This window comes from Ruegeria sp. D6 (assembly GCF_056534365.1).
Window position 1 is genome coordinate 57,672 of the sequence record NZ_JBQFPH010000005.1, and the last position, 56,094, is coordinate 113,765.

A 56,094-nucleotide genomic window follows, 5' to 3' on the forward strand; every position below is an offset into this window, starting at 1 on the left:
CGCGGGTATTTCACAGTTTACAACAAGGCTTGGGGCGACATTAAACCGGGGGAACAATACCCAATCCGGTTTGAGCTGGACGGCAAGAGCTTTGATGCCACCGCCATCGGGTTCAAGCAGGATCGCGTACCCGGCGCGACGGTGTTCTTTACGGACCGGAGTTTCGTCACCTCGATTGCGCAGAACAAGACCATGACCGTCTATAATCCGGAAGGCCAGACCGTCATGGCGATTGATCTGAAAGGCACCGCCAAAGCGCTGGATTATGCGCGCGACTGCCAGAACAAAAAGCTCTAACGAATCGGATCAAACACCGCGTCTTTAGCGGTGCAATCACGGATCACGTCGCGGCCACAGGGCACCGGGTCAAGATCGCGGGACAAGCACAGGCGGACTTCTTCGATATAGCCTTGCTTACAGGTGATGGTGATCATGTCAGGCTCGAGCGTGGGATTGGCTTTGAGAAAGGCCTCTTCCACCACCGAAGCGGGCAGTTTGACCGTCGCGTCCAGCTTGCGGAACACCTCGGGGCGCGCAACTCCTGCATAAGCCTGCCGTGACAGGGCGAAATAGTCGGGTGCACTGAGGCCCGAACAGGTGCCGTGCTTTTTCCATTGATGCCAGGCCAACCCGGATGAGCCCTGAATATCCTCCATTTCCCGCGTCATGCGGCGTGTGGGTGGCGCTTCGGACGTACGACAATACGAAGGCCAGCCCTGATGGAATTGCGGCCAGAGCCCATGCAATATCCACCCATGATCGTGTCGCGTGTCGCACTGATCCGAGCCGCGCGCATCGCCTTCGCGGGCGCACCAATTGGGCGACCAGCTGAGCGACAGGACGTAGTAGTCAAAATCGCCCGCCTTTTCGCCCTCGGCCATCGCAGCCATGGCACTTAGCACCCACAAAATCGCCCAGCGCATTCGCCTCTTTCCTTCTTTAGCTGTCGCGACTATATAGGCCCCAAGTTCCCCGACAACGGAAACCTGCCCCATAGCTTCGGGGCCGCCGAATTCCGGCGACGGGACAGATGTATTTATAGGAGACGGGCTGATGGCAAAACCGCTTATGGCCAAGGCAACCGCCGTATGGCTGGTGGACAACACCACGATCAGCTTCAAGCAGATCGCGGATTTCGTAGGCATGCACGAGCTGGAAGTGCAGGGTATTGCGGATGGTGATGTGGCTGCAGGTGTCAAAGGGTTTGACCCGATAGCCAACAACCAGCTGACTCAGGAAGAAATTGACACCGCGCAAAACAACCCGCTGCATAAGCTGAAGCTGAAATTCAATCCAGCGGCATCAGGCGAAGAGAAACGCCGTGGTCCGCGCTACACCCCGCTGTCCAAGCGTCAGGACCGTCCGAACTCGATCCTGTGGCTGGTCAAGTTCCACCCGGAACTCAGCGACGGCCAGATTGCCAAGCTGGTCGGCACCACCAAGCCGACCATCCAGTCGATCCGCGAGCGGACGCACTGGAACATCTCGAACATGCAGCCGATCGATCCGGTTGCCCTGGGACTGTGCAAACAATCCGAACTGGATGCCATCGTGCAAAAGGCTGCGGCCAAGAAAGCAGCTGAAGGTGGCGTGATGAGCGATGATGAGCGTCGCAAACTGGTGTCGACCGAACAGTCGCTTGAGATGGATTCAGCGCCCAAGATCCCGACCGCGATCGAAGGTCTCGAGACATTCTCGTTGTCCGAGGACACCAACGAGAAGGAAGAAGAAGAGCCCATCGTCGATGCGGATAGCTTCTTCAACCTGCCCAAGGGTGGTGGTGATGAAGAAGACGAAGACGATCTGCGCCCCTGAGATGCGCATGGTCCCGGCCTCAAGTAGCTGGGACCCGATTTTTGGGTGATTAGATGCTAAAGGTTCTATCCTTATTTTTCGACGCGCATCGTGCCGTTTCAATCTATGTGTTCCTGAAATCCTGGTGGTTGGCCATTACAGGTGCCGTAGTGATGATTGCAATAGTCGCTGGCTTGCTATTGCTGAATGACGACGGCAAGCACGAGCACGAGGCGTTTCTCACCGTCGCGGTTTTGTCGGCGACACCGATCAATGGCGATCTCAAGAACGGGGTCATTGCTTCGGTGCGCTTGCCGGATGGCTCAGCAGCATCAATCACCTCGACCGAAGGGCCGATTGCTCAGACAGTTGGAACCCAAGCCTGTATCGAGAAACGGGTTTTCGTTGAAAGTGGAGAGCCAAGGTATCGGTTCAAACTGCCACGATATTGCGAAGCGAGCTAGAAAAGCAAAACCGCCCGATGGCTCAACCGGGCGGTTTTTTTGTTCAGATCATCTGAAACAGGATGCCTGCTACGATGGCACCGCTGATGCCCAAACCCAGATAGGTGGCAAAGACGCGCGGTTTCACCAGTGACCACACGGCCGCCATCGCAGGTATCGAACTGACGGCGCCGGCCACCATGAACGACATCGCAGCACCCGCACTCATACCCTGTTCCATCAGACCCGCAAGAAGCGGTGGTGCGACGTAAGAGTTCAGATAGGCAGGCATTCCGACCAAGGCAGCGATGACAATTGGCACAACACCCTCACCACCAACAACCCGGGCGATCAGGTCTGCCGGAACATAGCTGACCAGCAGCGCCTCGAGCACGTAGGCGAACGCTAGCCATTTGAGCAAGAACAGACCGTTATGAACGAATTCGGCCCGAAAGCGCGTCCGACGGTCAGGGTCTTGCCAGAACTTCCAGACGGGTTTGTCATCTTGCTTTGGTCCGCAACCGCAGCAACCAGCGGGTTTGTATTCACGCAACGGCTGCGCAAAGGCACCTCCCCGCATCAGGGTGCGCACGGCAAACCCGCCGAACAAACCCAACGCGACAGCGGCAACCGCTTTACCAATTGCAAACGGCCAACCCAGCGCACCCGCAGTAATCAGCAACGTCGGGGGGTCGATCAACGGTGAACTGAGCCAGAATGCCATCACGGCCGACAATGGCGCACCCAGAGCCAGCAAACCTGCGATGAATGGGATCACTTCGCAGGAACAAAATGGGGCCAGCCCGCCAAACAACGCGGCCAGAAAGATCATCCGTGTCTCGCGACCCTCAAATGCACGGGCGACCATCACTTCGGCCCCAGTTGCCTTCAGGTATGATAGCAGCAGAACAGCAAACAGGATGTACTGGCCCGTATGCGCAAGCGCTTTGGCTGCAAAACTCACAACCTCGGTCCAGTTGCCCGGATCAAGAACGGCCACCAGCGCCAGTATGACCATGATCAGAGCCCAGGGCGTTTTGATCAGGTCGATCAGGTTTCTGGCAAGTGGCTTGGGGTTTTGGGTCAGTTCAGCCATCGTTTGCGGCCTTTCCGATTTCGTCTGCGCAGCATTCACTTAGGATGAACTGCGCCAGGTTTCTCAATTCGTCAAAGCACGCGCGGTTGATCGTGCTACGCCCGATCTTCTCTTGCTCAACTACTCCGCCAGCAGCCAGAAACCGCAGATGATGCGCCAGAGTCGAGGGCGCGATTCCTGTCCTCGTTTGAATTTCTCCAACGGTCAGGCCTGCTTCCCCAGCACGAACCAAGGTCTTAAGAACCTTCAATCGGGCTTCCGAGCCCATGGCAGAGAAACCTGCGGCAGCTTCTTCCCACATCCTTTATCTCCATTAAACTAGATTTCTGGTTATTTAGTTTAATTCGTATCCTGCGTCAACCACACGTGTGCGTAAAACTCCCAACATGGTTCGCAGGGCCATAAGTCCAGATTGCCACCGCCTTAGGTCCAACCTATAACGATGCAATGGGTATTTCGGTCGACACATTCTTTTTGGAACGCAATGGGCAAGGCACCTTACAGGCGCAGCTGCAACAGCTGATTGCCGAAGGCATTCTGTCAGGACGCTTCCACGTCGGGGAAAAGCTGCCCTCGTCCCGTAAACTTGCTGCCCATTTGGGTGTCAGCCGGATTACGGTCACGCTTGCCTATACTGAACTGCTGGCCAATGATTACCTGACCGCCAAAGGCCGGTCGGGATACTATGTTTCAGAAAATGCGCCAGTGCCGCCGACCTACACGCCAGTGCGGCGCGACACCGAAGTGGTTGACTGGGATCAGGCGTTTGCCCGCCGTTTCTCGGGCGGTGATGTGCTGACAAAACCCAGCAACTGGCGTGACTACCGCTATCCCTTCATTTATGGCCAAGTCGACAGAAAGCTGTTCGATCATGCAAACTGGCGTCTCTGCGCAGTTCGGGCGTTGGGACATAAGGACTTTGATTCTCTGACCGGGGACTATGTCGATCAAGATGACCCGCTGCTGCTTGAATTCATCGCCCGGCATACTCTTCCCCGCCGTGGAATTGTAGCCCGGCCCGAAGAAATCTTGATCACCCTGGGCGCTCAGAACGCCCTTTGGCTGGCGTCTCGCATATTGCTGAACCGGAACCGTAGGGCAGCGATCGAGGACCCCTGCTATTACGCCCTGCGCGATCTTCTGATTCACTCGGAATGCAAGCTGTCTTATCTGAAGGTCGACCGGGACGGGTTGCCCCCGGAAACAATCCCTGACGATACCGACGTCATATTCACCACCCCCAGCCACCAGAGCCCGACAACCGCGACCATGCCGGTGGACCGCCGACATGCACTGCTGCGTCGTGCCCGCGAATTGGATGCCATGATCGTCGAGGATGACTATGAATTTGAAATGTCATTTCTCGGAGCCCCGTCACCGGCGCTCAGGTCAATGGATCGCGATGGGCGGGTGATCTACGTGGGCAGCTTTTCCAAGTCGCTGTTTCCGGGGCTTCGATTGGGCTACATGGTCGGGTCCGAACCCTTTATCCGTGAAGCGCGCGCCCTGCGATCTCTGGTCTTGCGTCACCCTCCTGGCCACATGCAGCGAACCGCAGCCTACTTCCTATCGCTCGGCCACTATGATGCTCAGATCCGGCGCATGTCTAAAACGCTGCAACGCCGTCGCGAAGCGATTGAGGAGGCGATTGGACAATATGGTCTGACTGTTGCTGGGCGCGGGATGCTGGGCGGATCATCGATCTGGATGCAAGCGCCGCTGCATGTAGACACCAGCAAACTGGCCCGAGACCTGCAGCGCCAAAGCGTCCATATCGAACCGGGTGAGGCATTTTTTTCAAGCCAGAACAGGCCAAAGAACTTTTATCGGCTGGGCTACTCTTCAATCTCGTCGGATCGTATCGAACCGGGAATCCAACAGATTGCTGAAGCGATCCGGCGTTCTTAAGCACTCTGGACTTAAACCGCTACCGGTTCTGGCCCTAACGCCACAGACACCCGTACGCCAAAACCGATCAGAAAACTGGGTGCAAAACCCCCGTTCCATCCTTCTATGATCGGAGATTACGCAGATGAAGATGACCACTGAAGAAGCCTTTGTAAAAACCCTGCAGATGCATGGCATCGAACATGCGTTCGGTATCATCGGCTCGGCCATGATGCCGATCTCCGACATCTTTGGCAAAGCAGGCATCACTTTCTGGGATTGTGCCCACGAAGGGTCCGGCGGCATGATGGCTGACGGCTACACCCGCGCAACCGGCAAGATGTCGATGATGATCGCCCAGAACGGCCCCGGCATCACCAATTTTGTGACCGCCGTCAAAACTGCCTATTGGAACCACACTCCGCTGCTGCTGGTCACTCCGCAGGCCGCAAACAAGACCATGGGTCAAGGTGGATTCCAGGAAATGGAGCAGATGCGCATGTTCGCAGACTGCGTTTGCTACCAGGAAGAGGTGCGTGACCCCAGCCGTATGGCCGAGGTTCTGAGCCGCGTAATCATGAACGCCAAGCGCGCTTCGGCACCTGCGCAGATCAACGTTCCGCGCGACTTCTTCACTCAGGTGATCGACATCGAGCTGCCTGCTGTTGTTGAGTTTGAACTGCCTTCGGGTGGTGCATCGGCCGTATCCGAAGCTGCCGCTCTGCTGTCGAACGCAAAGAACCCCGTTATCCTGAACGGTGCAGGCACCGTTCTGTCGAAAGGCGGCATCGAAGCGTCGAAAGCACTGGCCGAGCGTCTGGACGCTCCGGTTTGCGTTGGCTACCAGCACAATGACGCTTTCCCCGGCTCGCACCCACTGTTCGCTGGCCCGCTGGGCTATAACGGCTCAAAAGCCGGTATGCAGCTGATCAAGGAAGCAGACGTTGTTCTGTGCCTCGGTACACGCCTGAACCCGTTCTCGACCCTTCCAGGCTACGGCATGGAGTACTGGCCTGCAGATGCAAAGATCATTCAGGTCGACATCAACCCCGACCGCATCGGCCTGACCAAGAAGGTTTCGGTTGGTATCGTGGGCGATGCGGCGAGCGTTGCCACCAGCATCCTGAACCAACTGTCCGACACAGCCGGTGACGAAGGCCGCGACGCGCGCAAGGCTAAGATCGCCGAAACCAAATCGCGTTGGGCGCAAGAGTTGACCTCGATGGACCACGAGCAGGACGATCCGGGCACCACCTGGAACGAACGCGCGCGCGCGGCCAAGCCGGACTGGCTGAGCCCGCGCAAAGCATGGCGCGCGATCCAGTCCGCGCTGCCGAAAGAGGCGATCATCTCGTCCGACATCGGCAACAACTGCGCCATCGGCAACGCCTATCCTTCGTTTGAAGAAGGCCGCAAGTATCTGGCCCCCGGCCTGTTCGGCCCCTGTGGCTATGGTCTGCCTTCGGTCATTGGCGCGAAGATCGGCTGCCCGGATGTACCAGTTGTCGGCTTCTCTGGCGACGGTGCCTTTGGCATTGCAGTCACTGAACTGACCGCCATCGGCCGCGAAGAATGGCCCGCCATCACTCAGGTTGTGTTCCGCAACTACCAGTGGGGTGCGGAAAAGCGCAACTCGACCCTGTGGTTCGATGATAACTTCGTCGGCACCGAGTTGGACACCAAAGTGTCCTATGCCGGCATCGCCAACGCCTGTGGCCTGAAAGGCGTCATCGCGCGCACTCAGGATGAACTGACAGCGGCGTTGAGCCAGGCGATCGAGGACCAGAAGAACGGCATCACCACCCTGATCGAAGCAATGATCAACCAGGAACTGGGTGAACCCTTCCGTCGCGACGCGATGAAGAAGCCGGTTGAGGTTGCAGGTATCGACGCAAGCGACATGCGTCTGCAGCAGGTTTGATTGCTGTCAAAAACATAAGTCGGACCGTGTTCAACCGGTCCGCTTAAAGAAAAGCAGAGGAAGGGGGTGCCTGCACTCTCTTCCTCTATATGGTTGAGCCCGGTGTGCTTACGCTCCAGTGTGTTCAACACGTACAGGTACCAAGGCGATCCGCCACAGGGAGAGACAGCGTGAATCAACAACCGAACCTCAACCTATCCCCACCCGTGTCAGACGAGATCCGCCGGACTACATGCTACATGTGTGCCTGCCGCTGCGGTATCAACGTGCACATGAAGAATGGGAAGGTCGCCTATATCGAAGGCAATCGGGATCATCCGGTAAACAAGGGCGTTCTCTGCGCCAAAGGCAGCGCAGGAATCATGCAGGTGAACGCCCCGTCGCGCCTACGCGCACCGCTCAAACGCGTCGGCCCGCGTGGGTCTGGCGAGTTCGAAGAGATCAGTTGGGACGAGGCGCTCGAGATCGCTGTCGGTTGGCTAAAACCGATCCGCGAAGACAACCCTGAGAAACTGGCCTTTTTCACCGGCCGTGATCAGAGCCAGAGCTTCACCAGTTTCTGGGCACAGAATTTCGGCACCTGTAACTATGCGGCCCATGGCGGGTTCTGTTCGGTCAACATGGCAGCCGGTGGCATCTACACGATGGGCGGTGCATTCTGGGAATTCGGTCAGCCCGACTGGGATCACACCAAGCTGTTCATGCTGTTCGGCGTGGCAGAAGACCACGACAGCAACCCGATTAAAATGGGCATCGGCAAGATCAAGGCGCGCGGTGCCCGGGTGATTGGGGTAAATCCGATCCGCTCGGGCTATAACGCCGTGGCAGATGATTGGGTCGGCATCACCCCCGGTACCGATGGCCTGTTCATCTTGTCGATGATCCATGTGCTGATGAAGGCAGGCAAAATCGATCTGGATTACCTAAGTCGCTACACCAACGCGCCGGTCCTGATCAACGCATCCGACGGTCCGGAAAAGGGTCTGTTCCTGAAAGACGATGACGGCAAGCCATTGGTCATCGACCGCAATACCGGCAAGCTGACTGCTTTCGACACCCCCGGCGTCCGCCCTGACCTATCAGCGACCTACGAAAAGGACGGTGTCACTCACCGCCCCGTCTTCCACCAAATGGCAGAACGGTATCTGGCGGATGAATACGCCCCCGAGGCAATCGCAGATAAATGCGGCGTGCCGGCGACCCGCATTCGCGCGATTGCTGGCGAGTTGGCCCGTGTGGCCTTTGATGAAGCGTTCGAACTGGACCATGAATGGATCGATTTCCGGGGCGAGAAACACTCGAAGATGATTGGTCGCCCCGTCGCGATGCACTCGATGCGCGGCGTTTCAGCCCATGCCAACGGTTTCCAGACCTGCCGCGCCCTGCATGTGTTGCAGATCCTGCTTGGAACGGTCGAAGTCCCCGGCGGCTTCCGCTTCAAGCCGCCCTATCCCAAGCCAGTTGAGGCGCATCCGACTCCGCATTGTAAGGTGACGCCGAATACACCGCTGGACGGGCCGCATCTGGGGTTTGTTCGCGGCCCCGAGCATCTGGCGCTGAAAGAAGACGGCAGCCCGGCGCGGATCGACAAAGCGTTTACATGGGAAAACCCGATGTCCAGCCACGGGCTGATGCATATGGTGATCTCGAACGCACATGCGGGCGATCCCTACAAGATCGACACGTTGTTCATGTACATGGCGAACATGTCCTGGAACTCGACCATGAACACCAAGGGTGTCATGGAGATGCTGACGGACAAGGATGAGAACGGCGACTACGTGATCCCGCATATCATCTATTCCGATGCTTATTCCTCGGAAATGGTGGCCTATGCCGACCTTATCCTGCCCGATACAACCTATCTGGAACGACATGACTGTATCTCGCTACTGGACCGCCCGATCTGCGAGGCCGAGGCAGCGGCAGACGCGATCCGCTGGCCGGTGATTGAACCCGACCGCGACGTACGCGGCTTCCAGTCGGTTCTGATCGATCTGGCCAACCGCATGGGCCTGCCCGGCTTTACCAACGATGATGGCAGCGCCAAGTGGACGGATTACGCCGACTATATCGTCAACCACGAACGCAAGCCGGGGATTGGACCGCTTGCCGGTTTCCGGGGCGAAAACGGCGACAAGGAAGGTCGTGGCGAGGTTAACCCCGACCAATTGAACCAATACATCGAGAATGGTGGCTTCTATGTCGCGCATATTCCCGAAGGTGCGGATTACTACAAACCTTGGAACACTGCCTATCAAGACTGGGCTGTGGGCATGGGTATCTATGACAGCCCACAGCCCTATCTATTCCAGCTCTATTCCGAGCCGATGCGTAAATTCCAACTGGCCGCCGAAGGCTACGGGGAACGCCAGCCCCCAGATCACCTGCGCGCGCAGATCCAAGATACAATGGACCCCCTGCCCATTTGGTACGAAACCGATCAGACCGGCAATGAAGGCTTCACCGTCAACGCTCTGACCCAGCGGCCAATGGCGATGTATCATAGTTGGGGCACACAAAACGCCTGGTTGCGTCAGCTGCATGGGCGCAACCCGCTATACGTCCCGACCAAGCTGATGCGTGAACACGGGCTGCAAGACGGCGATTGGGCCAAAGTCAGCTCTCCACATGGCGAGATCACGGTACCCGTCATGGAGATGGCTGCGCTGAACAACAATACCGTGTGGACTTGGAATGCCATCGGAAAGCGCAAAGGGGCCTGGGCCTTGCAGAAAGACGCCCCCGAGGCCACCAAGGGTTTCCTGCTCAACCACCTGATCCACGAGCTGCTGCCCCCCAAAGGTGACGGCCTGCGCTGGGCAAACTCTGATCCGATCACCGGTCAGGCCGCCTGGTTCGATCTGAAGGTAAAAATCGAAAAGGCCGCCGCTCCAAGCGATGCTGAAAGCCAGCCAGAATTCGCTCCAATCAAATCGCCGGTCGGGCAAGGGCCAAAGGATTTGGCCTGGAAGGTGGGCAAATGACCCGATCCGTTCTTCATCTGGCTATAAATATCTCGGGGTCTGGGGCAGAGCCCCAGCCCGCCCTGACCACAATCGCAGAGGCAAGGCAGTCATGACCCAGCTCCCCCAATCAACCGAACGCAAGATGGGTCTGGTCATTGATCTGGACACCTGCGTTGGCTGCCATGCCTGCGTCATTTCATGCAAAGGCTGGAACACCGAAAACTACGGCGCGCCACTGTCGGATCAGGATGCTTATGGTGCTGACCCTTCAGGCACTTTCCTGAACCGGGTGCACTCTTACGAGGTGCAACCCGCCGAAGGGAACGCCCAGTTGATCCACTTCCCCAAATCCTGCCTGCATTGCGAAGACGCACCCTGCGTGACCGTCTGCCCCACCGGTGCCAGCTACAAGCGGGTCGAGGACGGAATCGTTCTGGTCAACGAAAGTGACTGTATCGGCTGCGGCCTGTGCGCATGGTCCTGTCCCTATGGCGCGCGCGAGCTGGATCAGGCCGAAGGCGTAATGAAGAAATGCACGCTTTGCGTCGATCGGATTTACAACGAGAACCTACCCGAGGTGGATCGTGTGCCCTCCTGTGTGCGCACCTGCCCGGCGGGTGCCCGGCATTTTGGCGATCTCGGCGACCCTGGCAGTGATGTCAGCAAGCTGGTCGTCGAACGTGGCGGCATGGACCTGATGCCTGAACAGGGCACCAAACCCGTCAACAAGTACCTGCCGCCCCGACCCAAGGACAAAATTGAGGAGCAGATTGACATCCTGGCCCCTCTGCTGGCCCCGGTCGCCGAAGAGCCCAAGGGTTTCCTCGGCTGGCTCGACAAGACCCTGGAGAAGCTCTGATGCACCCGGCACCTTCCGTTATCATCTTTACCACCCTGTCCGGCCTCGGATTTGGACTCTTGTTCTTCCTGGGGCTCGGCATACCTGACGTCTCGGGCTGGGTCGCGTTTGTGTTTTTCGCAATTGCCTATGGCTTGTCCGTCGGAGGTTTGCTCGCGTCGACCTTCCACCTCGGCCACCCCGAGCGCGCCTGGAAAGCCTTCACCCAGTGGCGCTCAAGCTGGCTCAGCCGCGAGGGCTGGTGCGCGGTCATCGCGCTGCTCGTCATGGGGCTCTATGCCATTGGTGCGGTCTTTCTAGGCCAACGCTGGGGTGTGCTGGGCTGGATCGGGGCGGCATTCTCGCTGGCCACGGTCTTCACCACATCGATGATCTACACGCAGCTCAAGACCATCCCTCGCTGGAACATGAACCTGACACCGGCCATGTTCTTGTCGTTCAGCCTTGCAGGCGGTGCTTTGTTGGCCGGAGCGGAAGCGCTTGCGCCTTGGTTGCTGGCTATTGCCGGCGCTGTACAGCTTGCCTATTGGGCCAAGGGCGACGATGCGTTGTCCCGATCGGGAACCACGCTGGCAACCGCGACAGGGCTTGGTGAGCGAGGCGCTGTCCGCGCATTCGAACCACCCCATACAGGTACAAACTATCTGCTGCGTGAGTTTGTGCATGTGGTCGGTCGGAAGCATGCGCAGAAACTACGGATGATATCTTTTGGTCTGGCTTTTGTGCTGCCTTTACTGCTGATCCTGCTCCCCGTCTCAGGTGTTCTGATCAAGCATGTCTTCGCGCTGGTGGCGGTGCTGTCGCATCTCACCGGCGTCGCTGTTTCACGCTGGTTGTTCTTCGCGCAAGCAGAGCATGTGGTTGGGTTGTACTACGGCAAGCGTTGATGGGGGCTCTGCCCCCGTCGCGGCAAGCCGCGCCTCCCCCGAGGTATTTCTAGCCAGATGAAATTTGGATCCCGAATTAAAGAAAGGGCGGCGCTCGATCTTCGAGGCCGCCCTTACGAGTCCGTGTATTGATTTCAGATTAATCCAGCATGCGCCATTGCTGCTTCGATAGCGGCTTTGGTGCTGTCTTCCAGCTCGGTCAGAGGCGAGCGCACTTCGGTGCTACACAGGCCAAGTTTGCTGAGCGCGTATTTTGCACCAACCAGACCGGGCTCGATGAAGATCGCTTCGTGCAGGGGCATCAGGCGGTCCTGATACTCCAGCGCCATTTCGTAGTCGCCATTCAGCGTTGCCTGCTGGAATTCAGCACAGAGCTTCGGAGCCACGTTTGCGGTGACCGAGATGCAGCCCACTCCGCCATGAGCGTTGAAGCCCAGTGCTGTGGCGTCTTCACCGGATAGCTGGCAGAAATCCGCACTACAGCTTGCACGCTGCTGGCTGACGCGCGCCAGATCTCCGGTCGCGTCCTTGACTCCGATGATGCGCGGCAGTTTCGCCAGCTCACCCATCGTTGCAGGAGTCATGTCGATGACCGAACGACCCGGGATATTGTAGATGATGATCGGGATATCGGCACTGTCATGCAGAGTTTGGAAATGCGCCAGCAGCCCCTTCTGGGTCGGCTTGTTGTAATAGGGGGTTACGACCAGCGCCGCATCCGCACCGATTTTTTGCGCAAACTGAACAAACCGAATTGCCTCGACAGTATTGTTGGAGCCCGCGCCTGCGATGACAGGCACGCGACCTGCTGCAGCCTTCACCACTTCGGCGATAACCGTTTCATGTTCTTCATGGCTGAGGGTCGGGCTTTCGCCGGTCGTACCAACCGGAACCAGACCGGTCGAACCTTGCTGTATTTGCCATTCCACCAGGTGTTTGAGCGTTTCCAGGTCCAACGCGCCGTTGCTGAACGGGGTGACCAGGGCTGGCATTGAGCCTTTAAACATGGAACGCTCCTTAGGTGTTTTTTGCGCACCGGTCTGTCACGATTAAGGGTTTGTGAGTTGATCCCGGCGGCGCAAGGTTTATCCTGCATGGCTGTATCCTTGGTTTGTTGGGGAATGCAAGGGATGAGACGTATTCTGTCGCTTGGAATAGCGATGATTCTGGCGCTGATGCTACAGCCGCATACCACTCGTGCGGATGCGACGCAGGATTTGCGCGCGGGGCTCTATGAGATGCGCAAGGGCGATTGGAATGCCGCGCTGCGCGTTGCAGGCCAGCGTGGATCGGTGGCGCGTGACATTATTGTCTGGCATTGGCTACGCGAAGGTTTTGGCAGCTCGGGCGATGTGCTGGTGTTTCTTGAGCGGCGCCCGGATTGGCCCGGTTTGGCCTGGCTGCGCCGTAAAAGCGAGCCATCATTCACCGGGGCCGATCCGAATCGAGTTCTGAAATTCTACGAAGGGATGCCTCCGCAAACAGCAGAAGGTGCTTTGAATTATGCCGTGGCTTTGAAAAGCCAAGGCCGCAATGGTGAAGCAGAAGCCGACGTCGTAACCGCTTGGCGGACCATGCCGATGGGGTCGGGCCTGCAAAAGGATTATCTTGAGAACTTCGGGAAACTTCTGAGACCACATCACGAGGCCAGGTTGGATCGGATGTTGTGGGATGGGCATCTGGTCAGCGCCGGGCGGATGCTGCCCCTGGTCAACTCTGATCAGCGCAAACTGGCCGAGGCGCGCATTGCCCTGCAAAAGCGCGAAAACGGAGTGGACGGCAAAGTCGCCGCAGTGCCGGAATCACTGGCCAAAGACCCTGGCCTGGCATTTGATCGTTTCGTGTGGCGGGATCGCAAAGAACTGGACGACAGCGCCATTGATCTGATGTTGGCACGCTCGACCGGACCAAAATCGCTGGGTGAACCCGACAAATGGGCGGAAGGGCGACGCAGACTGGCACGTCTTGAGATGCGCACGGGAGATGCCGAACGCGCCTATGCGATTGCCGCCAATCACCACATGACCCCCGAAATGGGCTATGGCTACGCTGATTTAGAGTGGCTCTCGGGATTTCTGGCGCTGCGCAAGCTGAATGATCCGGCCACGGCGGTGCGGCATTTCCAGAATTTCTCGGAGGCGGTGCAATCGCCAATTTCGAAGGGTCGAGGTGGATATTGGCTGGGCCGCGCCTATGCGGCGCAGGGGGATGCTGACAAGGCGCACGAGGCTTATGCCGAAGGCGCGAACTATCAGACCTCGTTCTACGGGTTGCTGGCGGCGGAACAAATCGGCCGTCCGTTTGACAGCGAATTGGCCAACCCACGCCGCGCGCCGCATTGGAAACAAGCCGCATTCGCTGACTCAAGCGTGTTGGAGGCTGGATTGCTGTTGCAGCGCGCAGGAGAGGGAAACCTTTCAGAACGGTTTCTGACCCATTTGGTGGAAGGTCTCGATCAAACCCAAGCCGCTCAGCTGGGGGACCTGGTGATCGAACTGAACGAACCGCATCTGGCCGTCATGATCGCCAAGCGCGCGGCAACAACCGGTGTTGTTTTGCCTGCCGCTTATTACCCAGTGCACCCGGTCGCAGATATGGGACTTCCCATGGCGAAGGAAATGACGCTGGCAATTGCCCGACGCGAAAGTGAGTTCGATCCGGTAGTCATCAGTGGCGCAGGCGCGCGCGGTTTGATGCAGGTCATGCCCGCTACCGCCAAACTTGTGGCTCAGGATTTGGGTATTCTGGGTGGCCATAAAACCGCGCGCCTAACCTCGGACTGGCAATATAACGCAAAGCTGGGGGCGAATTATCTTGCAACGCTTGCAGAGGACTTCAACGGCAATGTCGTGATGATGGCCGCTGGATATAACGCGGGGCCAAGACGGCCGATTTCGTGGATGGAACGCTATGGCGACCCGCGCCGGGGCCAGGTGGACGTGATCGACTGGATTGAGACCATTCCTTTCAAGGAGACGCGCAACTATGTCATGCGTGTCGCCGAAAGCCTGCCGGTCTATCGCGCTCGGCTTGGGCGGCCAGCTTTACCAGTGCCATTCTCAAAGGAACTAACCGGTTCAACCCTTTCGTCGTTCGCGCCATAAGGTGAACAGGCCCGCCGCGATCACCAAAGCTGCGCCCAGAACAACCTCGGGGCGCAGGGTCTCGTGGAAGATCGTGATGCCGAGAATTGCGCTCCACATCAGATGGAAATAGGCAAAGGGTTGCACGGCGCTGGCCTCAGCCATTTCGTAGCACTTAATCAATAGCCAGTGTCCCAGAGCGCCTGCGATGCAAAGCAACCCCATCCAAAACCAATCGCTGCTGGCCATGGGTTCCCAAAACCAGACACCAACAGCAGTCATTGCGACTGCACCAGCCACCCCAGTCCAGAAAAAACTGGTCGCAGTACTGTCCCGCCGAGCCGCATACCGTGTCAGCAGGCCATAAATCGCGAACATAAACGCCGAGATCAGCGGGATCACAGCCCAAGGGTTGAACACACCGGCACCGGGCTGCAGGATGATCAACACCCCGATGCAGCCGACCCCGATGGCAGCCCAGCGACGCCAGCCGACTTTCTCACCCAGAACCGGGCCGCTGAGGGCAGCGATCAGCAGCGGATAGCTGATGAAAACGGCCTGGCTTTCAATCAAGCCCAGAATGGTAAAGCTGAAAACGGCGACACAAATTTCTGCGGCCAGTAACACACCCCGGAATATCTGGAGTCCCAACTGGCTGGTTTGCGCCGCCGCCCGCAAACCTCCGCTGGATCTCGCAGCCAGAGCAATCACGAATGCGGCAAAGAACCAGTACCGGATCATCACCACCATATACGTATTGTAGGTACCGGCCAGATGGCGCGAAATCCCATCCTGCAAAGCAAACACGATCGTCGCGCTGACCATAAGCGCTATACCGGCGTTGACGTTGTTCTTCTGGCTCATTGCTTCACCGCCCGGGTCATGTGCCGTTTACGGCCAAAGCCGGGGCTGCGGGTAACATCAAAACCTGCATCGGATAGACCCCGACGCACGAAACCCGCGGCAGTATAGGTTGCCGCTGTACCGCCTTGGATCGTGTGCTCCGCCACCTGCTGCATCAGGTCAGCCTCCCACAGCTCGGGGTTTTTTGCGGGTGAGAAGCCATCCAGAAACCACGCATCTGCCTCACCTGCCCATGTGGGCAAGGTCTGGCGCGCGTCTCCGACCATGACCTCAAGATGCAACGTGTCCAGCACGCATTTCTGCCCATTCCATGTTTCCAATAAGCGATCGGCCCACGGTGCCACCTCGGGAAAGGCCGCCAAAGCACGCGACATATCGTCAGGCGCCATCGGAAAGGCCTCGAAGCTGGTGAACCGTAAAGGTGTAGTCTGCCCTGCTGCTTCCCACGCCGACCACGCGGTCAACAGATTCAGGCCGGTGCCAAAGCCTAGTTCAGCGATGTGAAACCCCGGTACAAAGCGCGTTGGCAGATCGTTGCCTGCCAGAAACACATGCCGCGTTTCCTCTAACCCGTTCTGCAACGAGTAATAGGGGTCATCGAACCGATCCGAGACCGGGATCTGGTCTTCCGTCCAAGTAAGTTCGGCGCGCTGGTCTGCCATCGGGGAATCCTGTAGCTAAGCGGCGCGACACTGAACAACGAAAAGGGGATTGGCAATGGTCGATGTGACGGTGCGGGGCGCAGGAATATTTGGCCTCTCCATCGCCTGGACCTGCGCACGGCGCGGCGCGAAGGTTCAGATCGTCGACCCATTTGGTCCGGGCGCGGGGTCCAGTGGAGGGCTTGTTGGCGCGCTGGCCCCACATGTACCCGAAAACTGGAACACCAAAAAGGCGTTCCAGTTTGAAAGTTTAATCATGGCTGAACCGTTCTGGAAACAGGTCGAGGCCACCGGTGGTGTGTCGCCCGGCTACGCACGTCTTGGGCGTCTGCAACCCATACCAGACGCACGCGGTTTGGAGCTGGCCCAAGCGCGTGAACAAACAGCTGCAACACTCTGGCAGGGTCAGGCTAATTGGCGCGTCCGGTTTATAGATCAGATTGGTGCCTGGTGCCCACCCAGCCCGACGGGATATGTCGTCCACGATACGCTAAGCGCGCGCATGCACCCAAGGCGTGCCTGCGCAGCGCTGGTGGCCGCGCTTGCCGTAATGGGAGTAGAAGTTACCGCCGAAGCGCCCGACAAGGGACAAGTCGTACACGCCACTGGACTTGCGGGTCTGCAAGAGCTCAGCAAGGCGTTTGGCAAGACAATCGGTAACGGCGTGAAAGGACAGGCGGCGTTGCTGCGATTTGATGCGGGCGACGTACCACAGTTGTTTGCCGATGCTGTTCATATCGTGCCTCATGCCGATGGTACGTTGGCCATTGGCTCGACATCAGAACGCGAATACGACGATCCGACCAGCACAGATGCCGCTCTGGACGATGTACTGGACCGCGCCATGCGTGCCGTGCCGGTCCTGCACGGGGCGGAAGTGATCGAACGCTGGGCCGGTGTCCGCCCCCGCAGCAAAAGCCGCGCGCCGATGCTGGGCGCGCATCCCCTGCACAAAGGGCAGTTTATCGCCAATGGGGGATTCAAGATCGGTTTTGGTATGGCACCGAAGGTGGCCGAGGTCATAGCCGACTTGATGCTGGAAGGGCGCGATAGAATCCCGCAGGATTTTCTGCCCGAAGCTTCACTCTGATTGCGGTATTGCCTTGGCTGACATGCATTGTCGGCCTCCGGGTCCACGCACCCAAAACTCCTGACCGTTCCGACACAGGGTCGCCGTTTCGAAATGCATCAGCGGCGACGACGCGCGAAATTTGAACTCTGCCAAGGGTCCCAACAGATCCGTTGCGAACAACATGAGGAATTGGGCCAGCAGAGGCCCATGGACAACCAGCCCGGCATAGCCTTCCACGTCGCGCGCATAGTCAAGATCGTAGTGGATCCGGTGTCCGTTAAACGTCAGCGCCGAATAGCGGAACAGCAGGGTTGTATCAAATTCAACACTGCGGTGATCCAACTCATCCGTTCGGGCCGTCGGAACTTTTGGAGCCGGTGCGTTTGATGAGGGATCTTCACGATAAACCAGATCCTGCCATTCGGTCACGCTCAGCGCGCCCTTTTGCCAAATCTCATGACGCAGTGTGACAAATGCCAACGGTCCGCTACGTCCTGTCTTTGCCACGGCACTTTCTCTGACCGTCCGACGCTCGGCTGCGACCCCTGCCACAAAGGGCTGATGAAACTGCAGTCGCCCACCTGCCCACATGCGCCTTGGTAGTCCCATATCGGGGATCAGACCTTGGCCTACCCGAGGATGTCCATCACGCCCCAGATCGCTCGGCACATGCGGCGACCAGAAATAGAGCTGATGAAAGAAGGGAGGTAGTACTGAGCCTGCCTCAATCGTCGGTTCCCGCCCCAATGCTACCTGCAGTGCAGCCGCTCGGGCAGGATCTACGACATCGGCCTGAGTCTCTATCTGGTCTTGATCCTTCATCCGCATAACCTAGAAGTTGCGGTACAGACCGGCAAGCAAAGAGGATTAAAACCCGGCCTCTGCCCGCAGCTTCTGCATCAGGTTATGCAGCGTATGCTCGTAGCGGTCGTTAGACAGCCGCCCGTCTGCATCAAATTCATTCGAACTGTCCGCCAAGTGAAGCTCGGGACCTTGCAGAATGCGTGGCTGAAAGGGGACCATGAAGGACCGCAAGATCATTTGCGCCCGCTCCCCCCCGGCCCGGCCCGCAGCCGCAGACATGACGGCGAGCGGTTTATCCATCCAAGGCTTGCCCTTCGTCCGGCTGACCCAGTCCAGCGCGTTTTTTAGAACACCCGAAGGCCCTTTGTTGTATTCCGGGGTTGATATGATCACCGCGTGGGCTTGGGCAATCTGATCGGCCAAAACCTGCACGGCTTCAGGTATGCCTTCGCCAACTTCGAGATCGCCGTCATAAAGCGGCAGATTGAGATCAGCTTCAATGAACGTGCCGGGTTCGAACAGGCGTGCAGCTTCGCGCAGCAATTTACGGTTGGTCGCATCCTGCCGTAGCGAGCCGGAAAGGCCAAGAAGGATCGGTTGGGACATGGGGAAACTCCGCTTTGGTGTTTCCCCTTAGTTATCCCGAGACACCATCGAACCAAAGGCCCGATGACGCGCAGTCATTGTGCGCGAGACGCGTGATCAGGTGTTGTCGCTGGGAACCACCACAATCTCGACCCGCCGGTTCTGGGCTTTCCCCTCGGGTGTCAGGTTCGATGCGATCGGGTTGTTTTCGCCTTGCCCGACAGTGGTGATACGGGCGTAGCTGACACCATTGGCCTGCAGAATATCAGCCACCGCATTGGCGCGGCGTTCAGACAGTCCGAGGTTGTAGGACGCCTCTCCGTCACTGTCAGTATGACCGATAATCTGGACATTCGAATTCGGGTAGTTAACCAAATTCTGCCCCACCTTCACCAAATCGGCACGCAAGGCCGGGCGCACGGTGGAACTGTCGGTGTCAAAGGTGATGTCATTCGGAACCGTGACGATTAAGCGATCCCCGGCGTTGACGATCGTTATGCCGTCATTGGCCAGTTGCTGCCGCAGCTCTGCCGCCTGCCGGTCAAGTTGGTTGCCGATCACGCCACCGCCTGCGGCACCGATGGCACCACCGGCCAACGCCCCCAACAGTGGGTCAGAGTCATTGGCAATCGCGCCCACACCAGCGCCGATCAGACCACCCAGCAACGCGCCTTGCTTGGCATTCTGGTTGGGATCGTTCTGCACGCTGAGGGTGCCCGGGTCGGTACACGCCCCCAAAAACAGGGCTGAACACAGTCCAACCGTCAGTACACATTTGGAAATCGTCATTGAATCACCTTCTGCTCACGTACCCGTTCACCGGGTTTGTTTCGTTCCGCTTAGTATAACACAGTGAGAACAAAGAGCCTCAAGCAACAATTGAGTGAAATCGGCGAATACCTGCCATTCAGGCGACCCCTTTGGAGCTATCCCAGCTGTTCTGCTCCTGCCAGATCGCGCGCAGAGGTTCCCCTTGCCCGCAGAAATGATCCTCGGTCAGTTCGCATGCCCAGATCCGATCTGTGCGGAAATGGCGAAACCCATTTCGCAGCTCGCACCACGCGGCCAGCATGGTGCATTCAATATGATAGATCAGGGCGACGGGCCGTATCGTGCGCTCGGTACGCTCATCTTCCGAATTCACGTAGGTGATGCGAATTTTTCGTTCGGCCCGGATCGCTTCGCGATAGTTCACGACGGGCACACAACCCTTTTTCGGATCATCCATCGGTGCGCCCCAGGGCGCAACCTGTAGCCAGTCGGCTGGCGCGCGCAGGGCCTCGATCTTCCGACAAACTCGGTCAGCGGCCTGTTGCAAGGTGCTGTCACCCGTGCGGGCCAGCATCGACAGGCCCACCCACAGGGCCTCAACCTCTTCGGCGTCGAAATTGAGCGGAGGCAGATCATACCCGCGCCGCATCAGATAGCCAACACCCGCTTCGCCTTCGATTGGCGTACGCTGGGCCTGCAACGCGGCAATATCGCGGTAGACGGTGCGCACCGAAACCTCGAGCTTGGCGGCCAACGCATCGGCCGTCACGGGCGCTTCAGCAGCACGCAAGATCTGAATGATTTCGAACAGACGTGTCGATCGGCGCATCCGGGTCTCCTAAAGATCTGCTGACAACTTAGCACACCCCCCTGACAAGGTGGTGTCAGGAGTGTTGGGCGAAGATTGGGCAATTGCAATTCAGGAGAGTGACTATGCCCTACCTCGACAATCACGTCATGATGACCTTAAAACTGGATCGCTGGTCCCAGGATCACGTTTTGCGCGGATTCGAAATCGAACGTGAAATTGCTGCCGCACGGGAACGCCAAGTTATACGCCCGGTCAAACGCACCCGGCGGTTTTCGCTGGGAAACCTGAAGATGCTTTGGACCAGTACCGCCTAGAATCAGAATTCGGCTGGCGCGCGAAATTTCATCGACACCCCGCCTTCGGGATTTTTGAGGCGCAGTTCTTCCGAATGAAGCATCAACCGAGGGAAGTCGCGCGCCGCGCCATCGGCATAAAACGGATCACCCAAGATAGGATGCCCCAGCGCCTGCATATGAACCCGCAACTGGTGCGATCGTCCGGTCTTGGGAGACAGGCGAACACGCGTTGTCTCGCCCTCGTATTTAACCACGCGCCAATCCGTAACAGCAGGCTTGCCGGTGTCGTGACAGACCATCTGACGGGGGCGATTGGGCCAATCGACGATCAGCGGCAGATCAACCGTTCCCGTTTTTGGTTCTACCCGCCCCCATACGCACGCGACATAAGTTTTGCGGGTCTGGCGATTTTCGAACTGTAGCCCCAGATGCCGCTGGGCATGCGGCGTCTGTGCAAACACCATTACACCGGATGTATCCCGATCCAACCGATGCACCAGCAGCGCTTGTGGAAACGCAACTTGTACGCGGGTCAGCAGGCAATCAGCAAGATGCGCGCCCCGCCCCGGCACGGACAACAAACCCGCCGGCTTGTTCACCACGATCAATTGCGTGTCTTCAAACAGCACATCCAGAGGGGAGTTTGGGGGATCATAAGTTTCGCTCATGCGCGCTTGCCTATCTCAGGCGGCCCCCTCCCGCAACGTCGTCCTTGCGTGAGTGAAAAGGTTCAGCAACTCTTTGGTCAACAAGAGGGAAGACGGTATGCACCCGACGATCAAACGAATGCAAGAAGTGGTGGCCAAAGGCGATGAAGGCCTGATCCAAGAGTTGCTGGCCGAAGATGTGCGGTTTTCACCACCCACTTACTACAGCACCTGGACCGGGCGTGAACCTGTTGCAGCGGTTCTGGGTCATGTGGGTCAGGTGTTTTCCGAATTTCAGTATCGTCGGATCATGGGCGACGGCGACGATTGGGCATTGGAGTTTCAATGCAAAGTCGGTGCCTTGGACGCCGTGGGTGTAGACTTGATCACGCTGAACGCAGACGGACTTATTCAGGAATTTGAGGTCGTCATGCGTCCTTACAAGACCGTCGGAGCCTTGCGCGAAGCCATGATGGCACGAGTCATGAAAGATGCGCGCTTTCTAAAGTTCAAAGATGCGCTGAGCTAACGGTTCCTTTGCCTGTTGCCGCCGATCAGATTCTCAGAATTCCGCTTTTGCCTATTCTGGCCATTCAGGGGTTCGCGGTAAGACGCAATGCGCAATTTCTGCCAGAACCGACTGGTCCCCGCCAAGGGTGTGCAGGGCGCGGGCCCAGACTGCGCTTGTTGATCACTGGGGACAGCTCGGCCGCTGGCGTTGGGGCGGGCACACAAGGCCAGGCGCTATCCGGGCAACTGGTCGGCCGATTGGCAAAGCGTTATACCGTGGAATGGCGGCTTGAGGCGGCCACCGGGCATACCACTCAAAACACAATTGAGCAGCTGCAAGGGCTTTCCGAACAGTTTGATGTGGCCATAACGGCGCTGGGTGTGAACGACGTGACCCGAGCGGTAAGTAGACAGAGCTTTGAGGACCACCAAGCACGCCTATTGGACCTTCTGACCGGGCCGATGAAAGCCCGGCAGGTGATCGTGTCTGCGGTTCCTCAGATGGCGCGTTTTCCCGCTCTGCCTCAGCCTCTGGCCTGGTTTTTGGGGCAACAGGCTGCAAGGCTGGATCACGGCTTGCAGAAGGTGGCTGCAGCATATCCGCAAGTTTCACATCTGGCGCTGAACCTGCCCGATGACCCGGCGCTCGCCGCGCCGGACGGATATCATCCAAGTCCCAAGGCCTTTGCAATCTGGGCGGAACAGCTTGCCCAGCTCATTCGCTAGGCCTGAGACCGTATTTGCCGGATCATCGGGATCGAATATACAATCAACCCGGCCCAGATCAGGGGGAACGCGATCAATCTTGCCTGATCAATACGCTCTCCGAACAACGTGATCGCGGTGATAAAAATCATCGTGGGCGCGATGTACTGCAGGATACCCATCGTCGACAGACGCACCAGTTTGGCCCCATTGGCATAAAGCAGCAACGGAATTGCAGTCACCAGCCCCGCGCCCGCAAGCAGCGCAGTGTCTGACACGGCTGCTCCAAAATGCCCGGCACCACTTGTTCCAAGCCAGGTGACGTAGGCCAGGGCGGGTACCAGTAGAATCAGGACTTCCAACAAAAACCCTTGGTTGGGCCCGATCGGGAGGGAGCGCTTGAAGAACGCATAAAACCCCCAACTGAACATCAGGCCCAAAGCCGCCCAGGGTAAGCTTCCCGCCTGAAACACCAGTACCAACACCCCCAAAGCGGCCAACCCGACCGCAACCAACTGTGTTCGGTTCAGGGGTTCGCGCAGCAATATCGCACCCAACGCAATGCTGAACAAAGGGTTGATATAATAGCCCAAAGCCGCGTCCAGCGCATGCCCCGATGAAATCGCCCAGACATAAATCGCCCAGTTGACTGAGATCAGCGCCGCTGTAATTGCCGCCATACCCAACATTTTGGGATTGCGAAGTGCAGTTTTCAGATCGCCGGTCCGCCCGAGCGCTATCAGCAGCAGCCCGGCCACCGGCACCGACCAGATCACCCGATGCGCAACTACCTCGATCGGGCCGATATGCTCCATTGCTTTCATGTAAAGTGGCAGGAAGCCCCAAAGCACATAGGCCATCACAGCCAACGCCAGCCCTTTGGGCGTATCGGTATTGTTTGGTGGTACGCGGGTGTCTGCCACAGCGAGTCTCCGACTGATACCGTGTTTCTCTACGGCAAATCAGATGGGCTTGGGAACTATCAAAACTGTGAAGCAGGGCATCAAAGTTTCTGATAGGTCGCGCGTTCTGCAGCCAACCTATATGCGAAGCGCTGTCTCACGCTCATGGATATTGTTGGCCAGATGAGCAGGTGATCCCTTGTTGATCTGGCCAAAAATACTCTCGCGCGCGTCGCCCGTTACGGACGGTGGGGCAGAGCCTACCCCTGTCGATGTTTTCTAGACTTTGACCCGCTCGGATTTCGCATCGTACATCGGTTTCAACGACGCCTCTGCCTGGACTTTCACACCACAGACATCGATCTCATAGGTCGAGGCCAGCACGTCTGCAGGCTTTTCGCCCTCGCAGGGCACATAGCCCAGACCAATGGCACCACCCAGCGTGTGACCATAATTGCCCGAGCTAAGGTAACCTACATATTCACCATCGCGCACGATTGGTTCGTTGTGGAACAACAGTGGTTCGGGATCAGTCAGTCTAAACTGGACAAGCCGGTTCTTGGGCCCGCTTTCCTTTCGGGCCATCACCGCCTCGCGACCGATGAAATCGCTGCCTTTGTCCACTTTGACGGCAAATCCCAATCCCGCGTCGACCACGTGATCCTCGCAGGTGATGTCATGACCGAAATGGCGAAAACCCTTCTCGATCCGGCAACTGTCCATCATGTGCATGCCGCAGAGTTTCAGGCCCATATCTTGTCCGGCTTCGTGCAGCGCCTCAAAAACATGACCTGCCATGTCGGACGACACATAGATCTCCCACCCAAGCTCACCCACATAGGTCACCCTGTGGGCGCGAGCGAGACCCATACCGATCTCAATCTGTTGCGCCGTGCCAAAGGGGTTGGTCCTGTTCGAGAAATCAGCGGGCGAAACCTTTTCAAGCAATGCACGTGCATTCGGCCCCATGACGGCCAAAACGCCCTCGCCAGCGGTGACATCGGTGATGACCACATTGAAGCCGCCTGCATGACGCATCATCCAGGTCTGATCCGCCAATCGGGTCGCCGCGGGGGTGACGACCAGGTAGGCGGTCTCAGTCAACCGTGTGACCGTGACATCTGCTTCGATCCCACCGCTACGGTTTAGGAATTGGGTGTAGACGATCTTGCCATTGGGCACTGAATAATCGCCGCCGCCGATATAGTTCATGAATTTCTCGGCATCCGGCCCTTCGACGCGGATTTTGCCGAAGGACGACATGTCATACATGCCTACATTTTCGCGCACGGCACGGTGTTCGGCAGCCGAATTCTCGAACCAGTTCTGCCGTTTCCAGCTGTATTGATACTCCCGTTCCTGCCCTTCGTGGGCAAACCAATTGGCGCGCTCCCACCCAGCCAATTCGCCCATCACGGCACCCTGCTCGATCAAGTGGTGGTGAAACGGTGTCCGGCGCACACCGCGCGCGGTGGCCTTTTGGCGATAGGGATAGTGGTCGGCATAAAGCAGGCCGAGCGTCTCTTTCGAACGTTCAAAGAGGTACTGCTTGTTGCCCTGAAACGGCTGCATGCGACTGATGTCAACATCGCCCAGATCGAACGGTTTCTCGCCCGAGTCCATCCACTCGGCCAGTGCCATACCGGCACCACCCGCCGACTGAATACCGATCGAGTTGAACCCTGCAGCGACCCAAACGTTATCCATCTCGGGGGCGAGTCCCAAGTGATAGGCATCATCCGGCGTAAAGGATTCGGGGCCGTTAAAGAAGGTGTGAATCCCCGCCTCGGCCAACATCGGCATCCGATTGCAGGCCGCTTCGAGTATTGGTTCAAAGTGATCGAAATCCTCTGGCAACTGGTCGAATTCGAAACTGTCGGGGATGCCGTTCATCGCCCAGGGTTTTGCATTTGGCTCAAACGCGCCCAGCAGGATTTTTCCGGCATCCTCTTTGTAGTAGGCACATTCATCCGGTACGCGCAGCACCGGCAGTTGGGTCAGCCCGTCGATCCCTTCGGTCACGATATAGAAATGTTCGCAGGCGTGAAGCGGCACGTTCACACCTGCCATCTTACCAACCTCGTGGCCCCACATGCCCGCACAGTTCACCACCATGTCGCATTCGATATGGCCCGAGGAACTGCCATCGTCCGCAATCCAGTCCACGCCGGTGACTTTACGACCCTGCTTGACGATGTCGGTGACTTTCACACGTTCTTTGACGACACCACCGCGCTGACGCGCACCTTTAGCCAAAGCCAGAGCGATATTCGCTGGATCACCCTGCCCGTCCAAAGGCAAATAAACCGCCCCCTTGACCCCTTCGAGGTTGAGATGGGGATACAGCTCTTGCACACGATCATTGCCGATCTCTTCGACCTCAACCCCGAAAGCACGTGCCATGGCGGCCTGACGATAGATCTCTTCCTTGCGCTCTTCAGTCAGCGCCACCGTGATCGATCCGCAACGCTTGAACCCTGTGGCAACGCCAGTTTCTTCCTCAAGTGCGCCATATAGTTCCTGACTGTACTTAGCCAGCTTGGTCATGTTTGCGGTCGCGCGCAGCTGCGCAATCAGACCTGCAGCATGCCATGTGGTGCCGCTGGTCAGTTGCTTGCGCTCAAGCAGCACAACATCGGTCCACCCTTTCTTGGTAAGGTGATACGCGACCGAGCATCCGATGACGCCGCCGCCGATGATGACCACACGGGCCTTGGTGGGAAGATCAACCATCCTGATGTCTCCGCTGTCTCAGGTTTTTTGCAAAATGCCATGAAGGATCGACAAAAAAAGCGTCAAAAACGTCATCTCAATCGCGAAAATCACCTATATTCTGCACGTCTTTTTTGACGTCTCAGAACAAACGGAGTGACGCCAAAGACGCTTTTGTAAACGGATGAGAACCCGTTTGGAAAGCCGCACACCAAGCCGATTTCCCGCACGCTCATCGTTGTGTTCAAAAGCAGGTTGTTGGCTTTGGCCAAGCGCATTTCTCGGTAGAATCCGTTTGGAGTGGTTGCGAAAGTTGCCTTGAACTTGCGCTCAAGCGATCTGTTCGACACGTGTAACATGTCAACGATCTGATTGATCGGTAACGGTTCTTCGATATTCGCCTGCATCAGCTTGATACATTGATCCAGCTTTGCGTCACCTGTGGCTGTATTCCGAGCGCCCGAAAACGGCTGCATGGATGAGAAATCGCGGATGTTCTCGTGCAGCATGATATCCGCAACTGTCATCTTGGCGGCACCCGAAATGTACCGCCCAATCACCGCCAGTGCCACATCCGTCGTTGCCTCCATTCCCGCGCAGGTGACCACCGAACCCTGTTCGGTCGCAATTGAAAGCTTGGCCTCAAACCGCGCGCCACGTTCGCGTAAGAAAGAGGCGTTTTCCCAATGGGTTGCCATATGATCAGCGCCGTTTTCATCGATGTACCTGCTTGCCGCTTCGGCCAGCAAAAAGACCTGGGCTCCCCGGTACGTATAGTCGGGCACGACGCGACCTAAAGAAAGCTCTGGCTGATCCGGATCCGAGTTTCCGATCACAAACAGATAATCCGCATCGGGCTGCGCAGGTATGGTTTCGGTCGACACCGTCGCGCAACTGCTGCTTTCAACAGGCCCCCCCTTTCGGGACCGGTAAGTGAATGTGAACGGAGGATGCGCGCAAACCCGGTTAGCCAGGCGCAACACATCGACCAACGAGGCCAATTCAAGCAACACGAAACCGGGTGCAACCAGAATATCGAAATGCTGCTGATCCCGATCTTTTCGCCGTTCAGATTTGTTGCGGATCGACATGAGGCACACTCAAACAATTGTGTGCCCGGCCGCACGCAAACTGTCGGCAAGGGTTTCGATATGATCTGGCCCAACTTCGCAGCAACCGCCAACAATCGTCGCGCCCTGCGCCACCCAGCCCATGGCATGCTGCGCATAGGCGTCAGGGTCTAGGTCATGACGGCTTTCCAGAGAGTCAACCGTCGGGGCATCCTTCAAAAAACCGTCTTTGATACCAGTAAAGCCATTGGCATAAGCGCCGAACGGGCGACCCAGCTTTGCGATGATCTCCAGTGCAGCCGGAATCGCTTCCGGGCGCGCGCAGTTGATCAAAACGGCCTCGGGGGCGTAACGCGCAACAAGCGGGGCGATGTCCTCCAGCGCTTCGCCTGACCGCAATCGCGTGCCGTCATCATCCATAACCGACATTGCCAGCCAGACGGGTTTGCCGCAATTCTCGGTACCGCGAAGCGCACCTTCGGCTTCCAGAACCGAGGACACGGTTTCGATCAGGAATAGATCAACCCGGTCTGCCATCAGTTGAGCCAGCTCGGCAAATTTTTCAGCCGCATCGTCTGGGTCGGGGTTCAGATCGGGCCGGTAGCTGGCCAAAAGCGGACCAAGCGCACCAGCGATACGACCGTCAGTTCCCGCGCAAGCCTGCTCGGCCCGCGAAAGAGCAGCCTCGATCAGAAGTGGCATCTGGTCTTCGATCCCCTCACGCACCAGCCGCGAGCGGTGAATGGCATAGGTATTCGTGGTGGCAATCGTCGCGCCACTGCGGAAATAGGCCGCGTGAACTTCGGTCAGCAAGTCAGGTTTGTCGATCATCACCCGCGTTGACCACAAAGGCGTGGGCTGGTCACCGCTGCGTTTCACCAGTTCCTGCCCGATCGAACCATCTAAAAGCGTAATGTCAGCCATCTACCCCCCTTTCACGGTATTAATACCAGTTTCCCGGGCAAGGTCTTGGACATAAAATCCTCTTGCGCCTGAACAATGTCACGCAACGGGTAGGTTTTTGAGACCAAAGGCCTGATCCGACCTGCATTCATCAGCACAACAAGTCGGCCAAAGACTTCGGGAGGCTGATGGGTGCAGCCATGGATTGTGATGTCGCGCAGATAGATGTCTCGCAAATCGGCGCTGACGATGGGGCCAGCGATTGCACCTGACACCGCATAGTGCCCGCCGGGTTTCAGCGCCAGTATGAGATCGGGCCAAGCCGAGCCGCCCACCACATCGATGACGACATCGAACATATCCTTCGGCAGCTGCGCATCCCGTTCAAAGGTTGCCGACGCCCCCTGCGCTTTGACCACATCCGCCTTGGCAGCGCTTGTCACCCCCCAGACCGTCGCTCCTCGTAGCGCCGCGAGCTGGACCGCGGCGAGGCCCACACCGCCTGAAGCCCCTGTAATCAGCACTGTGTGGCCTGCCGACACACCAGCGCGAGTCAGCAGGTTTTCTGCGGTCCCAAACGCGCAGGGAATAGCGGCGATTTCCACGTCTGATAGGGGCGAGGCGGTCACATCATAGAGATCATTGCTATCGACCAGACAGTATTGGGCAAACGCTCCGTCGATTTCTGAACCAAGCGCGATAAAACCATGCGGTCTACCCGGCCCCGGGCGTGGCAAGTTGATAGGACAGGTCACGCGTTGGCCGGGCTTGAACGCTGCCCCCGGTCCAATCTCTTCAACAATCCCACACAGATCACCGCCTTGGATGCGGGGAAAGTGCAGCGCACCTCCCCACCCGCCGGCCTCAACCTGCTGATCTACCGCATCCGTCGCTTCTGTAACATCCGACGAGTACCAGCCGATCCGCGTGTTGATGTCGGTGTTGTTGACCCCGGCAGCGGCGACGCGCACCAGAACCTGCCCTGGACCGGGGGTCGGAACGGGGACGTCTTCCCGCCATTCCAACACCTCAGGACCTCCATGGCCAGTCAGATATACGCCTTCCATCTGCCGGGTCATATCAGCGCCTTTCTGTCGTAGGGGTCAGGCCCTCAACCGTTCATTTGCAGGATCCCAGAGCGGCTGATCCTCCTGAACAACAGCACGACATTTCTGTCCGTAGATTTCAACCTCTAGCTCAGTTCCCGGGACAGCCAGATCTGCGCGCACCATGCCCAGCGCGACCGAGGCACCAATGCGATACCCCCACGCACCCGATGTGGTTTCACCCACGATCTCATCACCGCTCCAGATGCAGGACATGTAAGGCGCATCGACCTCACCTGCGTCCACGATCAGAGTGACAAAGGACTTTTTAACGCCTTGCTGTTTTTCGTTCTGAATGGCTGCTTTGCCAACAAAATCCTGTGGTTTATCGAGCTTGACAAAGCGCCCCAAACCACCTTCCAGCAGAGAGTAATCTGTGCTTAGGTCGCCTTTCCACGCGCGATAGCCTTTCTCGATCCGCAGCGAATTCAACGCATACATGCCAAAGGGTCTCGCTCCGGCAGCCAGCACAGCTTCGTAGATGGCGGGCATCGCATCATTTTCAGCATGGATTTCCCAACCCAACTCACCCGCGAAAGATACACGGATCAGGAAGGCATCCTGCCCGGCCACTTTGGCGAATTGGTGGGTCAGCCACCCTTGCTGCAAATCTGCATCGGTGATGCCGGACAATACATTCCGCGTCATCGGTCCGGTCACGATCAGTGTGTCGCGCTCGGTTGTGGTTTCCCGAACGGTCACACCTTCGGGCACCGAATTGCGGATCAAATCACCATCGTGCCACTGTGCCGTGGCAGCAGTGATTAGGACGAAATTGTTCTCAGCCAGACGGATACAGGACAGCTCGGTCAAAATGCGCCCTCTTTCATCCGAGACATAGATCAGATTCATGCGCCCTGCTTTAGGGATACCTCCGGTACAGAAGCCACGCAGCCAGTCATCCGCCCCCTCGCCTTGTATCCAGAACCGCGAGAAGCCCGGCAGATCCAGCACCCCGCAGTGATCGCGCACGGCTTCGCATTCTTCTTTGACCCGTTGCTCCCAGGGGCCCGAACGTCCCCAGGTATGGGTGGCTTCCAGTGACGTGTCATCGCCGGTTTGCGCAAACCAGTTTGCGCGTTCCCAGCCGTTGTACGCGCCCATGACACCGCCCAATTCCTTGACCTTGGCGTGCACAGGCGAGACCTTCTTGTCGCGTGCGGCAGGCCATTCGTGATGTGGGAAATGCATGGCGTATTCGTTGCCGTAGACTTCCATCCCTTTCTGATTGCAGTAGTCCTGATCGGTGTAGTCGGTGTAACGACGCGGATCGACGGCCCACATATCCCATTCGGTGTGACCATCGACGATCCATTCGGCCAGAACTTTGCCTGCACCACCACCTTGGGCGATACCGAAAGTGAAGGTATGAGCCTCGAACGCGTTTGTCACACCCGGCATCGGGCCAATCAACGGCAGACCATCTGGCGCATAGGGGATCGGGCCATTGATGACGCGACCAACGCCCGAGGTTGCCATCAGCGGAACCCGTTCCATTGCATCGGTGACGATATCCTCGATCCGGTCCAGATCATCGTTCCACAGTTGGAAGCTGAAATCCTCGGGCATCGGGTCATCCTCGGTCATCCAGTGGCCCTTGCAATTAGGCTCATAAGGGCCAAGGTTGAAGCCATTCTTCTCTTGCCGCAGGTAGTACGAGATATCGACATCGCGCAGCAGCGGCAGCTTCTTGCCACCATTTTCTTTTGACCACGCTTCGATTTCGGGAACTTCGTCAGTCAGCAGATACTGATGGCTCATGACCATGGCCGGGACGGTGCGGCCGCCAAAGGGTTTGAACCATTCCCCTACGCGCTGCGCATAGTAACCGGCGGCGTTCACCACATAATCGCAGGCAATATCACCCTTTTCGGTATGTACGGTCCATGTGCCGTCGTCCTGCTGTGTCACACCGGTTGCCGGGCAGAATCGGATGATCTTTTGCCCCATATCCCGCGCTCCCTTGGCCAGAGCCTGAGTCAGCTGCGCCGGGTCAATGTCACCATCGGTCGGGTCATACAGAACGCCTTCAAGATCATGGGTCTCCAGGAAAGGATAGCGTTCCTTGGCCTCTTCCGGTGTCCACATCTCCATCGGGATGCCTTGATAGCGGCCCATAGACATGGCCCGTTCGAATTCCTGCATCCGCTCCTTGCTGTGCGCCAGACGAATTGACCCGGAAACGTGGTAGTTCATCGGATAGTCGACCTCGTCCGCGAGGCGCGAATACAGTTCGGTCGAATAGCGCTGCATGTTCATGATCGCCCACGAAGTCGAAAACGTCGGAACGTTACCCGCCGCGTGCCATGTCGAGCCTGCGGTCAGTTCGTTCTTTTCCAGCAGAACACAATCCGTCCAGCCCTTCTTGGCCAGATGATACAGCGATGAACAGCCCACAACGCCGCCGCCGATGATGACCACACGGGCCTTGGTTGGAAAATCACTCATGTGTTTGGTTCCCTATTAGTGTGCCCGCTGGGGCAGGTCGTCTTTGATGTCATAGTAATCGCCCTTGTCCGCAACGAAGATGTGCTGGGCGAGTTTCAACCCGGTCGGCTCATCCAATGAGCCCACGGAAATTGCGATCGTGTCCTCGTCATTGTGCTGCCAGAAGAGGAACGAGCCACAAGCGCGGCAAAATCCGCGCTTGGCAATGTCAGAGGCGCGATACCAGCCCAGCGTTTCGCTGGTGGTAAAGCTGAGATTGTCCTGTTGCGTAACGGTCGAGGCCCACAGGTGACCCGACTGTTTGCGACACTGCCCGCAATGGCAGGCATTTGGTGGCGTGAGGTCTCCGTCAACAACAAAAGCGACCGCGCCGCACAGGCAGGAACCGGTATGCATGTCTTTATCCCCTCGCTGTCGGCGTCGAACTGGCACCCAGCAAAACGCCATAAATGATGAAACAGGTCGCCATCACGCGGCGTACCCAGATATTGAACACCGCCCCCAACGCAGCCTTGCCCATCAGCGCCCCCAGCGAGGTGAACCCGGTATAGCTGAGCGTCGTGATGACCAGTGCCGTCGGCATGATCACCGCCATCTGCTGCCAGATGGGTACATTCGGCTGCACAAATTGCGAAAACGCCGCAAGGTATCCTGCGACGCTTTTGGGGTTGATCGTGGCAACAGCCAACGCGTGAAAGTAAACATGCCGCGCCGGACGCTCTGACGCCGGAGCGGGTTTCGCTGCGTTCATCCAACCGCGAATGCCCATCCAGATCAGAAACCCGGCCCCGATCAGCTTGGCGACAAAGAAACCTGTTGGCGACGCGGCAATCAACGCAGTGATCCCCACTGCCGAGAGGATCAGGAACGCACTTGCCTGCGTTAGAATAGCCAGTACACCCAGCATAGCTTTTGGGAATGGCAGGCTCATCCCATTTGAGATGCAATTAACCGCATTCGGCCCCGGGGTGGTCACGAACACCACCCAGAACAAAGCGAATATGGTCCAGGCCTCGAAACTCATCAGTACACCGGTGGGGCGATAACCCAGATGGCCACAGCGGGCTCATCAAAGGGGTTGGACCAAGTGTAGGGCTCGTGCTTGATCCGGAAGCTATCGCCGGGGCCGACCTGAAAGCGGCGCGAGCCGATCGTCAGTTCCAGACGGCCTGAAACTATATAGCCGACTTCCTGCGTCGGCCGGTTTGCCGGGGTCTGCATCTGCGAATGCGGCTCAAAGGTCGAATGCACCATCTCGAAATCGTCGGTCAGGTCAGGCGAAAGCAGTTCTTCGATCAACCCTTCTTCGCCAGAGCCCATCGGGCGACGGGACCCTGCCCGCACAATATACCCTTGCTCATCCACCGGCGCAGCGGAATGGGCAAACAGCATCGACATCGGCACACCCAGACATTCGGCAATCTGGCGTAGATCCGAAATCGATGGCTCGGACATGTCACGCTCGACCTGGCTGAGCCAGCCAACGGACCGATCCAATCGGTTGGCGATCTCAGTCAGAGTCAGCCCGCGCGCCTTGCGCAGTGCGCGCAGATCGGCACCGAGGGATGCGCTATGAGGGGCTTGCGAATTCAAGTTGCGCTCCGAGTCTGCGTGAAATTTTCTGTTACTTTTTCACGGTGCCTCGAATCGGTGAAATTTCCAAGCATTTTTTCACTTGGGTCTGCAAATTTAGTTGGCTATGCACGGTCCATGTGGATTGCCGTAATCTATCTTTGGGCCATTAATGCCCTGACTTTGATGGCGTTTGGCTGGGATAAGCTGCGCGCGCGCCGTAGAAGGCGACGCATCCCCGAGCGGCGCTTGTTATGGTTGGCGGCACTAGGTGGCAGCTTGGCCGCGCTACTGGGTCGCTGGATCTTCGGGCACAAGACCCGCAAGCGCGGTTTCTCGGCTTGGCTATACACGATCACAGCGTTTCAGGCCGGGCTTTGCTATCTGATTATGTCCCGAGATCTTGGCGCATTTTTGCGATAGGTCGGAACCCTCTAACGCGCAAATACATCCGTTAGAATAGCACCAAGTGCGGTCGCATCATCTTTGGTAAACGCGTCGGGCTGGTCGCTGTCGATATCAAAGACAGCGATCACGTTACCATTCGCATCCCGCACCGGTAGAACCAACTCGGACCGAGTGGATGACGCACAAGCGATATGGCCGGGGAAAGCATCTACATCCGAAACCAATTGCACTTGCCCTGAACGGGCAGCCGCACCACACACACCGCGTTCAAAAGGGATTACTAGGCAGCCATGCCCCCCCTGATAAGGCCCGATCTTTAGCACTTCGGGCTCAGTTACGCGGTAAAATCCCGTCCAGTCGAATCGGTCGTCCGAGTGATGCACTTCGCATGCCACCGTAGCCATCAATGCAACCTCGTCGGTTTCACCGTCGGTCAAGGCGGCTATGGTTTTGGCGAGTGTGTCGTAGTCGGCTTTCATGTTGGTAGACCTTGCATCCGGGGAACTGCGGGCGCTGCCGCCAATTCCCCGAGTATTTGCAAAAAGACAAAGCGTCAAACGCGTTCTATTGCGATGGCCGTCCCTTCTCCGCCGCCAATGCAGATTGCAGCGACACCGCGCTTGAGATTTCGCTTTTCCAGCGCATTGAGCAGCGTGACCATAATCCGAGCCCCCGAGGCACCTATCGGGTGGCCAAGCGCACATGCGCCGCCATTCACATTCACGATCTCACGGGACAAGCCCATTTCGTGCATGAAGGCCATCGGTACCACGGCGAAGGCTTCGTTAACCTCCCACAAATCGACATCCTCTTTTTTCCAACCGATACGGTCCAACAATTTCTGCGCTGCCGGAACCGGAGCAGTTGTGAACAGCCCCGGTGCCTGCGCGTGACTGGCGTGGCCAAGAATTCGTGCGCGCACGGTCAGGCCCTGCTGTTCTGCCGCCTCTGCCGAGGCAAGCACAAGGGCGGCTGCGCCATCCGAGATCGAAGAAGAATTGGCCGCCGTTACCGTTCCATCCTTGCGAAAGGCTGGTTTCAGTGTGGGTATCTTCTCGGGCCGCGCCGATTTTGGTTGCTCATCCGCGTCCAGCACAACCTCGCCTTTACGAGTCTGAATCTTGACCTGTGTAATTTCCTGGTCGAACGCATTATTTTCCTGCGCGGACAGCGCGTTCGAAAGCGATCGCAGGGCGTATTCGTCCTGCGCCTCGCGCGTGAACTGATAGGATTCGGCACAGTCCTCGGCAAACGTGCCCATTAGCCGACCTTTGTCATAGGCGTCTTCGAGCCCGTCCAGAAACATGTGATCGACGACCTGCCCATGTCCGATCCGGGCGCCACCGCGCATCTTGGGCAGCAGATAGGGCGCGTTGGTCATGCTCTCCATCCCGCCAGCGACCATGGTCTGAGTATGGCCCAAAGCGATCTGATCAAACGCGATCATTGCGGCCTTCATGCCTGAACCGCACATTTTGTTGAGCGTTGTGGCAGGTACATCTTCTCCCAGACCGGCGGCAAACCCAGCCTGACGCGCCGGGGCCTGTCCCTGGCCGGCAGGCAGGACGCAGCCCATCAGCACCTCATCCACGGTCCGAATGCCAGCACCCTCCAGCGCTGCGCGGATAGCAGCACCGCCCAGATCAGCAGCGGCGACGCCGTCAAACATGCCCTGAAAGCCGCCCATTGGTGTACGCGCGGCACCTGCTATCACAACCTCGTTCATCCGAAATCTCCTTGAACTTTCCAGCCTATGGATACCGAATGGTAAGAATTACCGTCTAGCGTATTTCTACCATCATTTTGCATTGCCAAAGGCGGACGAACATGGGGCTCAGCAGCGAGATCACCGGCGAGACACAGATAATATCCGTTCATTGTGATCGAATTGATGCCGCGATGGCGATTCAATTCAAGGAAGATATGCGCGCGGAAACCCAAACCCCTGCCAAACGGGTGGTGTTGGATTTGTCTTCTGTCGAATTCATCGACTCCAGCGGTCTGGGCGCCATTGTCGCCTCGATGAAACAATTGGAGAAAGGGCGCAGATTGGATCTGGCCGGGTTGCGCCCGATCGTTGAAAAAGTGTTCCGCCTGACCCGCATGGACACCGTGTTCAGACTGTTCAAATCGCTGGATGAGGCGATCGGCGCTGGTGCAGACTGACGATCGGCAGAGGTGGAACAGCGTGTGCTCGAATTGCAAACAAAACTGCCTGGAGGTGAGCTTTCCCGCGACACAAGTGCAGGCCAGCGCAGGGATCGCGGCGTTAAGCGCACGGCTGGCGGCGCAGGGATTGCCGGAAAGCAAAGCAGATGACGTAAGAATCGCGCTGACGGAAGCGATCAACAACGTGGTCGAACATGCCTATGCCGGGGTGGCCGCCGCTGACGTTCAAATCGATTGCTCATTATGTGCAAAGAAGCTGGTGATTCAGATCACCGATACCGGCGACCCGATGCCTGAATTGCGGATACCGAGCGGCACTCCACCATCTGTCGACACTGCTTTGCAGGACCTGCCCGAGGGCGGCTTTGGCTGGCACCTGATTCATCAACTTGCCAGCGACATACAATATGAACGCAAAAGCGGCGGGAACCTGCTCTGCTTGCGGTTCGACTTTGACGAGATGCCCTAGCAGGCATCAAATGGCCACAATAAGGCCTAGATCGAACCATTGTCGCGCCGCAAACAAAGGTCATAAGTAAGGGGTAGCTCAGATAGCTTCCCTCGGCGCCTAGCGTCACAGCCCCCACCCAGTGAGCGGCGCCGAGGACCTCCTTCCTCTGATAGCATTGGACAATTCCCAGCTGCGGCTTAGTGTCTGCGTGTTTGCAGAAGGAAAGACCCATGCGCGATTTTCACAAGACAGGCCGTTCTGAAGTTTTGGCAACCGAAGGGATGTGCGCAACGTCCCATCCGTTGGCCGCCAAAATCGCGCTGGATATTCTGCAGCAGGGCGGCAATGCCATGGACGCAGCCATTGCAGGCGCAGTGCTTCTGGGAATTTGCGAGCCGCAAATGACCGGCTTGGGTGGAGATTGCTTTGTTCTGTACAATCGCGCAGGCGAGCAGACTGTTCGCGCACTAAACGGTTCGGGTCGGGCCGCGGCAGCAGCGGATGCACAGGCATTGCGGGATCGCGGTTCAAATTCGGTTCCCGAGACCAGCCCGGATGCCGTGACAATTCCCGGAGCGGTTGAGGCATTCTGCCGTTTAGCAAAAACCGAAGGTCGGCTGGGCCTGGAAGCAATCCTGCAACCCGCAATCCATTATGCCGAGTCAGGTGTTCCGGTGGCTCCACGCGTTGCCTTTGATTGGAAGAACGGCGCATCCACCCTGCAAGGCGCGGCCCGTGATCATTACCTGATTGACGGCAAACCCCTGCAAACCGGGCAGGTTTTTCGCGCCCCCGGTCAGGCAGAAGTTCTTCGGCGCGTGGCCCAACACGGTCAAAAGGCATTTTATTCTGGTGAGATTGCCGATGACATGCTTGCGGCCCTTTCCGATCTGGGTGGAGTACAGACTGCGCAGGATTTCGCGGCCGTGCAAAGCGATGAAACTGTGCCCGTCAGCGGAGATTATGGCGGTGTCGAACTGGTCGAGCACCCACCGAATGGTCAGGGCGCGACGGCAATCCTGTTGCTGAATATCTTGAAGCACTTCGATCTGGCCGCAATGGACCCTTGGGGGGCTGAACGCGTACATATCGAAGCCGAGGCCAGCAAACTGGCCTACGACGCACGCAATCGTTTCATCGCCGATCCCGACCACAGCACGCGGATGGCTCATTTTCTTGCACCTGAGACAGCCGCCCAACTTGCCGCGCTGATCAATCCGAAACGCGCCATGGCTGCCGCCGCTCCCTTGACCGAGTCTGTTCACAAAGACACCGTCTATATCACCGTGGTTGACCGGGATCGCATGGCCGTTTCACTTATTTATTCGATCTACCACGGGTTCGGGTCGGGCATCGCTTCGGAAAAGTTCGGCATTTTGCTGCAGAATCGGGGTGCTGGTTTCAACCTCGAACCCGGTCATCCAAATGAGCTTGCCGGTGGAAAGCGACCAATGCACACAATCATACCGGGAATGTTGCGCGCCCAAGGCCGCATCGCGATGCCCTTTGGTGTCATGGGAGGTGCCTATCAACCAACCGGACACGCGCGGCTAGTGTCAAATCTCACGGATTTCGACATAGAGCTGCAGGAAGCCATCGATGCGCCTCGGGCATTTGCAGATGGGGGTGTTCTGAAAATTGAGCGAGGCTATTCCGATGCCGTTCTGCAACAATTATCCGATATGGGGCACACTGTCCAAATACCGGAAACGTCTCTGGGTGGTGCGCAAGCCATTCGAATCTGTTCAAACGGAGTTCTGGAAGGTGCTAGCGATCCCCGTAAAGATGGTTGCGCATTAGGCTACTGACACACGCCATTATGACGGACATATTCAGTTCAACTGAAAGTGCAGCGGATAAGATCCATCCTGAAACGGGCCGAACATGTTGGGGATATCGGGATGGTCTACCGGCTCACCCGATTGGTCCTCAACCAGATTTTGTTCTGAAACATAAGCGACATAGAAGGATTGATCATTCTCAGCCAGCAAATGATAGAACGGCTGATCCTTCAGCGGGCGACTGTCTTCAGGAATGGCCTGATACCATTCCTCCGAGTTCGAGAATTCCGGATCGACATCAAAAATAACCCCTCGAAAAGGGTGTCTACGGTGTCGAACCACCTGTCCCAGGCGGTACTTGGCTTGTGTCTTTAGCATTGTTTCGGCCCCCAAAGCATTTAGTACATCTTTTCGGGCAGAAAAGCCAACCAATGAGCTGAAATTCGGGGAAACAGTCTGTGAACCTACTCCTAACAGTGTTCGAAATCGTTGCCCCGGTGTTCCTTCTGGCCGGGATCGGGTTTGCGTGGGTCAAGCTCGGCTTCGAGTATCGGTTACAATTTGTCACGCGGTTTGCGGTGACGCTTGCAGTGCCCAGCCTGATCTTCGTAGCTTTGATGCAAACCGACATTCCTGGCGGTGAATTGACCGTTTTCACGCTCGCTGCGATTGCATCACATGTTGCTTTGGCGGTGGTTTTCTGGGTCATTGTACGTGCCTCAGGGCTTGAGCAGCGGACCTATCTGTCACCTCTTATCTTCGGTAACACTGGGAATCTGGGCCTGCCTTTGTGCATCTTTGCCTTTGGGCAGGCTGGGTTGGGTTTCGCGGTGATCTTTTTGGCCGTTACGGCTCTGTTTTCTTTTACCTACGGTATCTATCTGGTCGCGGGGCGCGGCGCCTTTGGCAAGGTTCTGCGCGAGCCGATGGTCTGGGCCACGCTGCTGGGGGCATTGTTTCTGTGGCGTGGATGGCAGACGCCACTGTTTCTAACCAACACGCTGGAACTGTTGGGCCAGATGGCGGTGCCTATGATGCTGATCACCCTTGGGGTCGCGATTGCACGCCTGACAACACAGAAGCTGCAACAGGCTATATGGTTGTCCCTGCTGAAACTCGCGGTGTGCTTCGGGTTGGGCTGGACTCTTGCCATCAGTTTTGGACTGGGTCCTGTAGCCTTCGGAGTTCTGGTTTTGCAAATGTGTGCGCCGGTCGCCGTCACCTCATACCTGCTGGCAGAGCGGTTTGATGTGGATTCCGACGCGGTTGCAGGCATGGTCATGGTCTCGACAGTATTGTCGGTCGCCGCATTACCGATAATTCTCGCTATTATTCTGTAACGATTGTGATTTCCTCAGAGCTCAATCTGCGCTAGAATAAAGAAAAAAGGCACGAGGCACATGAGCAGAATTCTTTTCCTACTCTTCGGGGTGCTGCTTTTGGCATCCTGTGGTGGCGGGTCCAAACAGCCACCGAGCAGACTGAATGACGCGTGCAGCATTGCGCGCGAAAAACCCGATTATATCAAGGCTTTCAAAAGCACCGAGCGCAAATGGGGTGTCCCCGTTCACGTTCAGATGGCCACGATTTACCAAGAAAGCCGTTATCGCGCAGATGCGCGCACACCGCACAAATACGTGCTGGGCGTCATCCCGATGGGTCGCCAAAGCAGTGCTTACGGCTATGGTCAGGCACTTGATGGCACGTGGGAGCAGTATCAACGCGAAACCGGCAAACGCCGCGCCAAGCGGGATCGCATCCGTGATGCGTCGGATTTCATTGGCTGGTACATGAACAAAAGCTATGAGCGGAACGGGATTCATCCCACCGACGCGCGTAACCAATACCTGGCCTATCACGAAGGGCAAACCGGCTACGCGCGCGGCAGCTACAACAGCAAATCTTGGCTGTTGAACGTTGCGAATGATGTAGACGCCCGAGCGCAACTGTATCAGGCGCAGCTGGCGAACTGCCGTTACTAAACAAACCCTGTCAGGTCAGCGATCGTCTGACCTGATACGGGTTTTGCTTGAAAACACGCTGGAATCGAGATTTCCGCCTTCAGTCAACGGCCCCAGCAGTACGGTCGTTTGACTTCCAGCGTTATCGTGGATCACCCATTTGCGCAGCTCAACCGGATTGGATGTGAACATTAACTCGATCCGCCCGCTTTCCGGGTTCTTGGGGTCCTGAGCCGTCACAACCGTAGCGGTCCCGTCAAAATCGTGCCCAACGACCATATTGGCTTGCCCCAGATTGACATTCCGCGCCAACACCAGTGACAGCGGTGTGCGTTTCAGCGGGTACTGTTCGGGCGGCTGATTGGATTTCGGGTCAAAGATCTGCACCGTCCCCGACCGCGCCAAAACTACCGCGCTGTTGGGCGGATCATATTCGAACCGCATTTTTCCGGGCCGCTCGAGCCACAGCTTACCGGTGCTAAGCGATCCGTCATCATTCACCTGCGTGAATGTGGTCTGAACCGTCTTCATCTGGTTCAGGTAGTTAGAGATTTGCGACAGTGGCAGCTTTTCAGCCGCCCACGCGGCGGGCGCAGCCAGTGTCAGAGCAAGGGCAAAAGCAATCTGTTTCATAGGACCCAGATAGGCGTTCTGCCCTTGTTATTAAATATCTTACTGCTCGGGGACGAGGATTTCGCGTTTTCCAACGTGATTTGCCCCGGAAACAACGCCTTCGTCCTCCATCTGCTCAACAAGCCGCGCAGCTTTGTTGTAGCCAATGGCAAGTTTTCGCTGAATGTAGGACGTCGAGCATTTGCGATCTTTGATCACAATCGCCACTGCCTGATCGTAAAGGGCGTCTTCTCCGTTCGTGTTGCCACCCGTGTTCAGGCCCAGAACAGCGTCGATATTGTCAGCCTTTTCCTCGGCCGGGCCATCGACCACGCCGCTCATGTAGGCCGGCGGACCGAACTGTTTCAGGTGGTTGACGATTTCTTCGACCTCTTCATCCGAGACAAACGGACCGTGACAACGGGTGATCTTCGCCCCGCCCGCCATATACAGCATGTCGCCCTGCCCCAGAAGTTGTTCGGCACCCATCTCGCCCAAAATGGTGCGACTGTCGACTTTCGAAGTCACCTGGAACGAAATCCGGGTCGGGAAGTTCGCCTTGATCGTCCCGGTGATCACATCAACAGAGGGGCGCTGAGTGGCCATGATCAGGTGAATGCCCGAAGCCCGCGCCATCTGCGCCAGACGCTGGATGCAGGCCTCGATCTCCTTGCCCGCGACCATCATCAGGTCGGCCATTTCGTCGACGATCACAACGATATAAGGCATTGCTTCGGGCGCGAATTCTTCGGTCTCGAACATTGGCTCGCCGGTTTCATCGTCAAAGCCGGTCTGGACCGTGCGGCTGAACATCTCGCCCTTGGACAGCGCATCCTTCACGCGGCCATTGTAGCCCGCGATATTGCGCACGCCCATTTTGGACATTTTGCGATAGCGATCCTCCATCTCGCCCACGACCCATTTCAGGGCCACAACCGCCTTTTTCGGGTCGGTCACAACGGGCGAGAGCAGGTGCGGGATACCGTCATAGACCGACAGTTCCAACATCTTGGGGTCGATCATGATCAGGCGGCACTCATCCGGCGTTAGCTTATAAAGCAGCGACAGGATCATCGTATTGATTGCCACCGACTTACCGGAACCAGTCGTACCAGCGATCAAGAGGTGAGGCATTTTTGCCAAGTTCGCCACCACGGACTCACCGCCGATATCCTTGCCTAACGCCAAGGGCAGCGCATGGTTACCATCGCCGAAATCGCGACTGGCGAGAATTTCGCGCAGCACCACCATCTCACGGTTTTCATTGGGCAGTTCAATGCCAATAACCGAGCGCCCCGGTAGAGTTGAAACCCGCGCGGACAAAGCCGACATTGAGCGCGCGATATCGTCAGCCAAACCGATCACACGGCTGGCTTTTAAACCCGGTGCAGGCTCCAATTCGTACATGGTCACAACCGGACCGGGGCGGACGCTGACGATCTCACCCTTGACGCCGTAGTCATCCAGCACGCTTTCCAGCATCCGCGCATTTTCCTCGAGCGCTTCATCGCTTAGGTGATGGCGTTGGATGCTTGCAGGGTTGGACAGAAGGCCCAGCGGTGGCAGTTCGAAGTCGGAATGCCGTTCCTCGAAAGAAAGTGTCGGCTGTGCTTCGGCTTGCGCCCTGCGCGAAGGCGGAGGAGTGCGTCGGACCGGTTGAGCTACTACAGGTTTACGCGGCTCAGCGACAGGAATCTTGACAGCCTGTCTCGGTTGGAGCGCGGGTTCGGGGGCATCATCAAACACGGTCTCATCATCATAGTCCGGTTCGGAAACATAGTCCTGCTGCATCCAATTATCAGCCTCGGAGTCAGCCGCCAGCGCATCAACATCAGATCCTGCTGTCAGCGGTGGTTCGGGTGGCAAACCTGCAGAGGTCATCGGGGGTTCGGGCGGCAACTCGCCTGCCGCGCCAGAGTTCAAAATCAACGGGTCCGGTCCCCTGCCCCGCCCTTTGGTCAATGGCAAGTTGGGATCGGGTTCGGGCGTTAGCACACCAGCGGCCACTTTACGATTGCGTACAGCGGCGGAAATCTTGGACCGGATGCGATCCTCACCCGGCATGTCGTAATACCCTTCGACCGCAACGTTTTCGACCAACTCAGGCTCGGGCATTGGGTCAGGGCGACGGATCAGGGAAGGCATCCGAGCCAGAAGGCCTGTCTTGGCGACAGGTTCCTGCGCTTCAACCTCAGGGTCTTCAAAGACCGGATCAGAGTAGGCCAGGTCGTCGTCAAAATCCGCCTGAACCGGAACTGCACGTTCGGCCTTGCGCTCGGCCCATTGGGCCTTCCGGTCCCGTGCTGCCCGCGCTGTCGCCGATGCCCCGCGTCCCAGCGCGTTCATCAACAGATCATAGGCCATGACCAGTCCCAACAGAAACGCCCGGAAGCCATTGCGAACGTCCGCTTTGCCGAAACCCAACACGAATACACCCAGAGCCAGCATACCGACCGCCATCGCCAGCGACATCAGCTTGACCAGGAAATGCGATGAGATCGGCAACAAAGTCAAAATCGCGCCCATCACTGTATCGCCGAATAGACCGCCCAAGCCATAGCTGTGCGTCGCCCGCCATTCAGCACCCGGTACCAGAGTCGCTGCATAGACAGCCAGAACGGCGATCCAGATCGGCGCAAAAATCAGGCGGGCAATGGCACGGTCTTCACCTAAATGACCCGCAAAGCGCACACCCCATGTGATCAGAACGAGAGCAACGCCCAAGCTGCCCCAGCCTACGATCATAAACAACGGTGCGGCGATTGAGGCCCCGACGCGCCCCATCCAGTTTTGCACAGGCGCATCGGTCGAAACCATCCAGTTTGGATCATCGGGCGTATAGGACCAGATCATCGCTGCAGCGGCCAACCCCAACAGGATCAAAGCGATCCCGATCAGTTCTTTGCTACGCCGTTCAATGGCGGCTTGCGTGTTGCTGTCCAGCAGCGGGTCACGGTTTCGCGCGTTATATGATGCCATTTTGCCCTCGTACCTCACGAATAGATGCAGTCGCGGAGTGTAATTAGCCCGCGCTTCATCTCTGTTTTTGGGGCCACCATCGCGACCCGGATAAATTGCTCGCCCGGGTTTTGCCCCGGATCACCTTGAGAAAGATATGCGCCCGGCAGAACCCGAACACCGGTTTCATGCCAAAGCTTCAATGCGGTTTCTTCACCGTTTTCGACCGGCAGCCACAGGAAGAACCCGGCCTCGGGCGGCATGTAGCCTTGTACGCCTGCGAAAACCTCATCCGCGACGGCGTATTTCTCCTGATACAGCGCACGGTTTTCCTGCACATGCGCTTCATCCGCCCAAACCTTGGCGGCGGCGGCCTGCAGCGGGGCGGGCAAAGGGGCACCCGCATAGCTGCGCAACAGTTTGACACGGCTGATTGTTTCAGGTCCACCTGCGATCAGCCCCGACCGCAACCCGGCCAAGTTCGACCGCTTGGACAGAGAGTTGAACAGCGTGATACGTTCGGGGTCAGCACCCAGTTCCTGCGCAACGGTCAGCGCGCCAACCGGCGCGGCGTCGCGGTAGATTTCGGAATAGCATTCATCGGCAAAAATGCGGAAATCGTACTTTTCAGCCAATTGAATCAGCTCGACCCAGTAATCGCGCGAGGCGACCGCCCCCTGAGGGTTCGCGGGCGAGCAGATATAGGCTACAGCAGTACGGTTCAGAACCTCTTCGGGCAGGCCTGCATAGTCTGGCAAATGGCCAGTGGCAGAGGTTGCCGGCACGAAATATGGCTGCGCACCGACCGAAATCGAGGCAACCATGTAGACCTGATAGAAGGGGTTCGGGCACAGAATGATCGGTTGCTGCCCATTTTTCTGCTCGGGGCAGAGCGCCATTGCAGCGTTATAAAGACCCTCGCGCGTACCGTTCAGTGCCATCACATTGGCATCTGCATCCATCGACACACCATAGCGGCGGTTGATCCAACCCGTGATCGCTGCGCGCAATTCAGGTGAGCCTTCGTTCGGGGGATAGCCCTGAAACCCGGCGGCGTTTTCCATGATCACGTCAGTCACCCAAGAAGGGAAATCATGCTTGGGCTCGCCAATGGTCATGTGAACGACTTCACCACCCGGCTGATGATGATCCAACAGGGCGCGTAGACGCGGAAATGCGTATTCCGGTAGGTTCGAAAACCGCTCGGGGAAATTCATGATACTGCCTCAATTTCGGGGTCATTTTGCGCCCCGTTTTATGGCAGATTACAGATCGACCCGGGCTTCGTCCAGACAAAGAGGTGCCGAATCAGGGGATTGTGGCATTCAGGTCAAAGCGCTTTCGGCTGCTGACCCGAGCCGTAACAAGGCCTCTTCCGACCCCGGATAGCCCAACATCATCAGCCCGCAACCGGGTGTTCCCGTGGGCAAAGTCAGTGCCGCAAGCCCCATCAGATTGCCGATCCGGGTGTTGCGGAGAGCCAAGAGATTTTCGGTAACATAGTAGTCATGATCATTCATCAACCGGTCGAGATTGGGCGGTAGGATCGGGGCCGTCGGCGCAAGCACGGCGTCAAAGCCCGCAGTGGCCGCATCCCAAGCCTGTCGACAAGCGGTTAGTTTCGACCAAGCAGCCACGTAATCGGGGCCGGAATAGGCCTTGCCCATTCGGAACCGTTCAAGGATTTCGGGATACATCGCTTCGGGGTTCGCTTCTATCACATCTCGCCACAAGCCGTAGGCTTCGGTTGTATAGAGCACACCCGACAGGCTCATCGCTTCGTTCAGCTCAGGCACGTCAAGCGGAACGATCTCGGCCCCGGCCTCTTTCAGGCGCGCCAGCGCCTCATCATAGGCGTTGGCTGGAGCTTCGCGCAGATCGTCCTTGGCGACGTTCTGCAAATCAGCAAAGCGGCGACCGATCAATGACGCCCCGCGCAGATCAGCCGGGGCGGTGCCCTCAAGCGCGGCAAGCATATGTGCGGCGTCCTCAACTGATCGCGCCAGAGGCCCAACGGTATCGAATTTCAGACACAGCGGCACGACGCCCTCAAGGCTAACGCGCCCCGCCGTGGTTTTCAGCCCCACCAGATCGTTCCAGGCCGAGGGAATCCGCACCGATCCACCCGTGTCCGAGCCAACGCCGCCTGCAGCAAGCCCCCAAGCCACCGAGGCCCCTGCCCCTGAGGACGAACCTCCGGGTACGGCCTCTTCGTCATTCACGCATGGAGGCGTAGCCGTCACTGGGTTGAGGCCCAAACCCGAGAACGCCAATTCGCTCATATGCGTTTTACCCAGACAGACCGTACCCATCGCGGTCGCGTTCCGCACTACGTGCGCATCGGATTCGGGCACGCGGCCTTCCAACAGGGCCGAACCGGCCTCGGTCCCTACGCCTGCCGTGTCAAACAGGTCTTTCCAGCTGATCGGGACGCCATCCAACAAAGACCGACGCAGGCCAAGCTTGGCCCGCTCTTGCGCCGCAAGGGCCTCGGCGCGGGCGCGATCGTGGGTCACCCGGGCATAGATCCGATCGCGATGTGGATGGGCGTCAATCGCGCTCAGATAAGTTTCTGTCAGTTCAACCGGATCAATCTGCCCCATTCCGATACCACGGCCCAAATCACATGCCGTCATGGTCAACCAGTCTTGCATCCGGTCCCCTCCCGAGTAATTCCGTGATCGGACGGTAGCGACAGGACCGCACATGGACAATCCCGAAAGGGCGCGCATATTGCAGCACATGGAACACAGATCCGATATCCTGATCGTTGGTGGTGGCCTGAACGGCCCTGCCCTTGCGCTGGCGCTGGCCCAAACCGGGCATTCAGTCACGGTTGTTGACGCTCTGGCAGAGAAAGTGCGCAAGAATGCGGCCTTCGACGGGCGCGCCTATGCGCTTGCATTGGCGTCGCAACGTCTGCTCGAAGCGATAGGCGTTTGGGAAAAGGTGGAAGAGCACGCCCAGCCGATGCTGGAGATCAAGGTAACGGATGGCCATGCCGGTGCCGGACCTTCCCCGTTCTTCATGCATTTTGATCATGCCGAGATCGAAGAAGGCCCGATGGGCTATATGGTTGAAGATCGCCACCTGCGGCGGGCTTTTCTGGAGGCCATGACCGAGCAAGACGGGGTTACCGAAATCAGCGGAACAACGGTCGTGTCTCAGGACATCTCGGCAAACGGAGCAACACTTACACTGGATGACGGGTCCACCTTGTCCGGCAGCCTTCTGGTGGGTTGCGATGGCCGCCGCAGCGGGACCGCTATGCGCGCCGGAATCAAGCGAACCGGCTGGGACTATGGCCAGACCGCTCTGGTCTGCGCCATTGAACACGAGCTACCGCATCACGGTATCGCCCATCAGTTCTTCATGCCCCCCGGCCCGTTGGCGATTCTGCCGCTGACCGGGAACCGCAGTTCCATCGTCTGGAGCGAACGCACTGATACGTCCGCGCAGATCAATGCGCTGCCCGAGGCAGATTACCTACAAGTTCTGCGCCCGCGCTTTGGCGATTTCCTGGGGGATATCCGCCTGCAGGGTGACCGGTTCACATACCCGTTGAACCTGACCATCGCAAATTCCTTCATCTCGGACCGGTTGGCTTTGGTCGGAGACGCCGCCCATGGCATGCACCCCATCGCCGGGCAAGGCCTGAACGCAGGTCTGCGTGATGTCGGTGCATTGGCCGAGGTTCTGACCCTTGCGGGACGACGTGGCGAGGATGTCGGATCAACGCTTGTGCTGGAGCGCTATCAAGAGTGGCGCCGGTTCGACACAGCCTCGCTTGCGATGGCGACTGATATGTTCAACAAGCTGTTTTCGAACGATAATCCCCTACTCCGCATAGGTCGGGATATTGGAATGGGTATCGTCGGATCGCTGCCCGGGCTGCGCCGAGGTTTCGTGCGCGAGGCTGCAGGTCTGACCGGAGACCTGCCGAAACTGCTGCAGGGACACCCGATCTAGTCCAGCTCTCGGGCCTCATCCACTAGCATCACTGGAATACCGTTGCGGATTGGAAAGGCCAGAGCGGCGGCTTTTGACACCAGCTCTTGCCGTTCGGCATCATAGTGCAGCGTCGTGTGGGACTGCGGACAAATCAACGCCTCAAGCATATGGCGGTCAAAGGCGTGTTCGGTATCGCTCATTGCAGTTTTTCCTCATTCGATCCGCCGCGCATGGCGAATTCAATTAATGTCACCAATGTCTCGCGCCGGGTGCGCAGGCAGGGGGCCTCAAGCAGGGCTTGCTTTTCCTCGGGGTCAAACTCTAGCATCATCGACAGGGAATTGACCAAAAGCTCATCATCGGCATCTTTCATTGTGTCCCAATCGGTGGACAACTGACGGGACGAAAAAAATCGTTCCAACAGCCGCAGGAACCTGTTCCGATCAAAACCGTCATCTACCTCGGCCTTGCCCAGATCACGGTCAAACCCGTCCCAAGACACCGAAACCCGGCGATACGGGGTGAAACTGTCCAACTCTGATTTGACCCTGAACCGAGAGATTCCCGTCAGCGTAATCAGATACCTGCCGTCTTCGGTCTCGGAAAACTGGGTGACCCGTCCAGCGCATCCAATCTGGTGCAACTTAGTTTCGTCCCCCTGACAGGTATTCGGTTGCACCATCCCGATCAGGCGTTCTTGCGTTTTCAGCGCGTCGTCCAGCATCTGCAGGTAGCGCGGCTCAAAAATATGCAGCGGCAGGCGAGACCGTGGCAGCAGCAGCGCTCCGGGCAAAGGGAAAACGGATACCGTTTCCGGCAAATCGGCAGGATGCATCATGTACCCGAGTTTAGTTCTGATCGGGGATTAGGCAAATATCATCGAGCTGAGCTTGCGCCGCCCGTTCAGAACAATCGGGTCATTGGGCTTGAGCGCATCGAAAATTGTGAAGAGCTGCGCCTTTGCTGCCCCATCATTCCACTCGCGATCGCGGCGGAACAATTCCAACAGTTGAGCCACTGCCTCTTCGACATCACCATTGGCATGCAGGGCCTGCGCCAGATCGAAACGGGCTTGATGGTTGTCTGGCTCGGCCTCAACTGTTGCAGTCAACTCACCTACCGGACCAGCATCTGCAGCCTGCTTGGTCAATTCCAGTTGCGCATGGGCCGCTTCAACCTCGGGTGAAGTGGAAATCTCGGCAGGAGCGCCATTGAGGATCGCCTCAGCCTGATCCAGATCCCCCGATGCAATATGCGCGCGCACCAACCCGCCATAAGCGGCAGCGTGATTGGGGTCTTCACCCAGTATGGCGGCAAAGGTCTGTGCCGCGTCTACAGCGGCCCCCTCGATCAACATTTCTTCGGCAGCTTGCACAGCATCATCTAGTTGACCACCCGGGCTTTCACCGCCCGCGGCTTCGATCACACGATCTATGAAGGCCTTGATCTCGGACCCTGGCAAAGCGCCCTGAAACCCGTCGATCGGTTGGCCTTTGTGAAATGCATAGACCATCGGAATCGACTGGATGCGCAGTTGTCCTGCAATCATCTGCGCTTCGTCCACGTTGATCTTGACCATCTTGACCGCACCCTTGGCAGCGGTCACGGCCTCTTCCAACGCCGGGCCCAGCGTTTTGCAGGGGCCGCACCAAGGCGCCCAGAAGTCAACGATGATCGGCGTTTCTTGTGACGCTTCGACCACATCGGCCATGAAGGTGGCCTCGGTCCCGTCTTTAATCAGATCAGTGGCTTGGGGGCTGCCTGCGCCGTTCAGAAGGTCCATGGCTTATACTCTCTGGTTCGAACTTGCGCCCTATATGCAGTCCAATGCGGCAGAAACCAAGGGGAGAGTTCGGCGAATTTGCTTCGGTCAGACGTCAAACGTGGCAAATACCGGGGCATGATCACTGGGTTTTTCCCATCCGCGCGCGTCGCGCAGAATGCGGCTGGAATGACCCGCGTTCGAGATATCGGGCGTAGCCCAGACATGATCCAGCCTGCGTCCCTTGTCGGCGGCATCCCAATCTCGTGCCCGATAAGACCACCAGCTGTATAGCTGGCCCTCGGGAATATCCTGCCGGGTGATATCGACCCAGCCACCTGCATCCTGCGTTTCGGCCAGCGTTTCAACCTCGATCGGCGTATGTGAAACCACCTTCAGCAACTGCTTGTGCGACCAGACATCATCTTCGCGGGGCGCAATATTCAGATCGCCCACCAGAATGGACTTTTTCGGCTTTTCCGCACGGAACCAATCGCGCATGTCAGCGAGGTAATCCAGCTTTTGGCCAAACTTCTCGTTCACTTCGCGATCCGGTACGTCGCCCCCAGCGGGGACATAGAAATTATGAATGGTCACGCCATTCTCCAACCGCCCCGCAATGTGTCGCGCATGACCCAGACCCGCGAAATCCTTATCCCCTACTTCCTCAAGCGGAAGGCGCGACAGTATGGCGACGCCGTTATACCCCTTCTGGCCCCGCGCAATCATATGCGTATAGCCCAGCTCGGCGAACCCTTCGGTCGGGATTTTGTCGACCGGCGATTTGCATTCCTGTAGACACAGCACATCCGGTGCCTCTTCCTGCAGCAATTTCAGAACGATAGGCTCGCGCAGGCGGACCGAATTGATGTTCCATGTGGCAAGGGTGAAGGGCATATCCGGGGGTTCCTTTGTCGAAGTTGCCGCAGGTTAGCGCGGCGCTAAGCGAGGTGCCATCGAAAAACAAAGCAATGTTGCCTGACCCGGCGGTTACGGAAACTTGCAAAGTTTCCGGTCCGATTTCATTGAATGAAATCGGATGCCCGGTGCCGATATCGCCCTGCACGATACAGTTGCACCTTACAAAAAAAGCCGGGCCATCAGGCCCGGCAGTCCAACAGGGAGGTGCATGTCATAACCCGGACATGCGCGGGTTGGGAGTAATCTAAAGATACCTACAGAGTATCACTTTGATCCAAGTCAATCCACCATTAGTCAAGCAACAAGGCGATATCCGCCCGATTCTGTGACCAAAAGGCGCGCATTCGACGGGTCGGGTTCAATCTTCTGACGCAGACGATAGATATGGGTTTCAAGCGTGTGCGTTGTAACGCCTGCGTTGTAACCCCAGACCTCATGCAAAAGAACATCACGTGCAACGACGCCGTCAGTTGATCGATAGAGGAACTTGAGAATGTTAGTCTCTTTCTCGGTCAGGCGGATCTTGCGATCATCTTCGGTCATCAGCATCTTCATGGCCGGTTTGAAGGTGTAGGGCCCCAGAACAAAGACCGCATCCTCGGATTGTTCATGCTGGCGCAGTTGGGCCCGAATCCGGGCCAGAAGAACCGGAAATTTAAAAGGCTTGCTGACATAATCATTAGCGCCAGCATCAAGGCCCAGGATCGTGTCAGCATCGCTGTCGTGCCCAGTCAGCATCAGCACCGGGCTTTTGACGCCCTGCTTGCGCATCAGGCGACACAGCTCACGGCCATCGGTATCCGGCAGGCCGACATCCAGAATCACCAGATCGTAAATTGCTTCGCGCGCGCGTTCCATTGCCGACGCGCCATCGGACGCCTCGAACACGTCAAAGTCTTCGGTCATGACAAGTTGCTCACTGAGCGCTTCGCGCAGGTCTTCGTCGTCATCCACCAGCAGGATTTTCTTGAGCTGAGCCATGTACGGTCCTCCTAAGCCTTTTCCATCACTTGCGTATGAAGAATGCAATCAGCAAGATTTACTGCAGTCGTCTCACGCCCTCGTGTCTGACGCCGAGGAAATGTTTCACATTTTCCAGTGATCGGGGTAGGACAGGGTCTGATCGTTTCAAGGTAAACTGCATGAGTCTCACTCCCGACATCACCGAATTGCTGGCACGGGCGCGGGCTGACCTGCGTATGGGTGTTCCCGTTGTTCTGACCGACGAACTGGGATTTGGAGTACTCGCATTCGCCACCGAGACCCTGAGCCCGCAAAGGTTGGCCGATTTGCGCGGCTTGGGCGGGGATCCCGTTGTCGCCATCACGGTTCGGCGCGCTGAAACACTTAAAGCGCGTGCATATGACGGCGATCTTGCTCGCGTCATGATCCCGGCGGATGCTGGGCTGAGCTGGGTGCAGGCGGTGGCCGACCCGTCCGATGATCTGAACGCCCCGATGAAGGGCCCGCTGATGACCGAACGGCAAGGCAGCGCAAATCTGCACCGGATCGCTATTGCGTTGGCCAAGTCGGCGCACTTGCTCCCGGCCGCCGTCGTCGCCCCTATTCAAGACGGGCGCGAATTTGCGGCAGATCATGGTCTGACCTGCATTGACCATGCCCGGGCCGCGCCACATCTGACAGATCGCAGTGCTCTGCACCCTGTCGTCGCCGCACGCCTGCCGATGGAAGTGTCGGAGGCCGGGCGCCTGCATGTATTCCGCCCCGAAGATGGTGGAGAGGAACACTACGCGGTTGAAATCGGTCGCCCCGACCGCGACAAGCCCGTCCTCGCGCGGCTGCATTCGGCCTGTTTTACTGGCGATCTCATGGGCAGCCTGAAATGTGACTGTGGCCCGCAACTGCGCGGGGCCTTGGCCCAGATGGGGGACGAGGGTGCGGGTGTCCTGCTATATCTGAATCAGGAAGGACGTGGGATCGGGCTCGCCAACAAAATGCGCGCCTATTTTCTTCAGGATCAGGGATTTGACACAGTCGAGGCCAATCACCGGCTTGGATTCGAAGACGATGAACGGGATTTCAGGCTCGGCTCGGATATCCTGAAATCGCTGGGCTTCAATTCGGTCCGTCTGCTGACCAACAACCCTGCAAAAATCGCGATGATGGAACGCACAGGTATCGCCGTCACCGAACGTGTTCCGTTGAAAGTAGGTGAAACAGATTTCAACCGCGCGTATCTGGCGACCAAAGCGGCAAAGTCAGGCCACCTGCTGTGACACCAAGCGATCTGGTTCTTACACCACGTGGCATTCGGTTTCTCGGGCACCTGTTCCCCTGCGCTATAGGCAAAGGGGGCTTGAGCCCAACCAAGCAGGAAGGTGACGGAACAACACCAACAGGTGTGCATCACATTGTGGGTATGCTCTATCGCGCAGACCGAATGCCACGGCCGGCGCATTGGGCACGACCGATCGGACCGCGCGATTTATGGTCAGACGACGTAGAGGACGATGCGTATAACCATTTGGTGCGGGCGCCTCATGATTTCAGTCACGAAAAACTGCGTCGCCCAGATCCGCTTTATGACCTGATCTTGATAACCGATTGGAACTATCCCAATTCAGAACCCAGCCGGGGATCGGCCATCTTCCTGCATCAATGGCGACGCCCACGGTTTCCGACCGAAGGCTGCATCGCATTCAGGCGCGACCACCTACGTTGGATTGCCCAAAAAATCACGCCGGGCACACGGCTTATCATCCCTGAGGCTTAACCCGCGCCCCGAAAATGGCAGACCCAACACGGACGTGTGTGGCACCCAAGGCGATTGCCGATTCAAAATCACTGCTCATTCCCATCGACAAACCCTTCAGCCCATTCCGCTCTGCGATTTTTGCCAATAACGCGAAGTGCAACGCGGGTTCTTCTTCAACCGGTGGAATGCACATCAAACCTCGGACGGGCAGGTCCAGGCTGCGGCACTCAGCAATGAACGCATCAGCATCTTGTGGAAGAGTACCGGCTTTCTGATCCTCTTCGCCTGTGTTGATCTGTATAAAAAGATCAGGGCACTTACCCATCTCTTGCGCCAATCGCGCCAATGTTTTGGCGAGCTTTGGTCGATCAACTGAATGGATGGCATTGCAAAGCTCAATCGCCTGCCGTGCCTTGTTTGTTTGCAATGGACCGATCAGATGCAGATCGATGTCCGGAAAACTCTCGCGAAATGCAGGCCATTTGCCAGCGGCTTCCTGCACACGGTTTTCTCCGAAACACCGGTGGCCCTGCTTCAACACGGCTTCGACCCGGTCATTAGGTTGCACCTTGGAAACCGCGATTAATTGCACCGAGCCTTCGGCGCGTCCTGCCGCAGATTCAGCTTTGGCTATTCGATCGGTGATCTCTTGCAGCGACATGGGTCCCTCATTCTGCGTTTGCAGCAGCAAAACACCATGTGGCGGCAAAAGAAAAGGGCAGGTCCGAAGACCTGCCCTTGAACCTTGTGGTTCAGATCAACTTAGAAGTTGAACTGAGCACCAAAGTCGGCACGCAGCTGGCTGTCGCCGTCGCCACGCTTCTGGTTGCCGATACCACCGCGCAGCGATGCACCGCCACCCAGGTCGTAGATGGCACCGATGCCGTACTGCTGCAGATCGTCGTCTGCCGAACCGTCACCGTAAGCGAAGGTCAGAGTGGTTGCCGCGCCCAGGTTGTAGGCTGCCGACAGACCGTATGCGGTGCCGTTGCGGTCATCGTTTGCAACGTCATCGTCTGCGACGAACAGAGTACCGGAGAAGTCACCGAATTCTGCGCCCAGGGTCAGAACGGTCAGGCTCTGCTTGTCGGCGTCGCCCAGACCGCTGGTCTGACCGTAGGCCAGAGCGGCAGTCACGTTACCGAAGGTGTAGGTCGCGCTGATGTCCCAGCGGTCTGCATCATCAGTGTCCGCACCCGCAACAGCTTCGTCAGCAAATGTGCGCTGGTCATACGACGCGCCGAAGGCGAAGTCGCCAACTGCGTACTGGAAGAACACAGCGTTTGCGCCCGAACCGGTCGACGAATACGCCAGGAAGTCATAGTCGACGCCCGAGTACTGACCAATGAAGCTTTCCAGGCCAGGCTCGTTACCGTAGTAGTTTGCCAAGTTGTCGAACGAACCGGCTACGTTACCGGCGTCAACACGCAGACCACCGAAGATGACCGAGAAGCGTGCGCCGTTCAGGCCAGCGGAGTTTGCTTCGCCGTTGCCGGCATCTTCGTCTGCCTGCAGACGAACACGGCCTTCAAAGCGAACGCCACCGTCAGTTTCAACGATTCCGTCGATGTTCAGACGGAAGCGCGAGACCAGGATGGTTTCGTCGGTTTCTACGCCGGTCGCTTCACCACCACCAATTGCGTCAACGGTACCTGTACGGTCTTCCAGGTATCCCAGACCAAAGCGGCCGTAACCGCTGAACTTTACTTCGGCCGCTGCAACACTTGCGGTTGCAATCAGTGCGGTCGTTGCGAAGAGAACTTTTTTCATCTTGTTTCCCTCGGTTTCAAAGATTTTCTACTCGACACATGCAAAGCACGCGTCTCAGCACGGACACCGTTTCGCTTTTTTTGCCCCCGTTGCGCAAGCTTGGCATAAACGCAAAGACGTCATTCGGCCCAAATTGGTGCAAGGATGCCACAGTCGAATTCAACGGATCGTGCGGTTCGCGCGAGTCGATCATAAAAGAATAGGGTTGTTGCTGTACGGGTCCTTGTCTAGGAGTATCACTCGACAGAGCAAAACAAGTGACACGGGACCTTCCAACGATGCGCCGTATTACGATTCCAGGTTTGATCATGGTAACGGCTGCCTTATCAGCCTGCGGAGGGCCACCGCCTGGCGATGCAAGTGTGTTGACCGCTGATGGCAGCTCGACAGAGGAACGCGAACTGAATGACCCGAATCGTTCGACGATCTGGGACGTATTCGGCCCGAACACCTCAGAGCAGGTCACTCAGGTAAATCGCTATCTGTGGGCCGCATCGCTGGATGTACTGAATTTCTTGCCGATCCAAGAGGTCGATCCGTTTACCGGAGTGATCGTAACGGGTTATGGCACACCGCCCGGCGGCGGGCGTTCCTATCGCGCGACAGTTCACATCAGTGATCCCGCTTTGGAAGCGCGTTCTTTGTCCGTAGCTCTTCAGACCAGTGGCGGTTCTCCGGTCAGCGCTGCAACGTCGCGCGCCGTCGAAGATGCGATCCTGTCTCGCGCGCGTCAGCTACGCATTGCGGACAACAAGTTCTAGAAACCCGACAAAAATCACACTATTACCACGCCGGGTTCCTACCCGGCGTTTTCATTCACGAAGGACCGCATGATGTCGCGCTACTCGGCCAACGAAATCGAAGCAAAATGGCAGGAGGCCTGGGACAAGGCCGGAATCTTCACCGCCAATCACAAGGCGGACAAGCCGAAATACTATGTGCTTGAGATGTTCCCCTACCCGTCTGGCCGTATCCACATGGGGCATGTACGCAACTACACGATGGGTGATGTGATCGCCCGCCACAAGCTCGCAACCGGTCATAACGTGCTGCACCCGATGGGCTGGGACGCGTTCGGGATGCCTGCGGAAAACGCCGCAATGGCCAGTGGTGGCCACCCCAAAGATTGGACCTACGGCAATATCGCCGACATGCGCGGACAGATGAAGCCGCTGGGCCTGTCGATCGACTGGTCTCGTGAATTCGCCACCTGTGATCCGGAATACTACGGCCAGCAGCAGGCTTTGTTCCTGGA

Annotated in this window: 58 protein-coding genes (2 of these 58 running past the window's edge); 24 read left to right on the forward strand and 34 right to left on the reverse strand. The window is 57.5% G+C overall.

Annotated elements, in window-relative coordinates; genetic code table 11:
- Window positions 1–297: the 3' portion of a hypothetical protein gene (locus ACR0A1_RS16270; protein WP_170406567.1), read on the forward strand. It extends 192 nt beyond the left edge of the window; 297 of the gene's 489 nt are visible here — the last part of the coding sequence; its start codon lies off the left edge, out of view; the stop codon is at window positions 295–297.
- On the opposite strand, the gene ACR0A1_RS16275 is transcribed toward ACR0A1_RS16270, so the two are convergent.
- Window positions 294–923, reverse strand: coding sequence for a ribonuclease T2 (locus ACR0A1_RS16275; RefSeq protein ID WP_170732497.1), 630 nt, complete (start codon window positions 921–923; stop codon window positions 294–296). The genes ACR0A1_RS16270 and ACR0A1_RS16275 overlap by 4 nt on opposite strands.
- Before the next feature lie 130 nt (window positions 924–1,053).
- Between ACR0A1_RS16275 and ACR0A1_RS16280 the strand changes: the two genes are divergently transcribed.
- Together ACR0A1_RS16280 and ACR0A1_RS16285 are read left to right on the forward strand one after the other, a co-directional pair.
- On the forward strand, window positions 1,054–1,815 hold the full coding sequence (locus tag ACR0A1_RS16280; protein WP_170406573.1) for a DUF1013 domain-containing protein: 762 nt from the start codon (window positions 1,054–1,056) through the stop codon (window positions 1,813–1,815).
- Between the two features lie 53 nt (window positions 1,816–1,868).
- Window positions 1,869–2,258 carry a hypothetical protein gene (locus ACR0A1_RS16285; RefSeq protein WP_170398710.1) on the forward strand — a complete coding sequence of 130 codons (390 nt, stop codon included), beginning with the start codon at window positions 1,869–1,871 and terminating at the stop codon, window positions 2,256–2,258.
- Between the two features lie 43 nt (window positions 2,259–2,301).
- On the opposite strand, the gene ACR0A1_RS16290 is transcribed toward ACR0A1_RS16285, so the two are convergent.
- Both ACR0A1_RS16290 and ACR0A1_RS16295 read right to left on the reverse strand, forming a co-directional pair.
- The gene (locus ACR0A1_RS16290) at window positions 2,302–3,333 is read right to left on the reverse strand and encodes a permease (protein ID WP_480590873.1); all 1,032 of its coding nucleotides are present in this window, start codon (window positions 3,331–3,333) and stop codon (window positions 2,302–2,304) included.
- Window positions 3,326–3,634 carry an ArsR/SmtB family transcription factor gene (locus tag ACR0A1_RS16295; protein WP_170398716.1) on the reverse strand — a complete coding sequence of 103 codons (309 nt, stop codon included), beginning with the start codon at window positions 3,632–3,634 and terminating at the stop codon, window positions 3,326–3,328. Before ACR0A1_RS16295 ends, ACR0A1_RS16290 begins: the two co-directional genes overlap by 8 nt.
- 146 nt (window positions 3,635–3,780) lie before the next feature.
- Between ACR0A1_RS16295 and pdxR the strand changes: the two genes are divergently transcribed.
- The 5 genes from pdxR to ACR0A1_RS16320 all read left to right on the forward strand — a co-directional run bounded on the left by pdxR (window position 3,781) and on the right by ACR0A1_RS16320 (window position 11,856).
- On the forward strand, window positions 3,781–5,241 hold the full coding sequence (pdxR, locus tag ACR0A1_RS16300; RefSeq protein ID WP_170398719.1) for a MocR-like pyridoxine biosynthesis transcription factor PdxR: 1,461 nt from the start codon (window positions 3,781–3,783) through the stop codon (window positions 5,239–5,241).
- A 124-nt stretch (window positions 5,242–5,365) separates the two neighbouring features.
- Window positions 5,366–7,141 (forward strand): sulfoacetaldehyde acetyltransferase, encoded by a 1,776-nt coding sequence (xsc, locus tag ACR0A1_RS16305; RefSeq protein ID WP_170425785.1) that lies wholly within the window; start codon window positions 5,366–5,368, stop codon window positions 7,139–7,141.
- A gap of 170 nt (window positions 7,142–7,311) precedes the next feature.
- Complete coding sequence (locus ACR0A1_RS16310) at window positions 7,312–10,128, forward strand: molybdopterin oxidoreductase family protein (RefSeq protein WP_480868374.1); 2,817 nt, start codon at window positions 7,312–7,314, stop codon at window positions 10,126–10,128.
- Between the two features lie 91 nt (window positions 10,129–10,219).
- On the forward strand, window positions 10,220–10,969 hold the full coding sequence (locus ACR0A1_RS16315) for a 4Fe-4S dicluster domain-containing protein (protein ID WP_170425789.1): 750 nt from the start codon (window positions 10,220–10,222) through the stop codon (window positions 10,967–10,969).
- Window positions 10,969–11,856: a dimethyl sulfoxide reductase anchor subunit family protein gene (locus ACR0A1_RS16320; protein ID WP_480868376.1), complete on the forward strand. Its 888-nt coding sequence runs from the start codon at window positions 10,969–10,971 to the stop codon at window positions 11,854–11,856. The genes ACR0A1_RS16315 and ACR0A1_RS16320 overlap by 1 nt, the downstream gene beginning before the upstream one ends.
- A gap of 134 nt (window positions 11,857–11,990) precedes the next feature.
- Here the strand turns inward: ACR0A1_RS16320 and dapA are convergent, their stop codons facing one another.
- On the reverse strand, window positions 11,991–12,863 hold the full coding sequence (gene dapA / locus ACR0A1_RS16325; protein WP_480868378.1) for a 4-hydroxy-tetrahydrodipicolinate synthase: 873 nt from the start codon (window positions 12,861–12,863) through the stop codon (window positions 11,991–11,993).
- 123 nt (window positions 12,864–12,986) lie between these two features.
- Between dapA and ACR0A1_RS16330 the strand changes: the two genes are divergently transcribed.
- Window positions 12,987–14,960 (forward strand): lytic transglycosylase domain-containing protein, encoded by a 1,974-nt coding sequence (locus tag ACR0A1_RS16330; protein WP_480868380.1) that lies wholly within the window; start codon window positions 12,987–12,989, stop codon window positions 14,958–14,960.
- Here ACR0A1_RS16330 and ACR0A1_RS16335 read toward each other — a convergent pair.
- Entirely contained in the window at window positions 14,934–15,803 is an 870-nt protein-coding gene (locus ACR0A1_RS16335; protein ID WP_170398740.1) for a DMT family transporter, read from the reverse strand. The two genes, ACR0A1_RS16330 and ACR0A1_RS16335, sit on opposite strands and share 27 nt — an antisense overlap.
- Entirely contained in the window at window positions 15,800–16,465 is a 666-nt protein-coding gene (mnmC2, locus tag ACR0A1_RS16340) for a tRNA (5-methylaminomethyl-2-thiouridine)(34)-methyltransferase MnmC2 (RefSeq protein WP_480751872.1), read from the reverse strand. The genes ACR0A1_RS16335 and mnmC2 overlap by 4 nt, the downstream gene beginning before the upstream one ends.
- Window positions 16,466–16,520: 55 nt before the next feature.
- On the opposite strand from mnmC2, the gene ACR0A1_RS16345 reads away from it, so the two are divergent.
- Entirely contained in the window at window positions 16,521–17,555 is a 1,035-nt protein-coding gene (locus ACR0A1_RS16345; RefSeq protein WP_480868382.1) for an NAD(P)/FAD-dependent oxidoreductase, read from the forward strand.
- On the opposite strand, the gene ACR0A1_RS16350 is transcribed toward ACR0A1_RS16345, so the two are convergent.
- From ACR0A1_RS16350 to ACR0A1_RS16365, 4 genes are all read right to left on the reverse strand, one after another.
- The gene (locus ACR0A1_RS16350) at window positions 17,547–18,359 is read right to left on the reverse strand and encodes an HTD2 family dehydratase (RefSeq protein WP_223117121.1); all 813 of its coding nucleotides are present in this window, start codon (window positions 18,357–18,359) and stop codon (window positions 17,547–17,549) included. The two genes, ACR0A1_RS16345 and ACR0A1_RS16350, sit on opposite strands and share 9 nt — an antisense overlap.
- Window positions 18,360–18,404: 45 nt before the next feature.
- A complete protein-coding gene (locus ACR0A1_RS16355) occupies window positions 18,405–18,947 on the reverse strand; it encodes an NAD(P)H-dependent oxidoreductase (protein WP_170646722.1) in 543 nt (180 codons plus the stop codon).
- Window positions 18,948–19,043: 96 nt separating this feature from the next.
- Window positions 19,044–19,715, reverse strand: coding sequence for a YiaD family glycine zipper/OmpA-like lipoprotein (locus ACR0A1_RS16360; RefSeq protein ID WP_170398755.1), 672 nt, complete (start codon window positions 19,713–19,715; stop codon window positions 19,044–19,046).
- A 118-nt stretch (window positions 19,716–19,833) separates the two neighbouring features.
- Window positions 19,834–20,526 carry a helix-turn-helix transcriptional regulator gene (locus ACR0A1_RS16365; protein ID WP_480616102.1) on the reverse strand — a complete coding sequence of 231 codons (693 nt, stop codon included), beginning with the start codon at window positions 20,524–20,526 and terminating at the stop codon, window positions 19,834–19,836.
- 104 nt (window positions 20,527–20,630) lie between these two features.
- Between ACR0A1_RS16365 and ACR0A1_RS16370 the strand changes: the two genes are divergently transcribed.
- Window positions 20,631–20,822 carry a hypothetical protein gene (locus ACR0A1_RS16370; RefSeq protein WP_170514773.1) on the forward strand — a complete coding sequence of 64 codons (192 nt, stop codon included), beginning with the start codon at window positions 20,631–20,633 and terminating at the stop codon, window positions 20,820–20,822.
- A gap of 2 nt (window positions 20,823–20,824) precedes the next feature.
- On the opposite strand, the gene ACR0A1_RS16375 is transcribed toward ACR0A1_RS16370, so the two are convergent.
- Window positions 20,825–21,472, reverse strand: a complete 648-nt coding sequence (locus ACR0A1_RS16375; protein ID WP_480868386.1) for an RluA family pseudouridine synthase — start codon at window positions 21,470–21,472, stop codon at window positions 20,825–20,827.
- Between the two features lie 97 nt (window positions 21,473–21,569).
- Here ACR0A1_RS16375 and ACR0A1_RS16380 point away from each other — a divergent pair, with 97 nt between their 5' ends.
- Both ACR0A1_RS16380 and ACR0A1_RS16385 read left to right on the forward strand, forming a co-directional pair.
- Complete coding sequence (locus ACR0A1_RS16380) at window positions 21,570–21,980, forward strand: nuclear transport factor 2 family protein (protein WP_170398766.1); 411 nt, start codon at window positions 21,570–21,572, stop codon at window positions 21,978–21,980.
- A gap of 155 nt (window positions 21,981–22,135) precedes the next feature.
- The gene (locus ACR0A1_RS16385; RefSeq protein ID WP_480868388.1) at window positions 22,136–22,687 is read left to right on the forward strand and encodes an SGNH/GDSL hydrolase family protein; all 552 of its coding nucleotides are present in this window, start codon (window positions 22,136–22,138) and stop codon (window positions 22,685–22,687) included.
- Here ACR0A1_RS16385 and rarD read toward each other — a convergent pair.
- From rarD to ACR0A1_RS16430, 9 genes are all read right to left on the reverse strand, one after another.
- Window positions 22,684–23,589, reverse strand: a complete 906-nt coding sequence (gene rarD, locus ACR0A1_RS16390) for an EamA family transporter RarD (protein WP_170398771.1) — start codon at window positions 23,587–23,589, stop codon at window positions 22,684–22,686. The two genes, ACR0A1_RS16385 and rarD, sit on opposite strands and share 4 nt — an antisense overlap.
- 258 nt (window positions 23,590–23,847) lie before the next feature.
- On the reverse strand, window positions 23,848–26,301 hold the full coding sequence (locus ACR0A1_RS16395; RefSeq protein WP_480868390.1) for a GcvT family protein: 2,454 nt from the start codon (window positions 26,299–26,301) through the stop codon (window positions 23,848–23,850).
- Between the two features lie 89 nt (window positions 26,302–26,390).
- Entirely contained in the window at window positions 26,391–27,371 is a 981-nt protein-coding gene (locus ACR0A1_RS16400; RefSeq protein WP_480868392.1) for a GlxA family transcriptional regulator, read from the reverse strand.
- Window positions 27,372–27,380: 9 nt separating this feature from the next.
- On the reverse strand, window positions 27,381–28,274 hold the full coding sequence (locus ACR0A1_RS16405) for a homocysteine S-methyltransferase family protein (protein ID WP_170514791.1): 894 nt from the start codon (window positions 28,272–28,274) through the stop codon (window positions 27,381–27,383).
- Window positions 28,275–28,285: 11 nt separating this feature from the next.
- On the reverse strand, window positions 28,286–29,332 hold the full coding sequence (locus ACR0A1_RS16410) for an alcohol dehydrogenase family protein (protein ID WP_170514794.1): 1,047 nt from the start codon (window positions 29,330–29,332) through the stop codon (window positions 28,286–28,288).
- A gap of 24 nt (window positions 29,333–29,356) precedes the next feature.
- The gene (locus ACR0A1_RS16415; protein ID WP_480868394.1) at window positions 29,357–31,807 is read right to left on the reverse strand and encodes a GcvT family protein; all 2,451 of its coding nucleotides are present in this window, start codon (window positions 31,805–31,807) and stop codon (window positions 29,357–29,359) included.
- 15 nt (window positions 31,808–31,822) lie between these two features.
- Window positions 31,823–32,203 (reverse strand): GFA family protein, encoded by a 381-nt coding sequence (locus tag ACR0A1_RS16420; protein WP_170406643.1) that lies wholly within the window; start codon window positions 32,201–32,203, stop codon window positions 31,823–31,825.
- Window positions 32,204–32,207: 4 nt separating this feature from the next.
- Window positions 32,208–32,831 carry a LysE family translocator gene (locus tag ACR0A1_RS16425; protein WP_170646731.1) on the reverse strand — a complete coding sequence of 208 codons (624 nt, stop codon included), beginning with the start codon at window positions 32,829–32,831 and terminating at the stop codon, window positions 32,208–32,210.
- Entirely contained in the window at window positions 32,831–33,400 is a 570-nt protein-coding gene (locus tag ACR0A1_RS16430) for a helix-turn-helix domain-containing protein (protein WP_480868397.1), read from the reverse strand. The genes ACR0A1_RS16425 and ACR0A1_RS16430 overlap by 1 nt, the downstream gene beginning before the upstream one ends.
- 117 nt (window positions 33,401–33,517) lie before the next feature.
- On the opposite strand from ACR0A1_RS16430, the gene ACR0A1_RS16435 reads away from it, so the two are divergent.
- A complete protein-coding gene (locus tag ACR0A1_RS16435; RefSeq protein ID WP_170406651.1) occupies window positions 33,518–33,802 on the forward strand; it encodes a DUF1294 domain-containing protein in 285 nt (94 codons plus the stop codon).
- Window positions 33,803–33,813: 11 nt separating this feature from the next.
- Here the strand turns inward: ACR0A1_RS16435 and ACR0A1_RS16440 are convergent, their stop codons facing one another.
- Window positions 33,814–34,266, reverse strand: coding sequence for a GAF domain-containing protein (locus ACR0A1_RS16440; protein WP_480567892.1), 453 nt, complete (start codon window positions 34,264–34,266; stop codon window positions 33,814–33,816).
- A 74-nt stretch (window positions 34,267–34,340) separates the two neighbouring features.
- On the reverse strand, window positions 34,341–35,513 hold the full coding sequence (locus ACR0A1_RS16445; protein WP_170508881.1) for an acetyl-CoA C-acyltransferase: 1,173 nt from the start codon (window positions 35,511–35,513) through the stop codon (window positions 34,341–34,343).
- Between the two features lie 101 nt (window positions 35,514–35,614).
- On the opposite strand from ACR0A1_RS16445, the gene ACR0A1_RS16450 reads away from it, so the two are divergent.
- The 3 genes from ACR0A1_RS16450 to ggt all read left to right on the forward strand — a co-directional run bounded on the left by ACR0A1_RS16450 (window position 35,615) and on the right by ggt (window position 38,215).
- Window positions 35,615–35,953 (forward strand): STAS domain-containing protein, encoded by a 339-nt coding sequence (locus ACR0A1_RS16450; protein ID WP_480590898.1) that lies wholly within the window; start codon window positions 35,615–35,617, stop codon window positions 35,951–35,953.
- 55 nt (window positions 35,954–36,008) lie between these two features.
- Window positions 36,009–36,425, forward strand: coding sequence for an ATP-binding protein (locus ACR0A1_RS16455; protein ID WP_370644320.1), 417 nt, complete (start codon window positions 36,009–36,011; stop codon window positions 36,423–36,425).
- A gap of 212 nt (window positions 36,426–36,637) precedes the next feature.
- Entirely contained in the window at window positions 36,638–38,215 is a 1,578-nt protein-coding gene (gene ggt, locus ACR0A1_RS16460) for a gamma-glutamyltransferase (protein ID WP_480751848.1), read from the forward strand.
- A 24-nt stretch (window positions 38,216–38,239) separates the two neighbouring features.
- On the opposite strand, the gene hspQ is transcribed toward ggt, so the two are convergent.
- Window positions 38,240–38,566 carry a heat shock protein HspQ gene (gene hspQ / locus ACR0A1_RS16465; protein WP_170398818.1) on the reverse strand — a complete coding sequence of 109 codons (327 nt, stop codon included), beginning with the start codon at window positions 38,564–38,566 and terminating at the stop codon, window positions 38,240–38,242.
- A gap of 80 nt (window positions 38,567–38,646) precedes the next feature.
- Between hspQ and ACR0A1_RS16470 the strand changes: the two genes are divergently transcribed.
- Window positions 38,647–39,528 carry an AEC family transporter gene (locus ACR0A1_RS16470; protein ID WP_480868401.1) on the forward strand — a complete coding sequence of 294 codons (882 nt, stop codon included), beginning with the start codon at window positions 38,647–38,649 and terminating at the stop codon, window positions 39,526–39,528.
- Window positions 39,529–39,588: 60 nt separating this feature from the next.
- On the forward strand, window positions 39,589–40,170 hold the full coding sequence (locus ACR0A1_RS16475; RefSeq protein WP_480868403.1) for a transglycosylase SLT domain-containing protein: 582 nt from the start codon (window positions 39,589–39,591) through the stop codon (window positions 40,168–40,170).
- Between the two features lie 15 nt (window positions 40,171–40,185).
- On the opposite strand, the gene ACR0A1_RS16480 is transcribed toward ACR0A1_RS16475, so the two are convergent.
- From ACR0A1_RS16480 to ACR0A1_RS16495, 4 genes are all read right to left on the reverse strand, one after another.
- The gene (locus tag ACR0A1_RS16480) at window positions 40,186–40,782 is read right to left on the reverse strand and encodes a LolA family protein (protein ID WP_170398828.1); all 597 of its coding nucleotides are present in this window, start codon (window positions 40,780–40,782) and stop codon (window positions 40,186–40,188) included.
- 39 nt (window positions 40,783–40,821) lie between these two features.
- On the reverse strand, window positions 40,822–43,740 hold the full coding sequence (locus tag ACR0A1_RS16485) for a DNA translocase FtsK (protein WP_480868405.1): 2,919 nt from the start codon (window positions 43,738–43,740) through the stop codon (window positions 40,822–40,824).
- Window positions 43,741–43,754: 14 nt separating this feature from the next.
- On the reverse strand, window positions 43,755–44,936 hold the full coding sequence (locus tag ACR0A1_RS16490) for an aminotransferase class I/II-fold pyridoxal phosphate-dependent enzyme (protein ID WP_480868407.1): 1,182 nt from the start codon (window positions 44,934–44,936) through the stop codon (window positions 43,755–43,757).
- A gap of 108 nt (window positions 44,937–45,044) precedes the next feature.
- Complete coding sequence (locus tag ACR0A1_RS16495) at window positions 45,045–46,373, reverse strand: amidase family protein (protein WP_170818417.1); 1,329 nt, start codon at window positions 46,371–46,373, stop codon at window positions 45,045–45,047.
- A gap of 52 nt (window positions 46,374–46,425) precedes the next feature.
- Here ACR0A1_RS16495 and ACR0A1_RS16500 point away from each other — a divergent pair, with 52 nt between their 5' ends.
- Entirely contained in the window at window positions 46,426–47,688 is a 1,263-nt protein-coding gene (locus ACR0A1_RS16500; protein ID WP_480868409.1) for an FAD-dependent monooxygenase, read from the forward strand.
- On the opposite strand, the gene ACR0A1_RS16505 is transcribed toward ACR0A1_RS16500, so the two are convergent.
- From ACR0A1_RS16505 to ACR0A1_RS16525, 5 genes are all read right to left on the reverse strand, one after another.
- Complete coding sequence (locus ACR0A1_RS16505; RefSeq protein WP_480868411.1) at window positions 47,685–47,870, reverse strand: Trm112 family protein; 186 nt, start codon at window positions 47,868–47,870, stop codon at window positions 47,685–47,687. The genes ACR0A1_RS16500 and ACR0A1_RS16505 overlap by 4 nt on opposite strands.
- Window positions 47,867–48,508: an LON peptidase substrate-binding domain-containing protein gene (locus ACR0A1_RS16510; protein WP_170398861.1), complete on the reverse strand. Its 642-nt coding sequence runs from the start codon at window positions 48,506–48,508 to the stop codon at window positions 47,867–47,869. Before ACR0A1_RS16510 ends, ACR0A1_RS16505 begins: the two co-directional genes overlap by 4 nt.
- Window positions 48,509–48,535: 27 nt before the next feature.
- Window positions 48,536–49,453 carry a tetratricopeptide repeat protein gene (locus ACR0A1_RS16515; protein ID WP_480868413.1) on the reverse strand — a complete coding sequence of 306 codons (918 nt, stop codon included), beginning with the start codon at window positions 49,451–49,453 and terminating at the stop codon, window positions 48,536–48,538.
- A gap of 87 nt (window positions 49,454–49,540) precedes the next feature.
- Window positions 49,541–50,329, reverse strand: coding sequence for an exodeoxyribonuclease III (locus ACR0A1_RS16520; RefSeq protein WP_170596801.1), 789 nt, complete (start codon window positions 50,327–50,329; stop codon window positions 49,541–49,543).
- Window positions 50,330–50,647: 318 nt separating this feature from the next.
- Window positions 50,648–51,334 (reverse strand): response regulator transcription factor, encoded by a 687-nt coding sequence (locus ACR0A1_RS16525; RefSeq protein WP_170398869.1) that lies wholly within the window; start codon window positions 51,332–51,334, stop codon window positions 50,648–50,650.
- A 161-nt stretch (window positions 51,335–51,495) separates the two neighbouring features.
- Here ACR0A1_RS16525 and ribA point away from each other — a divergent pair, with 161 nt between their 5' ends.
- Both ribA and ACR0A1_RS16535 read left to right on the forward strand, forming a co-directional pair.
- Window positions 51,496–52,590 carry a GTP cyclohydrolase II gene (ribA, locus tag ACR0A1_RS16530; protein WP_170425856.1) on the forward strand — a complete coding sequence of 365 codons (1,095 nt, stop codon included), beginning with the start codon at window positions 51,496–51,498 and terminating at the stop codon, window positions 52,588–52,590.
- Complete coding sequence (locus ACR0A1_RS16535) at window positions 52,587–53,087, forward strand: L,D-transpeptidase family protein (protein ID WP_170406691.1); 501 nt, start codon at window positions 52,587–52,589, stop codon at window positions 53,085–53,087. The genes ribA and ACR0A1_RS16535 overlap by 4 nt, the downstream gene beginning before the upstream one ends.
- On the opposite strand, the gene ACR0A1_RS16540 is transcribed toward ACR0A1_RS16535, so the two are convergent.
- Together ACR0A1_RS16540 and ACR0A1_RS16545 are read right to left on the reverse strand one after the other, a co-directional pair.
- The gene (locus tag ACR0A1_RS16540; protein WP_170736262.1) at window positions 53,071–53,730 is read right to left on the reverse strand and encodes a YggS family pyridoxal phosphate-dependent enzyme; all 660 of its coding nucleotides are present in this window, start codon (window positions 53,728–53,730) and stop codon (window positions 53,071–53,073) included. The two genes, ACR0A1_RS16535 and ACR0A1_RS16540, sit on opposite strands and share 17 nt — an antisense overlap.
- A 101-nt stretch (window positions 53,731–53,831) precedes the next feature.
- Window positions 53,832–54,839, reverse strand: a complete 1,008-nt coding sequence (locus ACR0A1_RS16545) for a porin (protein ID WP_170398881.1) — start codon at window positions 54,837–54,839, stop codon at window positions 53,832–53,834.
- Between the two features lie 278 nt (window positions 54,840–55,117).
- On the opposite strand from ACR0A1_RS16545, the gene ACR0A1_RS16550 reads away from it, so the two are divergent.
- Window positions 55,118–55,600, forward strand: coding sequence for a DUF3576 domain-containing protein (locus ACR0A1_RS16550; RefSeq protein WP_170398884.1), 483 nt, complete (start codon window positions 55,118–55,120; stop codon window positions 55,598–55,600).
- A 72-nt stretch (window positions 55,601–55,672) separates the two neighbouring features.
- Window positions 55,673–56,094: the 5' end (the start) of a leucine--tRNA ligase gene (leuS, locus tag ACR0A1_RS16555; RefSeq protein ID WP_170398887.1), read on the forward strand. It continues 2,131 nt past the right edge of the window; the window shows 422 of its 2,553 coding nt (coding positions 1–422); the start codon lies at window positions 55,673–55,675; its stop codon lies off the right edge, out of view.

Coding starts and splice junctions, on each gene's coding strand:
- ACR0A1_RS16275 (WP_170732497.1), bottom strand. CDS start 923: ATGCGCTGGGCGATTTTGTGGGTGCTAAGTGCCATGGCTGCGATGGCC.
- ACR0A1_RS16280 (WP_170406573.1), top strand. CDS start 1,054: ATGGCAAAACCGCTTATGGCCAAGGCAACCGCCGTATGGCTGGTGGAC.
- ACR0A1_RS16285 (WP_170398710.1), top strand. CDS start 1,869: ATGCTAAAGGTTCTATCCTTATTTTTCGACGCGCATCGTGCCGTTTCA.
- ACR0A1_RS16290 (WP_480590873.1), bottom strand. CDS start 3,333: ATGGCTGAACTGACCCAAAACCCCAAGCCACTTGCCAGAAACCTGATC.
- ACR0A1_RS16295 (WP_170398716.1), bottom strand. CDS start 3,634: ATGTGGGAAGAAGCTGCCGCAGGTTTCTCTGCCATGGGCTCGGAAGCC.
- pdxR (WP_170398719.1), top strand. CDS start 3,781: ATGGGTATTTCGGTCGACACATTCTTTTTGGAACGCAATGGGCAAGGC.
- xsc (WP_170425785.1), top strand. CDS start 5,366: ATGAAGATGACCACTGAAGAAGCCTTTGTAAAAACCCTGCAGATGCAT.
- ACR0A1_RS16315 (WP_170425789.1), top strand. CDS start 10,220: ATGACCCAGCTCCCCCAATCAACCGAACGCAAGATGGGTCTGGTCATT.
- ACR0A1_RS16320 (WP_480868376.1), top strand. CDS start 10,969: ATGCACCCGGCACCTTCCGTTATCATCTTTACCACCCTGTCCGGCCTC.
- dapA (WP_480868378.1), bottom strand. CDS start 12,863: ATGTTTAAAGGCTCAATGCCAGCCCTGGTCACCCCGTTCAGCAACGGC.
- ACR0A1_RS16330 (WP_480868380.1), top strand. CDS start 12,987: ATGAGACGTATTCTGTCGCTTGGAATAGCGATGATTCTGGCGCTGATG.
- ACR0A1_RS16335 (WP_170398740.1), bottom strand. CDS start 15,803: ATGAGCCAGAAGAACAACGTCAACGCCGGTATAGCGCTTATGGTCAGC.
- mnmC2 (WP_480751872.1), bottom strand. CDS start 16,465: ATGGCAGACCAGCGCGCCGAACTTACTTGGACGGAAGACCAGATCCCG.
- ACR0A1_RS16345 (WP_480868382.1), top strand. CDS start 16,521: ATGGTCGATGTGACGGTGCGGGGCGCAGGAATATTTGGCCTCTCCATC.
- ACR0A1_RS16350 (WP_223117121.1), bottom strand. CDS start 18,359: ATGAAGGATCAAGACCAGATAGAGACTCAGGCCGATGTCGTAGATCCT.
- ACR0A1_RS16355 (WP_170646722.1), bottom strand. CDS start 18,947: ATGTCCCAACCGATCCTTCTTGGCCTTTCCGGCTCGCTACGGCAGGAT.
- ACR0A1_RS16360 (WP_170398755.1), bottom strand. CDS start 19,715: ATGACGATTTCCAAATGTGTACTGACGGTTGGACTGTGTTCAGCCCTG.
- ACR0A1_RS16365 (WP_480616102.1), bottom strand. CDS start 20,526: ATGCGCCGATCGACACGTCTGTTCGAAATCATTCAGATCTTGCGTGCT.
- ACR0A1_RS16370 (WP_170514773.1), top strand. CDS start 20,631: ATGCCCTACCTCGACAATCACGTCATGATGACCTTAAAACTGGATCGC.
- ACR0A1_RS16375 (WP_480868386.1), bottom strand. CDS start 21,472: ATGAGCGAAACTTATGATCCCCCAAACTCCCCTCTGGATGTGCTGTTT.
- ACR0A1_RS16380 (WP_170398766.1), top strand. CDS start 21,570: ATGCACCCGACGATCAAACGAATGCAAGAAGTGGTGGCCAAAGGCGAT.
- ACR0A1_RS16395 (WP_480868390.1), bottom strand. CDS start 26,301: ATGGTTGATCTTCCCACCAAGGCCCGTGTGGTCATCATCGGCGGCGGC.
- ACR0A1_RS16400 (WP_480868392.1), bottom strand. CDS start 27,371: ATGTCGATCCGCAACAAATCTGAACGGCGAAAAGATCGGGATCAGCAG.
- ACR0A1_RS16405 (WP_170514791.1), bottom strand. CDS start 28,274: ATGGCTGACATTACGCTTTTAGATGGTTCGATCGGGCAGGAACTGGTG.
- ACR0A1_RS16410 (WP_170514794.1), bottom strand. CDS start 29,332: ATGACCCGGCAGATGGAAGGCGTATATCTGACTGGCCATGGAGGTCCT.
- ACR0A1_RS16415 (WP_480868394.1), bottom strand. CDS start 31,807: ATGAGTGATTTTCCAACCAAGGCCCGTGTGGTCATCATCGGCGGCGGC.
- ACR0A1_RS16420 (WP_170406643.1), bottom strand. CDS start 32,203: ATGCATACCGGTTCCTGCCTGTGCGGCGCGGTCGCTTTTGTTGTTGAC.
- ACR0A1_RS16425 (WP_170646731.1), bottom strand. CDS start 32,831: ATGAGTTTCGAGGCCTGGACCATATTCGCTTTGTTCTGGGTGGTGTTC.
- ACR0A1_RS16435 (WP_170406651.1), top strand. CDS start 33,518: ATGTGGATTGCCGTAATCTATCTTTGGGCCATTAATGCCCTGACTTTG.
- ACR0A1_RS16440 (WP_480567892.1), bottom strand. CDS start 34,266: ATGAAAGCCGACTACGACACACTCGCCAAAACCATAGCCGCCTTGACC.
- ACR0A1_RS16445 (WP_170508881.1), bottom strand. CDS start 35,513: ATGAACGAGGTTGTGATAGCAGGTGCCGCGCGTACACCAATGGGCGGC.
- ACR0A1_RS16450 (WP_480590898.1), top strand. CDS start 35,615: ATGGGGCTCAGCAGCGAGATCACCGGCGAGACACAGATAATATCCGTT.
- ggt (WP_480751848.1), top strand. CDS start 36,638: ATGCGCGATTTTCACAAGACAGGCCGTTCTGAAGTTTTGGCAACCGAA.
- hspQ (WP_170398818.1), bottom strand. CDS start 38,566: ATGCTAAAGACACAAGCCAAGTACCGCCTGGGACAGGTGGTTCGACAC.
- ACR0A1_RS16475 (WP_480868403.1), top strand. CDS start 39,589: ATGAGCAGAATTCTTTTCCTACTCTTCGGGGTGCTGCTTTTGGCATCC.
- ACR0A1_RS16480 (WP_170398828.1), bottom strand. CDS start 40,782: ATGAAACAGATTGCTTTTGCCCTTGCTCTGACACTGGCTGCGCCCGCC.
- ACR0A1_RS16485 (WP_480868405.1), bottom strand. CDS start 43,740: ATGGCATCATATAACGCGCGAAACCGTGACCCGCTGCTGGACAGCAAC.
- ACR0A1_RS16490 (WP_480868407.1), bottom strand. CDS start 44,936: ATGAATTTCCCCGAGCGGTTTTCGAACCTACCGGAATACGCATTTCCG.
- ACR0A1_RS16495 (WP_170818417.1), bottom strand. CDS start 46,373: ATGCAAGACTGGTTGACCATGACGGCATGTGATTTGGGCCGTGGTATC.
- ACR0A1_RS16500 (WP_480868409.1), top strand. CDS start 46,426: ATGGACAATCCCGAAAGGGCGCGCATATTGCAGCACATGGAACACAGA.
- ACR0A1_RS16505 (WP_480868411.1), bottom strand. CDS start 47,870: ATGAGCGATACCGAACACGCCTTTGACCGCCATATGCTTGAGGCGTTG.
- ACR0A1_RS16510 (WP_170398861.1), bottom strand. CDS start 48,508: ATGATGCATCCTGCCGATTTGCCGGAAACGGTATCCGTTTTCCCTTTG.
- ACR0A1_RS16515 (WP_480868413.1), bottom strand. CDS start 49,453: ATGGACCTTCTGAACGGCGCAGGCAGCCCCCAAGCCACTGATCTGATT.
- ACR0A1_RS16520 (WP_170596801.1), bottom strand. CDS start 50,329: ATGCCCTTCACCCTTGCCACATGGAACATCAATTCGGTCCGCCTGCGC.
- ACR0A1_RS16525 (WP_170398869.1), bottom strand. CDS start 51,334: ATGGCTCAGCTCAAGAAAATCCTGCTGGTGGATGACGACGAAGACCTG.
- ribA (WP_170425856.1), top strand. CDS start 51,496: ATGAGTCTCACTCCCGACATCACCGAATTGCTGGCACGGGCGCGGGCT.
- ACR0A1_RS16540 (WP_170736262.1), bottom strand. CDS start 53,730: ATGTCGCTGCAAGAGATCACCGATCGAATAGCCAAAGCTGAATCTGCG.
- ACR0A1_RS16545 (WP_170398881.1), bottom strand. CDS start 54,839: ATGAAAAAAGTTCTCTTCGCAACGACCGCACTGATTGCAACCGCAAGT.
- ACR0A1_RS16550 (WP_170398884.1), top strand. CDS start 55,118: ATGCGCCGTATTACGATTCCAGGTTTGATCATGGTAACGGCTGCCTTA.